This is a genomic window from Geobacillus sp. YF-1, assembly GCF_052692335.1.
On record NZ_CP199850.1, the window covers coordinates 626,234 to 682,652 of the forward strand.

The 56,419-nt window shown below is 54.3% G+C and carries 55 protein-coding genes and 1 pseudogene (1 of these 56 only partly in view); 41 read left to right on the plus strand and 15 right to left on the minus strand.

Annotated features, from left to right (window positions below):
• Positions 1–219 precede the first annotated feature (219 nt).
• Positions 220–462, plus strand: coding sequence for a hypothetical protein (locus ACTVIM_RS03160; RefSeq protein WP_033018655.1), 243 nt, complete (start codon positions 220–222; stop codon positions 460–462).
• 88 nt (positions 463–550) lie between these two features.
• Here the strand turns inward: ACTVIM_RS03160 and ACTVIM_RS03165 are convergent, their stop codons facing one another.
• The 3 genes from ACTVIM_RS03165 to ACTVIM_RS03175 all read right to left on the minus strand — a co-directional run bounded on the left by ACTVIM_RS03165 (position 551) and on the right by ACTVIM_RS03175 (position 2,939).
• Entirely contained in the window at positions 551–1,663 is a 1,113-nt protein-coding gene (locus tag ACTVIM_RS03165) for an ABC transporter ATP-binding protein (RefSeq protein WP_144972989.1), read from the minus strand.
• Between the two features lie 123 nt (positions 1,664–1,786).
• On the minus strand, positions 1,787–2,677 hold the full coding sequence (locus ACTVIM_RS03170) for a helix-turn-helix domain-containing protein (RefSeq protein WP_445613608.1): 891 nt from the start codon (positions 2,675–2,677) through the stop codon (positions 1,787–1,789).
• 73 nt (positions 2,678–2,750) lie between these two features.
• Positions 2,751–2,939 (minus strand): hypothetical protein, encoded by a 189-nt coding sequence (locus ACTVIM_RS03175; protein ID WP_033018653.1) that lies wholly within the window; start codon positions 2,937–2,939, stop codon positions 2,751–2,753.
• A gap of 106 nt (positions 2,940–3,045) precedes the next feature.
• Between ACTVIM_RS03175 and ACTVIM_RS03180 the strand changes: the two genes are divergently transcribed.
• Positions 3,046–3,447: a hypothetical protein gene (locus ACTVIM_RS03180; RefSeq protein WP_445613609.1), complete on the plus strand. Its 402-nt coding sequence runs from the start codon at positions 3,046–3,048 to the stop codon at positions 3,445–3,447.
• Here the strand turns inward: ACTVIM_RS03180 and ACTVIM_RS03185 are convergent.
• Genes ACTVIM_RS03185 through ACTVIM_RS03200 form a run of 4 tightly spaced genes read right to left on the minus strand, consistent with a single transcriptional unit; the run spans position 3,407 to position 8,069 of the window.
• Positions 3,407–4,573, minus strand: a complete 1,167-nt coding sequence (locus tag ACTVIM_RS03185; protein ID WP_445613610.1) for a YheC/YheD family endospore coat-associated protein — start codon at positions 4,571–4,573, stop codon at positions 3,407–3,409. The two genes, ACTVIM_RS03180 and ACTVIM_RS03185, sit on opposite strands and share 41 nt — an antisense overlap.
• Positions 4,570–5,919 carry a YheC/YheD family endospore coat-associated protein gene (locus ACTVIM_RS03190; protein ID WP_445613611.1) on the minus strand — a complete coding sequence of 450 codons (1,350 nt, stop codon included), beginning with the start codon at positions 5,917–5,919 and terminating at the stop codon, positions 4,570–4,572. Before ACTVIM_RS03190 ends, ACTVIM_RS03185 begins: the two co-directional genes overlap by 4 nt.
• Positions 5,916–6,983, minus strand: a complete 1,068-nt coding sequence (locus ACTVIM_RS03195) for a YheC/YheD family endospore coat-associated protein (protein WP_445613612.1) — start codon at positions 6,981–6,983, stop codon at positions 5,916–5,918. The genes ACTVIM_RS03190 and ACTVIM_RS03195 overlap by 4 nt, the downstream gene beginning before the upstream one ends.
• A gap of 6 nt (positions 6,984–6,989) precedes the next feature.
• Positions 6,990–8,069 carry a YheC/YheD family endospore coat-associated protein gene (locus tag ACTVIM_RS03200; protein ID WP_445613613.1) on the minus strand — a complete coding sequence of 360 codons (1,080 nt, stop codon included), beginning with the start codon at positions 8,067–8,069 and terminating at the stop codon, positions 6,990–6,992.
• Between the two features lie 126 nt (positions 8,070–8,195).
• On the opposite strand from ACTVIM_RS03200, the gene ACTVIM_RS03205 reads away from it, so the two are divergent.
• The 4 genes from ACTVIM_RS03205 to ACTVIM_RS03220 all read left to right on the plus strand — a co-directional run bounded on the left by ACTVIM_RS03205 (position 8,196) and on the right by ACTVIM_RS03220 (position 13,181).
• A complete protein-coding gene (locus ACTVIM_RS03205) occupies positions 8,196–9,329 on the plus strand; it encodes a DUF445 domain-containing protein (RefSeq protein WP_445613614.1) in 1,134 nt (377 codons plus the stop codon).
• A 141-nt stretch (positions 9,330–9,470) separates the two neighbouring features.
• Positions 9,471–9,830: a YlbF family regulator gene (locus tag ACTVIM_RS03210; RefSeq protein ID WP_445613615.1), complete on the plus strand. Its 360-nt coding sequence runs from the start codon at positions 9,471–9,473 to the stop codon at positions 9,828–9,830.
• A gap of 431 nt (positions 9,831–10,261) precedes the next feature.
• Positions 10,262–11,122 (plus strand): Cof-type HAD-IIB family hydrolase, encoded by an 861-nt coding sequence (locus ACTVIM_RS03215; RefSeq protein ID WP_144973007.1) that lies wholly within the window; start codon positions 10,262–10,264, stop codon positions 11,120–11,122.
• A gap of 553 nt (positions 11,123–11,675) precedes the next feature.
• Complete coding sequence (locus ACTVIM_RS03220; protein ID WP_445614293.1) at positions 11,676–13,181, plus strand: coproporphyrinogen III oxidase; 1,506 nt, start codon at positions 11,676–11,678, stop codon at positions 13,179–13,181.
• Between the two features lie 306 nt (positions 13,182–13,487).
• Here ACTVIM_RS03220 and ACTVIM_RS03225 read toward each other — a convergent pair whose 3' ends face one another.
• Positions 13,488–13,673 carry a YhzD family protein gene (locus ACTVIM_RS03225; RefSeq protein WP_033018764.1) on the minus strand — a complete coding sequence of 62 codons (186 nt, stop codon included), beginning with the start codon at positions 13,671–13,673 and terminating at the stop codon, positions 13,488–13,490.
• A gap of 144 nt (positions 13,674–13,817) precedes the next feature.
• On the opposite strand from ACTVIM_RS03225, the gene ACTVIM_RS03230 reads away from it, so the two are divergent.
• From ACTVIM_RS03230 to ACTVIM_RS03260, 7 genes are all read left to right on the plus strand, one after another.
• Positions 13,818–14,717 (plus strand): ABC transporter ATP-binding protein, encoded by a 900-nt coding sequence (locus tag ACTVIM_RS03230; protein WP_445613616.1) that lies wholly within the window; start codon positions 13,818–13,820, stop codon positions 14,715–14,717.
• Positions 14,710–15,939, plus strand: coding sequence for an ABC transporter permease (locus ACTVIM_RS03235; protein WP_445613617.1), 1,230 nt, complete (start codon positions 14,710–14,712; stop codon positions 15,937–15,939). Before ACTVIM_RS03230 ends, ACTVIM_RS03235 begins: the two co-directional genes overlap by 8 nt.
• Positions 15,940–16,062: 123 nt before the next feature.
• Positions 16,063–17,040: a 3'-5' exoribonuclease YhaM gene (yhaM, locus tag ACTVIM_RS03240; protein ID WP_033020176.1), complete on the plus strand. Its 978-nt coding sequence runs from the start codon at positions 16,063–16,065 to the stop codon at positions 17,038–17,040.
• Between the two features lie 17 nt (positions 17,041–17,057).
• Positions 17,058–17,189 carry a phosphohydrolase gene (locus ACTVIM_RS03245; protein WP_445613618.1) on the plus strand — a complete coding sequence of 44 codons (132 nt, stop codon included), beginning with the start codon at positions 17,058–17,060 and terminating at the stop codon, positions 17,187–17,189.
• A gap of 106 nt (positions 17,190–17,295) precedes the next feature.
• A complete protein-coding gene (locus ACTVIM_RS03250; RefSeq protein ID WP_144973019.1) occupies positions 17,296–17,481 on the plus strand; it encodes a sporulation YhaL family protein in 186 nt (61 codons plus the stop codon).
• Positions 17,482–17,608: 127 nt separating this feature from the next.
• On the plus strand, positions 17,609–18,691 hold the full coding sequence (serC, locus tag ACTVIM_RS03255; protein ID WP_445614294.1) for a 3-phosphoserine/phosphohydroxythreonine transaminase: 1,083 nt from the start codon (positions 17,609–17,611) through the stop codon (positions 18,689–18,691).
• Between the two features lie 94 nt (positions 18,692–18,785).
• Complete coding sequence (locus tag ACTVIM_RS03260) at positions 18,786–19,310, plus strand: tryptophan transporter (RefSeq protein ID WP_445613619.1); 525 nt, start codon at positions 18,786–18,788, stop codon at positions 19,308–19,310.
• A 399-nt stretch (positions 19,311–19,709) separates the two neighbouring features.
• Here the strand turns inward: ACTVIM_RS03260 and ACTVIM_RS03265 are convergent, their stop codons facing one another.
• The gene (locus ACTVIM_RS03265) at positions 19,710–19,898 is read right to left on the minus strand and encodes a hypothetical protein (protein ID WP_445613620.1); all 189 of its coding nucleotides are present in this window, start codon (positions 19,896–19,898) and stop codon (positions 19,710–19,712) included.
• Positions 19,899–20,053: 155 nt separating this feature from the next.
• On the opposite strand from ACTVIM_RS03265, the gene ACTVIM_RS03270 reads away from it, so the two are divergent.
• On the plus strand, positions 20,054–20,659 hold the full coding sequence (locus tag ACTVIM_RS03270) for an HTH-type transcriptional regulator Hpr (RefSeq protein ID WP_445613621.1): 606 nt from the start codon (positions 20,054–20,056) through the stop codon (positions 20,657–20,659).
• Here the strand turns inward: ACTVIM_RS03270 and ACTVIM_RS03275 are convergent.
• Complete coding sequence (locus tag ACTVIM_RS03275; protein WP_033019625.1) at positions 20,652–20,993, minus strand: YhaI family protein; 342 nt, start codon at positions 20,991–20,993, stop codon at positions 20,652–20,654. The two genes, ACTVIM_RS03270 and ACTVIM_RS03275, sit on opposite strands and share 8 nt — an antisense overlap.
• A 184-nt stretch (positions 20,994–21,177) precedes the next feature.
• On the opposite strand from ACTVIM_RS03275, the gene ACTVIM_RS03280 reads away from it, so the two are divergent.
• The gene (locus tag ACTVIM_RS03280; RefSeq protein ID WP_033019628.1) at positions 21,178–21,363 is read left to right on the plus strand and encodes a hypothetical protein; all 186 of its coding nucleotides are present in this window, start codon (positions 21,178–21,180) and stop codon (positions 21,361–21,363) included.
• An 80-nt stretch (positions 21,364–21,443) separates the two neighbouring features.
• On the opposite strand, the gene ACTVIM_RS03285 is transcribed toward ACTVIM_RS03280, so the two are convergent.
• Complete coding sequence (locus ACTVIM_RS03285; RefSeq protein ID WP_081897173.1) at positions 21,444–21,539, minus strand: YjcZ family sporulation protein; 96 nt, start codon at positions 21,537–21,539, stop codon at positions 21,444–21,446.
• A gap of 230 nt (positions 21,540–21,769) precedes the next feature.
• Between ACTVIM_RS03285 and ACTVIM_RS03290 the strand changes: the two genes are divergently transcribed.
• A complete protein-coding gene (locus tag ACTVIM_RS03290) occupies positions 21,770–22,612 on the plus strand; it encodes a peptidylprolyl isomerase (protein WP_445614295.1) in 843 nt (280 codons plus the stop codon).
• Between the two features lie 57 nt (positions 22,613–22,669).
• On the opposite strand, the gene ACTVIM_RS03295 is transcribed toward ACTVIM_RS03290, so the two are convergent.
• Entirely contained in the window at positions 22,670–23,092 is a 423-nt protein-coding gene (locus tag ACTVIM_RS03295) for an HIT family protein (RefSeq protein ID WP_033019631.1), read from the minus strand.
• A 459-nt stretch (positions 23,093–23,551) separates the two neighbouring features.
• Here ACTVIM_RS03295 and ACTVIM_RS03300 point away from each other — a divergent pair, with 459 nt between their 5' ends.
• The 9 genes and pseudogenes from ACTVIM_RS03300 (at position 23,552) to ACTVIM_RS03340 (ending at position 33,547) form a co-directional block, all read left to right on the plus strand.
• A complete protein-coding gene (locus ACTVIM_RS03300; protein WP_445613622.1) occupies positions 23,552–24,289 on the plus strand; it encodes an ABC transporter ATP-binding protein in 738 nt (245 codons plus the stop codon).
• Positions 24,286–25,485 (plus strand): ABC transporter permease, encoded by a 1,200-nt coding sequence (locus ACTVIM_RS03305; protein ID WP_445613623.1) that lies wholly within the window; start codon positions 24,286–24,288, stop codon positions 25,483–25,485. Before ACTVIM_RS03300 ends, ACTVIM_RS03305 begins: the two co-directional genes overlap by 4 nt.
• 313 nt (positions 25,486–25,798) lie before the next feature.
• Positions 25,799–26,336, plus strand: a pseudogene (locus ACTVIM_RS03310) (hypothetical protein).
• A gap of 204 nt (positions 26,337–26,540) precedes the next feature.
• Entirely contained in the window at positions 26,541–27,578 is a 1,038-nt protein-coding gene (gene hemE, locus ACTVIM_RS03315; protein ID WP_445613624.1) for a uroporphyrinogen decarboxylase, read from the plus strand.
• A 15-nt stretch (positions 27,579–27,593) separates the two neighbouring features.
• Positions 27,594–28,544, plus strand: a complete 951-nt coding sequence (gene hemH / locus ACTVIM_RS03320) for a ferrochelatase (protein WP_445613625.1) — start codon at positions 27,594–27,596, stop codon at positions 28,542–28,544.
• Positions 28,537–29,979, plus strand: coding sequence for a protoporphyrinogen oxidase (gene hemY, locus ACTVIM_RS03325; RefSeq protein WP_445613626.1), 1,443 nt, complete (start codon positions 28,537–28,539; stop codon positions 29,977–29,979). The genes hemH and hemY overlap by 8 nt, the downstream gene beginning before the upstream one ends.
• Before the next feature lie 128 nt (positions 29,980–30,107).
• A complete protein-coding gene (locus tag ACTVIM_RS03330) occupies positions 30,108–30,230 on the plus strand; it encodes a hypothetical protein (protein WP_445613627.1) in 123 nt (40 codons plus the stop codon).
• Between the two features lie 288 nt (positions 30,231–30,518).
• Positions 30,519–31,091 (plus strand): TetR/AcrR family transcriptional regulator, encoded by a 573-nt coding sequence (locus ACTVIM_RS03335; RefSeq protein ID WP_144973035.1) that lies wholly within the window; start codon positions 30,519–30,521, stop codon positions 31,089–31,091.
• Positions 31,092–31,165: 74 nt separating this feature from the next.
• Positions 31,166–33,547, plus strand: a complete 2,382-nt coding sequence (locus tag ACTVIM_RS03340; RefSeq protein WP_445613628.1) for a YhgE/Pip family protein — start codon at positions 31,166–31,168, stop codon at positions 33,545–33,547.
• 421 nt (positions 33,548–33,968) lie between these two features.
• Here the strand turns inward: ACTVIM_RS03340 and yhfH are convergent, their stop codons facing one another.
• Entirely contained in the window at positions 33,969–34,106 is a 138-nt protein-coding gene (gene yhfH / locus ACTVIM_RS03345; protein ID WP_082799297.1) for a protein YhfH, read from the minus strand.
• Between the two features lie 149 nt (positions 34,107–34,255).
• Between yhfH and ACTVIM_RS03350 the strand changes: the two genes are divergently transcribed.
• The 5 genes from ACTVIM_RS03350 to ACTVIM_RS03370 all read left to right on the plus strand — a co-directional run bounded on the left by ACTVIM_RS03350 (position 34,256) and on the right by ACTVIM_RS03370 (position 39,901).
• The gene (locus tag ACTVIM_RS03350) at positions 34,256–34,990 is read left to right on the plus strand and encodes an MBL fold metallo-hydrolase (protein WP_033019644.1); all 735 of its coding nucleotides are present in this window, start codon (positions 34,256–34,258) and stop codon (positions 34,988–34,990) included.
• Between the two features lie 358 nt (positions 34,991–35,348).
• The gene (locus ACTVIM_RS03355) at positions 35,349–36,893 is read left to right on the plus strand and encodes a fatty acid--CoA ligase family protein (protein WP_445613630.1); all 1,545 of its coding nucleotides are present in this window, start codon (positions 35,349–35,351) and stop codon (positions 36,891–36,893) included.
• A gap of 172 nt (positions 36,894–37,065) precedes the next feature.
• Complete coding sequence (locus tag ACTVIM_RS03360) at positions 37,066–38,076, plus strand: ABC transporter substrate-binding protein (protein WP_445613631.1); 1,011 nt, start codon at positions 37,066–37,068, stop codon at positions 38,074–38,076.
• Between the two features lie 69 nt (positions 38,077–38,145).
• A complete protein-coding gene (locus tag ACTVIM_RS03365) occupies positions 38,146–39,138 on the plus strand; it encodes an ABC transporter permease (RefSeq protein ID WP_445614296.1) in 993 nt (330 codons plus the stop codon).
• Complete coding sequence (locus ACTVIM_RS03370; protein ID WP_033019745.1) at positions 39,104–39,901, plus strand: ABC transporter ATP-binding protein; 798 nt, start codon at positions 39,104–39,106, stop codon at positions 39,899–39,901. Before ACTVIM_RS03365 ends, ACTVIM_RS03370 begins: the two co-directional genes overlap by 35 nt.
• 60 nt (positions 39,902–39,961) lie before the next feature.
• Here ACTVIM_RS03370 and dat read toward each other — a convergent pair whose 3' ends face one another.
• Positions 39,962–40,825: a D-amino-acid transaminase gene (gene dat, locus ACTVIM_RS03375; RefSeq protein ID WP_033019648.1), complete on the minus strand. Its 864-nt coding sequence runs from the start codon at positions 40,823–40,825 to the stop codon at positions 39,962–39,964.
• Between the two features lie 476 nt (positions 40,826–41,301).
• Here dat and ACTVIM_RS03380 point away from each other — a divergent pair, with 476 nt between their 5' ends.
• Both ACTVIM_RS03380 and ACTVIM_RS03385 read left to right on the plus strand, forming a co-directional pair.
• Positions 41,302–42,018, plus strand: a complete 717-nt coding sequence (locus ACTVIM_RS03380; protein ID WP_445613633.1) for an AzlC family ABC transporter permease — start codon at positions 41,302–41,304, stop codon at positions 42,016–42,018.
• Positions 42,011–42,316, plus strand: a complete 306-nt coding sequence (locus ACTVIM_RS03385) for an AzlD domain-containing protein (RefSeq protein ID WP_033019651.1) — start codon at positions 42,011–42,013, stop codon at positions 42,314–42,316. The genes ACTVIM_RS03380 and ACTVIM_RS03385 overlap by 8 nt, the downstream gene beginning before the upstream one ends.
• 65 nt (positions 42,317–42,381) lie before the next feature.
• On the opposite strand, the gene ACTVIM_RS03390 is transcribed toward ACTVIM_RS03385, so the two are convergent.
• A complete protein-coding gene (locus tag ACTVIM_RS03390) occupies positions 42,382–42,975 on the minus strand; it encodes an SCO family protein (RefSeq protein WP_445613634.1) in 594 nt (197 codons plus the stop codon).
• Between the two features lie 168 nt (positions 42,976–43,143).
• Here ACTVIM_RS03390 and ACTVIM_RS03395 point away from each other — a divergent pair, with 168 nt between their 5' ends.
• The 9 genes from ACTVIM_RS03395 to ACTVIM_RS03435 form a co-directional block, all read left to right on the plus strand.
• Positions 43,144–44,580, plus strand: coding sequence for a DDE-type integrase/transposase/recombinase (locus ACTVIM_RS03395; protein ID WP_445612449.1), 1,437 nt, complete (start codon positions 43,144–43,146; stop codon positions 44,578–44,580).
• A gap of 437 nt (positions 44,581–45,017) precedes the next feature.
• On the plus strand, positions 45,018–46,304 hold the full coding sequence (gene aceA / locus ACTVIM_RS03400) for an isocitrate lyase (protein WP_445613635.1): 1,287 nt from the start codon (positions 45,018–45,020) through the stop codon (positions 46,302–46,304).
• Positions 46,305–46,499: 195 nt separating this feature from the next.
• Positions 46,500–46,694: a hypothetical protein gene (locus tag ACTVIM_RS03405; RefSeq protein ID WP_445613636.1), complete on the plus strand. Its 195-nt coding sequence runs from the start codon at positions 46,500–46,502 to the stop codon at positions 46,692–46,694.
• A 116-nt stretch (positions 46,695–46,810) separates the two neighbouring features.
• Positions 46,811–47,344, plus strand: coding sequence for a competence protein ComK (locus ACTVIM_RS03410; protein WP_445613637.1), 534 nt, complete (start codon positions 46,811–46,813; stop codon positions 47,342–47,344).
• Positions 47,345–47,423: 79 nt separating this feature from the next.
• Positions 47,424–48,047: a TVP38/TMEM64 family protein gene (locus ACTVIM_RS03415; RefSeq protein WP_445613638.1), complete on the plus strand. Its 624-nt coding sequence runs from the start codon at positions 47,424–47,426 to the stop codon at positions 48,045–48,047.
• A complete protein-coding gene (lepB, locus tag ACTVIM_RS03420; RefSeq protein ID WP_445613639.1) occupies positions 48,044–48,592 on the plus strand; it encodes a signal peptidase I in 549 nt (182 codons plus the stop codon). The genes ACTVIM_RS03415 and lepB overlap by 4 nt, the downstream gene beginning before the upstream one ends.
• 208 nt (positions 48,593–48,800) lie before the next feature.
• A complete protein-coding gene (addB, locus tag ACTVIM_RS03425; RefSeq protein ID WP_445613640.1) occupies positions 48,801–52,307 on the plus strand; it encodes a helicase-exonuclease AddAB subunit AddB in 3,507 nt (1,168 codons plus the stop codon).
• A complete protein-coding gene (gene addA, locus ACTVIM_RS03430; protein ID WP_445613641.1) occupies positions 52,304–56,032 on the plus strand; it encodes a helicase-exonuclease AddAB subunit AddA in 3,729 nt (1,242 codons plus the stop codon). The genes addB and addA overlap by 4 nt, the downstream gene beginning before the upstream one ends.
• A 92-nt stretch (positions 56,033–56,124) precedes the next feature.
• Positions 56,125–56,419: the 5' portion of an exonuclease SbcCD subunit D gene (locus ACTVIM_RS03435; protein ID WP_144973060.1), read on the plus strand. The gene runs 890 nt beyond the window's last position; only the first 295 of its 1,185 coding nucleotides appear in the window; it begins with the start codon at positions 56,125–56,127; its stop codon lies beyond the right edge, outside the window.

The following is a 56,419-nucleotide window of genomic DNA, read 5'->3' on the forward strand; positions in this document are numbered from 1 at the left end:
ATCGAAATTCCGCACCGATCATCCCATTAGGCAGGGGGAAAGCGGGATGGCCCCTTGACCAAGAACAGCTTAGAAGGTCGGGAAAAAACGGCTGCCACGAGCCAATCAGCGGCATGTCACCAAAAAGAAGGCTGATTTCGCTAGGCTTCTTTCATCGAGAAACAAATGGAACAGCATTATTTCGCACGAAATCACCGCCCCTTTAGAGGAGGAAGCAGCATGAACGTTTGTCCGCTTTGCAATGGGCTGCGCCGAGTAACGGTGTATTGCAGCAGCTGCCGGCAGCCAATGGAGGATCAAGGAAAGGTGACCGATTATTTTGATGATTACAGCCCGTATATGGATGCGGATATGATGAAACAATTCGACGGTTATGCACGTACATACACGAATCATGAATGTGTCCATCTGTTTTATTGTCCGCGCTGCCAAGCGGAGGAAGTGCGATTTATTCAAGAATAAGCGGTCGAGTGATGTCATAGCGCCGACTGGCAAAAAAACGGCGTCCCAGCTGGAGGGACGCCCGAGTGTATAGTAAAACAAAGGGGGGCTACTTTTCGTTCGCCGCCCGGATGCGTCGCTCGGTTTCGACATCAAAGAAGTGCGCTTTGTTCATATCGAGCGCCAAGTCGATTCGGTGCCCCGGCTTAATTTCCGTGCGGGCGTCAATACGGGCGACCATTTCTTGGCCATCGATGCTGAAGTAAATCATCGACTCGGCTCCGAGCAGCTCGGCGACTTCCACGTGCGCCGTTACTTTCGACGCCGGTGAGGCTTCCAAGAAGAGCGGCTCATCGTGAATGTCTTCCGGACGGATCCCTAAAATGACTTCTTTGCCGACATATCCTTGTTCACGGAGCACTTTCATTTTCCCTTCCGGAATGCCGAACGAGGTTTGGCCGACGACAAACTTGCCGTCTTGCAGCGTTCCGCGCAGGAAGTTCATGGCTGGCGAACCGATAAAGCCGCCGACAAAAATGTTTTCCGGTTTCTCATATACTTCGCGCGGCGTTCCGACTTGCTGAATGACGCCGTCTTTCATGACGACAAGGCGAGTGGCCATCGTCATGGCTTCCGTTTGGTCGTGAGTGACGTAAATCGTCGTCGTTTCTAAACGTTGATGGAGCTTCGCGATTTCCGAGCGCATTTGCACACGCAGTTTGGCATCCAAGTTCGAGAGCGGCTCGTCCATTAAGAATACTTTGGCATCGCGGACGATGGCCCGCCCTAACGCAACGCGCTGCCGCTGCCCGCCGGAGAGCGCTTTTGGTTTGCGGTCCAAATATTGTTCAAGCCCCAGAATGCGGGCGGCTTCACGCACGCGTTTGTCAATTTCCGCCTTCGGGAATTTGCGCAATTTTAAGCCGAACGCCATATTGTCATAAACGCTCATATGCGGGTAAAGCGCGTAGTTTTGGAACACCATCGCGATATCGCGGTCTTTCGGCGGCACGTCGTTCATTCGTTTGCCATCGATGTAAAGATCGCCTTTGGAAATTTCCTCAAGGCCGGCGATCATCCGCAATGTCGTCGATTTGCCGCAGCCGGACGGGCCGACGAAGACGATAAACTCTTTGTCTTGGATATGCAAGTTAAAGTCTTTGACGGCTGTGACGTTGTTGTCGTAAATTTTGTAAATATGATCCAAAATGAGCTCTGCCATGGCCAATCCTCCCGCTTGTTGAAATCGTTTTCCTCTAGCTTTAGAGTATAGAAAAATAGAAACATTCGTAAATGGACAACATGCACAAAAAACGGCGGCCCATTTTCGGCAGCCTGCCCAACGTTACGGACGGCGGCGATGCAAAATAGCGAGATACATCGCCGCCGCCCCTTTAAATCGCTTGATATCGAGACCGGTCTGCTCGGTCCATTTCTCGATGCGATATTGCAAACTGTTGCGATGCATGTAAAGGGCTTTCGCCGCCATCGAGACGTTTAAGTTGCACTGGAAAAACGTCTCGATCGCTTGGAGGTCATCTTCCTCCAGCTCGTTGAGAAACGAAAAGAGGCGATCGACGTTTCCGCTGTCCGTTTCGCCTGCAACGAGCGGAAGCAAGATGACGTCTTCCCATTCGTACACCGTTTGTTTCGGCCAAAAGCGTCGAGCGGCGGCGAAACATTCTTTTTCAAGAAGGAACGATTCGCGCAGATGGCTATCGGCGGGGCGGATCGGGCCGATCAGCACGTGGATGGCGGCATAAAAATCGGCGGCGAGCGCTTCGGCCATATCGGCAAGCGGCGGACGCTCAGCGGTCCGTTTCGGCTTCGCCTCGACGATGACCCCGCGATGATCTTGCTCCCAGACGATCGTGATCGGCGAAGAAAACAAGCCGCGCAGGGCATCGGCAAAATCGTCTCTAGGGACGATCGGCCGGTTCGCGGTGAAATGAATAAACCGGCAGTACGGCGCGGTGAGTTGGGCGAGTGCCGCCGGGTCACCGCAGGCGATCCATCGCTTCCATGCCCGTTCCGCTTCTCCTTCCGGTGTGCGCCGCCCGCTAGCCGGTGTGAAAAAGAGCGACAGCAGCTGCCGCTCCCGGTCGGTCAACCGCTGTTTGGCAATGCCGATTTCATCTCCGTCTGCCGTATAAAACCAGTCATACGCTTCCGGCTGCTCCGTCTGGCCGTTGATGATGATATCCCCAGCATAAAGCGACTCGAGCTCTTTAAGCATCGCGCGCCATCCTTTCTGTCGTTTTGCATCCATTATAACAAAATCCGACTTCCCTTGGGGGAAGTCGGAGCGGTCAATCGCCGGCCTCGTGAGGCGGTTCCTCTTTGACGAGATCGCGCGCTTCTTCGATGTTGACTTGTTCACCGTGGCCGTAGACCATGCCGCCGGCCATTCCTTCATTGATCATGCGATCGATGTCCCACTCATACTCATCTCTTCCTTCATATAAGGCATCTTGGCGCCCCGTTTCTTTCCGTTCCATCGTTCTCTCCTTCCTTTTGGTTTTTTCTAGTTTGTCCGAAGTCGTCATCGTCTATCCGCTTCGTTCATATGGATAGTAGAGGACAAGCGGGAAGGAGTGATGGAAAATGACGATGATCATCCGACAATTGCTTCAAACGATCGCCGCGGCCGAAGAAACAGCCCAGCGGCTCGCTGAATTGGACAAGGAAGAAACAGAATGGGAAGCTTACGTGAAAGAGGCAAGGCGCCAGCGCCAATTTTGGGAATACATGTACCGGCTCATCGCCGGCCAAGAATGCGCCATGAAGAGCGCGGAAGGGGAGGCGGATCACAGCGGCCGCCTTGAGCTGCTGGAAGCCCTCGCCGCCGCGGAGTGGACAAAGGCGCAATTATGCCAGCGGGTTTGCGGCCGCCTGAGCGGCGCGGCCCGGCAGGCCTCCGATCGCCTGTTTCACCAAGCGCTCCAGCAAAGCGGCGCGTTGTTAGCTATGGTGCAAGCTGAGCGAATGAAGCAAACAGTTCATTAAGCCGTTCAAGCCGCCGTTTTTCAATGTCTGGTTCATCGAAGGACATCGGTTTGGCGTTCATTTCATACACGTAAAGTTCATAGTTCGGGCCGACGCCGATGTCGGCGGAAAATTCGCCGACAAATCCGAACCGTTCGCTCAATCGCTCGCCGCTTAGGGCGATCAGTTGGGCAAGCGCCGCCTCGTCAATCCGCTTTTCGACCTCGGCATAGGGAAGAATCGTCCCGCCGTGAAAAACATGGGTTGTTAGCGCCCGTCTCGTGGCTAGGCGGACGCCGACGCCGGTCATTGTATAGCGGCCGCGCCACCAATGAGCGAGCACGCGCAAGTCGTAGCGCTGGCCGTTCCACGTGTCCGTTCGGGCCGCCGCTTGGGCGATGTAGCCGCCCGATTCAAGCAACGGGGCGAGCGCTTCGAGGGAACGAAGCCGCTTTCGCCCACCGGGATGTTCGCATAAAACGGAACGGTCCGGCAAGACGGTGAGGCGAAATAGCCCGTTTCCTTTCGCGCCATCGTCTTTTTTGACGTAAACGCAGCTATAGCGGTTCAGCCATGCGCGAACGTCATCGGCTGTCCGGACCGGCGCGGTCGGCAGTAAATGCGGCCAAAGCCGGCCATCAGCGCGCAGGGCGTCATACACATCCGACTTGCGGAAAAACGACCGGTTGATCAAGGCAATTCCGCCCACATCGAACCGGGCAGCCGCCGTTTGGAACCGCTCGCCGCTTTCTTCCGCTCGGCTTTTTACCCGGTTGTAGACGACATCAGGAAGCGGGGTGGATGCTTTGATCCAGCGTCCTAACGCCGGCACGAGCACAAAGCCGGAAACGGTGTTTTCCTTCACGCCTGCGGCGGTCGTGACGATGGCAATGCCGCCGGCGTCATGAACAGAACGGACGACCGTTTCCAGCCATCTTTTTTTTCCGACAAGCAAAGCGGGAATCGACGATTCGCTCACCAAAACGCCAACAAGTGGTCCGACCCGCCCGGCCCGTTCGCGAACGGGAAAGGTGAGGTCGGGAAGGGAAGCGGCGGGAACAAGGCGGCCGCTGCCAAACCGATATGGCTCGCTCAGCCGTTCGCCGACCCATGCACCGGTATCGCTTTGATAGCCGATCGTTATCATGGCCAAAGCGCCTCTGGGGCGGTGATGGCGGTTTTGCTCAAGTGGATGGCGTAGGCAAGCGGCAGCCGCACCGTTTGTTCGTCCGCTTCTTTAAGCTTCGGATGGTGAAAAATCGAACGTCCCGGTTTTGAGTTGGCTTCAAACATCCACACGTTTCCGTCGCGGTCGATTCCAAAGTCAAAGCCGATTTCGCCGATGAAGGCATCCAGCGTTTCCTCAAGGCAACGGCTGAGCGTTAAGGCGGCGTCGCATAGACGGCTGATGAGCGCTTGCCGTTCGCCGGGGGCGGGGAAAATTTCCTCGAGCGTTTTCACAGTGCCGCCGCTGCGGATGTGGGTGGTCAAGCTTTCTTTTCCGGCGATTTTGGCGGCCATGGCGCTGACTTGCCATGCGTTTTGGCCGTCTTTATTTGTATGGACGCGGAAATCGACCGGTCGGCCGCGCACGGTCAGGAGCGGGATGGCCTGCTGAATGACGCAGCGATGAAGCGGAGCGGCGGCCAACAAATGATGCCATACCGCCATTGCGGTAGGAAAGGTCAACGTTTTGACGTCGCCGTGCTCTTCGCGGAAGCGGCACTCATACGCTCCGCTTTTTTTCGCCAGATGATAGATGCCGCGCCCTAAACTGCCGTCGGCCGGTTTGATATAAGCTTCGGCGTATCGGTGAAGGAACTGCTCGATCGTCTTGGCTGTGATATGGGCCGCCGTCGCCGGCAAATACGGCTTGGCTTGCGGATGAGCCGATAGCCGGCGGTAAATATCGGCTTTGTTGAAAAAATGGCCGTTAAACACAGGGATGCCATACCGTGTTTGCAGCGTTTCCGTGATCGTGTGGAACGGTTGGGCGTTTTCGATGCGCCGGTTCGGCAGCCGGTTGTAAACAGCGGTTGGCAGCGGCACGAGATGACGTTCCCAACCGCGCTCTGTGTAAAAGTAGCCGTTGACCATGCCGTTGTTCCAGTCGATATGAGGGGCGCCGAACAAAAACGCGAATCCCCCGACTTGTTTTTGTTGCGCCAGCAGTTTAGCGAAAAAGAGGCTGCGGGTTCCGACCGGGCGGTTGGGCGATGTGGTGAAGCCGGCTGTGAAAATGCCGACAAGCGGGCCGAAATGAACAGCCTCATCTGTCAAAAAGACATGGACCTCGGCGGCAAACGGGATCCGTAAGCGCTGCGCGACGTCATGGGCGATGACGGCTTCGTTCGTGAGCGAGGCCGAAGAGACGATTCGGCATGGCACGAACAGGCTGCCAAACGCCGCCATCGTTTGTTCTGCAAGCGGAAGCGAAGCGGGAAGCACGACGGTACCAGTTGTCTGTTCGTCAATAACCAAGGTGTACGTCACCGCTGGTTCACCTCGCGGGCCAAAAACAAACAGTAGCGAAGCGGGGCCTCATAAATACAGTCTTGTTGTTCCGGCGGAAGAACGCTGATGATTTTTCTTCCCGGCTTTGAGTTGACGTCCAAAATCCAAACCGCCCCTTTGTCATCGACGCCGAGATCCAAACCGATTTCAAACAGCGGGCCGAATCGCTCCTCCATATATGCCGGCAACGCCCGAATGATCGTTTCGATGCCATCCATCACGACGGCGCGCCTCGGAATCGTAAGCCGGTCAAGCCAATCGGAAAAGGGCCGGATGTCTGCTCCTGCGCGGACGTTGGCCACCCACGCCCCCGCCCGGCCGACTCGAACCGCCCGTGCCCGTTCCCTCCACTCTCCCGCTTCGTTTTTTTGCAAAAGAAAGCGAAGATCAAACGGTTCACCGGCCGGAGTGGACAGCCGAAGAAGCGGTTGCAGCACATAGCGGCCGCAGCGGTTCAGCGAGGAGACGAACCGTTCAAGCTCGTTTCGGCGGGTGATGATCGTTTGGTTTTGTCCCCAGCCGTCTTCGCTGGACAACGCGGCTCCTTGTTTTCGCATCACGAAAATGCCGCGCCCGCCGGAGCCATGCACCGGTTTGGCGATGATCGCCTGCTGGCGTCGAAGACAGTGCAGCACATCTTCGGCGCCTTCAAGGGGAGAGGTCGGCGGAACGTACGCCGAGAGAAGCGGGTGGGCGGCAAGCGCCTCATACACCTCTCCTTTTCCGGGAAGTCCGTAGCCCAAAAACGTAACATCCGGCCGCTGCTTCAGCCATTGCATGATGGGCTTTGCTTTTTTGGAGCGGTCGTCAGAGCCGTAAAAACAACGATCATAAAGAAACGGCGGAATGGCGAACATAGCGGGCGTCCATTCGTTCGTTTCGGGCTGAAAAACAAGGCCGTGCACTTGTTCCGTCTGCGGGTCGATATCAAGCGGAGAAAAACGGCAGACGGAGATGCCGAAGCGTCCGGCGCGCTTGGCCAGTTCTGTGCAGTAGGGACGGTCTTGCTGCTTGTCAAGGGCGACAAAGCCGAGGGAAAGCAAAGCGGCTCACTCCTTTTCTTCTATCAATGTCAAACTGTAGTTGACGATCGCCTTAGCTGATGGCCGGATCGTCTTCGCGGCGGGAACCATTTCCACGTGCTTGGACGGCTTGCTGTTCACTTCAATAATCCAAGGATGGTCGTGGATATCGACAGCAAGATCGATGCCCAACTCCCCGTACATCCCGTCGGCTTCTAGCGCCAGCGCTGCCGCCGCCTCAAGGGCGATTTCTTTGAGGAGCTGTTTTTGTTGAAAGGCTACAGATTTCGGATACCACTCCTGCAAGACCGCTTTGACGGACAGCAGTTCTCCGCCGCGGGCGAGGTTGGCGACGAACTGGTCGGGCGATGCCGCGCGGGCGACGGCGGAAGTGACGCGCCAAGCGTTATGGCGGGTTCGATGGCAAAGGAAGCGAAAATCGACCGGGCGGCTGTCCAGCGAGCGCAGCTCAAGCCCTTGCTGAATGATCATCGGCGCGGTTGTTTGTTGCCACAAGGCGGAAACGAAGACATCAATCGGCTGGTCAATCGTTGCCGAGGCCGCCGCCGTGGAACGGCGCAGGCCTATTCCCCCGTTTTGGCGTTCAAGGCGCAAAATCCCCCGTCCTTGGCTGCCGTGGATCGGTTTGAGAAAGACCGCTGGGAAGGCGGAAAGAAACGCTTCGAGTTCTCGCGGATCGTTCCATAGCGAGGTTTTGGGCAAGTACGGGCGCAAATGGCGGTGTCGTTCAATATAGCCATGCACTTCCCACTTATGCAGAAAGCGGCGGTTGAACATCACCCCGCCTTCTTCCGCAAGCCGGGTGAGCAGTTCGGCAAACGCCGGAGAATGCTCCGACGAGCGCGAGTGCAGGCGGTTGTAGATCACGTTGGCGGGAGGAACGTCTTGTTTGCTCCACGCGCCGTTGCTTCGCCGATAGCCGAGGCGCTGCAAATAAAGCGACGGCGAGGTGACGTAAACGAAGAGACCGCGTTCGCTTCCGTACTGTTCGAGCTCCTCGCAAAAACGATGAATGGAACCAAAGCGGGCTTGTTCATTTTTGTCTTTGATTTCCGTCAAGACAGCCATCGTCGGTTGTTTCTCCATCGCAGTCCCTCATTTGCGCATTCATCACGCAAGCTCTATAATGAACAAATAGGCAAACGTTTATATCGCTATCGTATGATGCCGGCCGCCGCTTGGTGACAACGGCGGAGAAGAAAGGGGAAGACGATGGGTTCGTTCGCGTACTGGGTGCTGATGATCGCCATCGGGGCGTTCATTGGCGGAATGACCAATTTTATCGCCATCGTGATGTTATTTCGCCCGTATGAACCGCTGTACGTCTTAGGAAGACGGCTGCCGTTCACCCCCGGATTAATTCCAAAGCGAAGACGCGAACTCGCCGAACAACTAGGGAAGACGGTCGCCGAGCATTTGGTGACGCCGGAAGGGCTGCGGCGCAAACTGACCGCTCCTGCTTTCGCGGTCGAGGTGGCGGAGCAGGGGCGGACATGGCTGAAACGATGGCTTTCACGCCAAGAAACGCCGCTTCAATGGCTTGAGCGCCTTGGCGTTCCTTCGCCTGCCGAGCGGCTCGGCGAGTGGGCTGCCGGGCAAGCGGACCGCGCGTATGAACGGTGGGCAGAAGCGCGGAGACGGCGGCCGATTCGCGATTGGCTGCCGCCGGAATGGAAGGAGACGATGGAAGCGCGCCTCGAGGGCCTCGCACACTATTTGGCCGACCGGGTGCTTGAGTACATGCAGAGCGAGGAAGGAAAGCAGCAGCTCGCCGGCATGATCCGCCGCTTTTTTCAGGAGCGCGGCATGATGGGAGGCGTGCTGCAAATGCTGCTTGGCAATGTTCAGCTCGTTGATAAAGCGCAGGTGGAGCTCGGCAAATTTTTGCGGCATGCCGGGACAAGAGAGGCGCTTGCCCGCCTTCTCTTTGCGGAATGGAACAAATGGATGGACACGCCGCTAGAGGCGGTGGAGGAAATGATCGGCCGCCAGCGCGTTCATGAGGCGGTGCAGACGGTTGCCCGCCGTTTCGTCTTGGAAAGCGGCTGGCTGCATCGTCCGATCGCTGAACTCATCGCCCCGTATGAGCAGCGGCTGTTCCAACAACTTGTTCCGCAAGCGACGGAAACAGCGCTTCGCCTGCTCAGCGGCCAAATCGAGGCAATGGTGGCGCGGCTCGGGCTTGAGGACATCGTGCGCGAGCAAGTGGAGTCCTTTTCGTTAAGAAGGCTTGAGGAAATCGTTTTATCGATTGCCCGCCGTGAGCTGAGCATGATCACCTATCTAGGCGCCTTGCTCGGCGGGCTGATCGGCGCGGTTCAAGGAGCCATCGGCTTATGGCTGTAACCGCTCAAGTCTATCGCCGCCCGTTGACAGCGACGATCAACGGCGTCAACGCGATCGAGGTCGGTAACCCTAGAATCATATGAACGCCGGTTCGTGCATACGCTAAAACGAAACCGATCTTCAAGTAGGAGGCGCTCGCTTATGTCACTATCTCTTCAGGCGCTCGCTCGACAGCTTGAGCAGGCGATCCGCGACAGTGAACCGTTTCGGGAGCTGAAACAGGCGTACGAAGACATCCGCCGTGATGAAGCCGCCTATCGGATGTTTGCCAATTTCCGCGACATTCAGCTTCGATTGCATGAAAAACAAATGCGCGGGGCCGCCATTTTGCCCGATGAAATCGAGCAGGCGCAAAAGGCGATGGCGCTCGTCCAACAAAACGCCAAGCTCGCCCGGCTGATGGCGCTCGAACAGCAAATGAGCATGGCGCTTGCCGAAGTTCAGCACATTGCGATGAAACCGCTCGAAGAATTGCACCGCTCGATGATGGAAGGCGATTGAGCGGACGGAACGGAAAAACGAATCGGGCCGCCTCGTTTTCGTTCCCGCGCTGCCTATGGAGAACGGTGAAAAACGGCTGCTTCCCTCACGCAAAGGGGAGAATGAGCGAAACGCAGGACCGATGCCACAACGTTTTTCGAATGGAGAAATGACAGTGTAAAGCCGTATCCACGATGGGATCACCAGCCTCCTATGACGGGAAAAGAAAAACGGCGGGGCGGTTGAAAAACCCTACAGGGCATTCAAGCGGAGACAGATATGGTCAAAGCGAAGAAAGATGGCGGTTGAAAAACACCCTACAGGGTGTTCTTTTTTTGTCCGGTTCATCATAGTCATGAAAATGATCAGAACGGCAAAGCCGCCGCAGCGGACAACGGGCGGCGCCGCTTTAGGCTGACTGAAAAGAGGGACGAACAAAGGGGGAGACAGCCGTGTATAAGCTGCTGGCGCTGAACATTGACGGAACGATTTTAAAAAATAACGGCCGCCTGTCGCGGGAAACGAAAGAGGCGGTCGACTACGTGCGAAAAAAAGGGGTTTACGTGACGCTGATGACGAGCCGAAATTTTCTTTCCGCTCGCAAAGTGGCGAAGGCGTTGCGGCTCGATGGAATGCTGATCACGTTTCAGGGAGCGCTGATCGGCAAATCGCTCGATCATCGACTGTTTGCCGCCGTCATCCCGGAAGAACGGACGTTTAATATCGTGCAGATTTTGGAAAACTTCCCTTGCAACATTCGCCTGATGCACGAACGGTATTCGCTTGGCAACCGGAAAAAAGTGAAGCGGAATCTCGTCGTGCAGACCGTTCTTTCCTCGAGCGATCCCTTTTTCTATCCGACCCAGTTTGTCGATTCGCTCGGTGATGTGTTGATCGATGAACCGATGGCCGTGCCCAAAATCGATGTTTACTTTGCCGACGATGCGGAGCGAGAGGAAGCAGCCCGCTTGCTTGCATCCGCCATTCCGTCCATTGATATGATTATGCAGCCTGAAGGCAAAATGGAAATTGTCCCGCAAGGCGTGTCAAAGCTGGCTGGACTGCGCCGGCTCACCCAACATCTCGGCATTTCGTTGAAAGAAACGGTGGTGATTGGCGACGGCCTCGATGATTTGCCGGCCATTGAAGCCGCAGGGCTTGGTGTGGCGATGGGCAATGCGCCGCTTGAAGTCAAGCGGGTGGCTGACTGGGTGACGCGCTCGAACGAACAGCTCGGCGTCGCTTACATGGTGAAAGAGCATTTCCGCAAACAGCAGCGGATCGAGTTTTTGCAAAAGCTAAAAGGCCGGTGAAAAACGGTTGTTTCTCTTGAACAATGGGGGAGCGTGTGAAAGGCGATCCTGATGTCACAGGGCTTTTCGATTTGAGAAACGAAGGCTGGTCAGCAGCCTATTTCCTTAAATCACCGTCCCTCTAAGAGGCCGGTGAAAAACGGCTGCCACGAGCAAATCAGCGGCATTTCGCTAAAAAAGAAGGTTGGTTTCGCTAGTCTTCTCTAACTGAGAAATAGAGCGAATCTAAGGATTTTATACGAAATCACCGCCCTTCTAAAAACAAAACAAGGAAGAAGCAAAGCAAGGCGCCCCGGTCGGTTCGGGGCGTGTTTTTTCTCTTTGCCGAAAGTTGTAGTTGCCGGTTTGAAAACCTACTATCCTTCGTAACGCAACGATGTTCATACATGGCGAAAGAAAGACGTCGACATGTGAACTTTTTTAGCTGGCCGCGTTTATTGGCGAGTTGCGCAGGCAGAAACGTTGGCAACAGCCGGGCGGGAAAGGAGCATTCTTCCGCTTGACGAACGAAACGGCGGTTCGCTACACTGAAAGAAGTTTGACAGAAAAGGTGATGAACGTGCGCATCAACATTCTAGGACTGCCGAACCCGGAACGGTTTCAGCGCCCGCTCGAAGTGATGACCGAGCTGTTTTTCGAAGCGCCCGCGCTTTCGTTTGCGCCGCTGCCGGAAGCGGATGTTGTCGTTTCGTTGACTGTGAACGAGAACGGCCGCCTCACCGTTTCTGGAACGCTGGCGGACAGGACGTCCGGGCGCGTCGAGGAGGCTAGGCATGAGCATGAGGCGCCGGTCGAAGCCGATGGAAAAGCGCGCGAAAAACAGGTGAAAAACGCGGTTTTCCATGTGTATATAACGCTTCTTGAACACTATACGGGCATCGTGCAGCCGTGGGGCATTTTAACCGGCGTCCGCCCGGTGAAGCTGCTTCATCAGCTGCTGCGTTCCGGGATGACGAAAGAAGAGGCGCATCGGAGACTAGCGGAAGACTATTTAGTAACAAAAGAAAAAATTGACCTCATGCAAGCGATCGTTGACCGCCAGCTCACGGTGGTGCCGGACTTGTACGAGTTGGCCGATGAAGTGAGCATTTACATCGGCATTCCGTTCTGCCCGACGAAATGTGCGTACTGCACGTTCCCGGCGTATGCGATCAACGGCCGTCAAGGATCGGTTGATGATTTTTTGGCCGGGCTTCATTACGAAATGGAAGCGGTCGGCCGCTTTTTGCGCGAACGCGGCATCCGGATTACGACGATTTATTACGGCGGCGGGACGCCAACAAGCATCACGGCTGAGGAAATGGACCGGCTGTACGCCCATATGTACAACGTATTTCCAGATGTCGATCGCGTCCGCGAAATCACGGTTGAAGCCGGGCGGCCGGACACGATTACGCCAGAAAAGCTGGACGTCTTGAAAAAATGGCGGATCGACCGTATCAGCATCAATCCGCAGTCGTATATCCAAGAGACGTTAAAAGCGATCGGCCGCCATCATACTGTTGAGGAAACGATCAACAAATTTCACTTGGCGCGGCAAATGGGGATGAACAACATCAATATGGATTTGATCATCGGCTTGCCGGGTGAAGGGCTGGCGGAGTTTACGCATACGCTCGCCGAGACGGAACGGCTCATGCCGGAGTCGCTCACCGTTCATACGCTGTCGTTTAAGCGCGCTTCGGAAATGACGAAAAACAAACAAAAGTACAAAGTCGCCGGTCGCGAAGAAATACAGGCGATGATGAAAGCGGCCGAAGAGTGGACGCGTCAGCACGGCTATGTGCCGTATTATTTGTACCGGCAAAAAAACATTCTCGGCAACCTCGAAAATGTCGGCTACGCGTTGCCGGGAAACGAGAGCATTTACAACATAATGATCATGGAAGAGCAGCAGTCGATCATCGGGCTCGGCTGCGGGGCGTCCAGCAAATTCGTCGATCCGAAAACGCGAAAAATCACCCGCCAAGCGAACCCGAAAGAGCCGAAAGTGTACAACGAACATGTTATGGAATATACAGAAGAAAAATTGACCATCATGGCCGCCTTGTTTGGCTGAGCGAAAGAGGGGCGGGCCTAAAGGGGGATCTCCTCCTCAAGAAAAATACAACCTATCGTCTGGCAGGAAGCGGCTGATGCTTCTATATGGCGATGAGAGAGGGGCTGGCCCAAAAGGCGATCTCCCCTCAGGAAAGACCATCATATAGTGTGGCGGGGCGGTTAGTGCCTATATACAGCGATGAAAGAGGGTGTCCCAAAAGGATCGGGACACCCTCTTTTATGGCTATCCCGTACGGACTGCTTCGATCGCACGATGGTTGTGCCGATCTTGCAAGCAGGCAACCGTTTGGCTCAGCCTCTTCATTTAGCGGTGAAACAAAATCAGTTTGCCGCTTGCGTTGACGCAGCGGTGGGTTTTCTCCCAACAGCCGCGTTCGCGCAGCTTCTGCTCGCCGATTTTTTTCGCCTCTTCATCATTGGCGGCCTCAAACGTCTCATCGAGCAGCTTCTCTCCATCGCGTTCAAAAGCGGTCAACGTATATGTCGGCATCCGTTCCTCCCCTTTCAATGAATGATGATTCACTTTTTTCATTAGCGCTTGGCTGTGAAAAATCCTGCTTGTTGCTGAAACTTTTTTCGGCAGCAAACGTCAAATATAACGGTGGAAAATTTGTTTTCATTTGGGGGAATGTGGATGAGTTTAGAAGTGACAGAAGTGACGAAACGCTTTGGGGAGACGACGGCGGTCGATCAGTTGACATTGGCGATTCCCGAGGGAAATATGTTCGGGTTGCTCGGGGCGAACGGGGCCGGAAAAACGACGACGTTCCGCATGATATTGGGCCTCCTTGCTCCGACAGAAGGCACGATCCGCTGGCAAGGGGAGCCGATCGATTACTCCAAAAGCCATTTGATCGGCTATCTGCCTGAAGAGCGTGGGCTTTATCCGAAATTGAAGGTGAAAGAACAGCTCGTTTACTTAGGGCAGCTGCGCGGGATGAAAAAGGCGGAGGCGCTTTCTGAAATCGATCGTTGGCTCGAGCGGTTCCATATTCGCGATTACGCTGATCGCCGGGTCGGGGAACTGTCGAAAGGCAACCAGCAAAAGCTCCAGTTTATTGCCGCGGTATTGCACCGGCCGAAGCTCATCATCTTAGACGAGCCGTTCAGTGGGCTCGATCCGGTGAACGTCGAGCTGTTGAAAGAAGCGGTGCTCGATTTGAAAACAAACGGTGCGACCATCGTGTTTTCCAGCCACCGAATGGAACACGTCGAAGAGCTGTGCGAACATGTTTGCATTTTGCACCGCGGACGGGCGGTGGTGGCCGGCCGGCTGCGCGAATTGAAACGTTCCTTTGGCAAGAAAAATCTTGTCATTCATGGGGAAGGGCCGTTGGAAGAGTTGGAACGGTTCCCGGGCGTGCTTCAGTGCAAGCGGACGGCCGAAGGAGTGCGGCTGCAAATCGCCAGCGAGGAGACAGCGCAAGCGATTTTTGCCCATGCAGCGGGGAAGGTGGCCGTGCGTTTGTTTGCGCTTGAGGAACCGTCGTTGAATGACATTTTTATCGAAAAGGTAGGTGCGGCGTATGAATAAATTTTGGCTCGTCATGGGGCATACATACGTAACGAAGCTGAAGGCAAAGGCGTTTCTAGTGACCACCGCTTTGACTTGCCTGTTGATCATCGGGTTGGCCAATGTGCAGACGATCAGCGAGGCGTTTACCGGCGATGAAACGGCCCATGTCGCCGTCATCGATCGTACACCATCGCTGTACAAAGCGCTTGAAAAGCAGGTGAATAACAAAGAAATCACGTTAACGAAAATTACCAATCTGGAAGATGAAGCGAAAAAGGCAGTGAAAGATGGAAAGTGGGACGGATTGCTCGTACTGTCCACGGATGAAAAAGGATTGCCGAAGGCTTTTTATTATGCCAATACGATCGCCGACAATCGAACGTCTGAAGAGCTGGAACGCGGGGTAAACGCGCTGAAAACGGCGCTTGCCGCCGCCAAAATCGGCCTGACAAAGGAACAATTGGCCGTTCTATATCAGCCCGTTCCGTTTCAAAAAGTGGCGCTGGAAAAAAACGCAAAAAGTGAAAAGGAGCTGAACGAGGCGCGTTCGCTCGTTTACGTTCTGCTGATCGCGATGTATATGTTTGTTCTCATGTACGGAGGCATGATCGCCACTGAGGTCGCAACGGAAAAATCGTCGCGTGTCATGGAAATTTTAGTGTCAAGCGTTCACCCGGTTCAGCAGCTGTTTGGCAAAATTATCGGCGTGGCGCTTGTTAGCTTGACGCAGTTTTTCGTGTTTTTCGCCGTTGGGTTCGCCGCTTTGAAAGCGAACGGCCAAGAAGTGTGGCGCTTTCTCGGGCTGGATCAGACGCCGCTGTCCATATGGGGATACGCACTCATCTTTTTCCTGTTGGGGTATCTTTTGTATGCGGTGCTGTTTGCCGTGCTCGGTTCGCTTGTCAGCCGCGTTGAAGATGTGCAGCCGGCGATTACCCCGGTCATGCTGATGGTTGTCGCCGCATTTATGATCGCCATGGTTGGGCTGAACATGCCGGAATCGCCGTTTGTTGTCGGCGCCTCGTTCATTCCTTTTTTCACGCCGATGCTCATGTTTTTACGCATCGGCCTCGTTTCAGTACCGGCGTGGGAGGTGGCGCTCAGCTTCGCCTTGTTGGTAGCGACGATGGTGCTGCTCATTTTGGTTGGCGCGAAAGTGTATCGCGGCGGCGTGCTCATGTATGGGCGAATGAACGTGTTCAAGGATATGAAACAGGCCATTCAGCTGACGAAAAAGTAAGCGATCGGAGAAGGCATAAAAACATCGAATCGTTCCTTGCCGGGCCGGCAAGGCTTTCTTTTTTGCCGTTTCTCCGTTATGGTATACTAAAGGATACGTAAAGAGAAACGGAGGAGAACGAACGTGGCGAAAGGGATTATTCACTATGAAGTCGGGGAACAAGTCGACTTGTTTTTGCTCATTAAATCAGCGACAAAAGGAATTGCCAGCAACGGCAAGCCGTTTTTGACGCTGATGTTGCAAGACAAAAGCGGCGACATTGAAGCGAAACTTTGGGACGTGTCTCCCGATGATGAGGAGCGGTACGCGCCGGAATGTATTGTCAAAGTGGTCGGCGACATTCATAATTACCGCGGCAAACTGCAGCTTCGCATCCGCTCGATCCGCCCGGCTCATCCCGGCGATGCGGTGCGTGTCGACGATTTTTTAGAGACCGCCCCGCTTGCCCGCGAGGAAATGAAAGCGAAAGTAATGGAATACATATTTGCGATGGAAAATCCAAACATTCAGCGCATTACGCGTTATTTGCTGAAGAAATACGAAAAGCCGTTTTTTGAGTATCCGGCGGCGACCAAAAATCATCACGAATTCATCTCCGGACTCGCGTATCACGTTGTGTCGATGCTCGAGCTTGCGGCGGCGCTCGTCCGTCTGTATCCATCGCTGAATAAAGATTTGCTGTATGCGGGGGTAATTTTGCACGACCTTGGCAAAGTGATCGAGCTGTCCGGCCCGGTCTCGGCGGCGTATACGCTTGAAGGCAACTTGCTCGGCCATATTTCGATCATGGTTAGCGAAATCAGCAAGGCGGCCGAGCAGCTCGGCATCCAAGGCGAGGAAGTCGTCATTTTGCAGCACCTTGTCTTGGCCCACCATGGCAAAGCGGAGTGGGGCAGCCCGAAGCCGCCGCTCGTCAAAGAAGCGGAAGTGCTTCATTATATTGACAATTTGGACGCGAAAATGATGATGATCGATCGGGCGCTGGAAAAAGTGAAACCGGGCGAATTTACCGAGCGCATTTTCGCTCTTGACAACCGTTCGTTTTACAAGCCGGCGTTTTTGGCTGTTTCAACATCGGAAAAAGCGGGTAAAGAGAAGTAGCGACACGCAAAGGAGGGATGAGTTTGATCGAACCGATCATCGAAATCGTCCCCGTCACCCAATACGAGCAAGCGAAAGAAGAGCTGAAAGAGCTGCGACGGCAATGGAGGAAAGCAAAGCAGAAAAAGAAAAAGCGAAACGAAGCATAAGCGTTGTCCCAACCAAAGAGGCGGCATGTCCGCCTCTTTTTATGCATATGACCGCTCCTTTGTGCGTATAGTTTAGTGAGACAAGCATACGAAAAGGGGGATGGAGATGCTTAGCCTGCCATGGTGGGTGTATATCGTGGTGGCCGGCATTCTGTTCAGCGGCTATATGACCGTCAAAACAGCGGCGCGCGAGCGGGAAATGGACGAAGCGTTCATTGAAAAAGAAGGGGAAGTTTATATGGAACGCATCCGCCAAGAGCGGGAGCGGCGGAAGCAGGCCAAGTCCTTGTGATCGGCAAGGGCTTTCTTTTTTTATGATGTTGAAAACGCTTTTTTCGAAAAATTCTCTTTCTTTTTTTTCGAATCGTGTTAGGATAATAATATCGATGGACTACCAGGAGGCAAAGTGGGGGATGACGATGAAACGCGCATACAATTTCAACGCCGGCCCGTCAGCGCTGCCGCTGCCGGTGCTTGAACGGGCTCAGCGAGAGCTGCTCAACTTCCAAGACACCGGCATGTCGGTGATGGAGTTAAGCCACCGAAGCAAGGAATATGAGGCGGTTCACCAAGCGGCAAGCGAACGGCTCAAGCGTCTTCTTGACGTTCCGGACGACTATGATGTGCTATTTTTGCAAGGCGGGGCGAGCCTACAATTTTCGATGGTGCCGATGAATTTCCTCGCCGAAGGGCAAATCGGCTGTTACGTGTTAACGGGCGCGTGGTCGGAAAAAGCACTGAAAGAGGCGCAAAAAATCGGGGCAACGACAGTCGTCGCCTCAAGCAAGGACGCCAACTATACGTACATTCCTTCATTGGATGAAGTCAAGTGGCCCAAACAGGCCGCCTATGTCCATATTACGTCCAACAACACGATTTTCGGCACGCAATGGCGGGAATTTCCTGAAGTGCCCGTTGATTTGATCGCCGATATGTCGAGCGACATTTTGAGCCGGCCGTTTGATGTCAGCAAATTTGCCTTGATTTACGCCGGGGCGCAAAAAAATCTCGGCCCTTCCGGCGTGACGGTCGTCATCCTTCGTCGCGATCTGCTCGATCGCATTCCCGACGGGCTGCCGACGATGCTCGATTACCGCACGCACCAGAAGAGCCGCTCCCTTTACAACACGCCGCCGACGTTTGCGATTTATATGTTGTCGCTCGTGCTCGAATGGGTCGAAGAACAAGGCGGCGTCCCAGCGATGGAAGCGCGCAGCCGGCAAAAAGCGGCCGTGCTGTATGACGCCATTGACGAAAGCGGCGGCTTTTATCAACCGCATGCAGAAAAAGGAAGCCGTTCGCTCATGAACGTCACGTTTACGCTTCCGAGCGAAGAGTTGACGAACACGTTTCTCGCCGAAGCGAAGGAGCGCGGGTTTATCGGCCTTGGCGGACATCGGTCGGTCGGCGGCTGTCGGGCGTCGATTTACAACGCGGTGCCGCTCGAGGCGTGCGAGGCGCTCGCCTCGTTTATGAACGACTTCCGCCGTCGTTTTGCCTGAAAATTTCTTCTTCACTTTTACACAGCAAAGTGATATAATGATAGAAACATTCTCAAGCAGGAGAATAGATGAGGAAAGATGAGGAGAGATGAGCATGAACGTAAGAACATTAGTATCGATGGCGCTGTTAGTCGGAATCGGGGCTGTCCTGCACGCGGTCATTCCCGGGCTGTTTGCCGGCATGAAGCCGGACATGATGCTGGCGATGATGTTTTTGGCGATTTTGTTGTTTCCAAACGCCAAAGCCGTCGGCCTTGTCGGCGTCGCCACCGGCTTCATTTCCGCCATGACAACGACGTTCCCGGGCGGACAGCTTCCGAATATCATCGATAAAATCATCACCGCCTTTGTCGTCTTCGCCTTGGTGGCGGTGCTTCGGAACTATCGTCAAACGGTGATCGGGGCCGTCGTGCTGGCGGCGGTCGGCACCGTCATCTCCGGGACCGTGTTTTTGACGGCGGCGCTGTTGCTTGTCGGGTTGCCGGGAGGCACGGCGTTCTCGGCGCTGTTTGTCGCCGTTGTGCTGCCGACCGCGGCGTTGAATGCGGCGGCGATGGCCATCGTCTATCCGATCGCCGCGGCCATCTTCCGGCGGATGAACGTGACAGCGCACGTGTGAGCGGCAAAAAACCCGATCATCGTTGGTCGGGTTTTTTGCTATATAAGTTGCGAGGTTGTTTTCCATGGCATTGTTCGCTCTTTTTGTCACCGCGCCAGCTTTAGAAGGCTGGTGAAAAACCGCTGTCACACACCAATCGGCAGCATTTTCATTCAGAAAAGATCCATGGGCAGCGCGATCTGTCCTCCACCCGGGGATGAAAATCCGCGCCAGCGCGGCGTTTTCATTTAGAAAAGAAAGCTGATTCTGCGAGGTTTCTCTCATTGAGAAATGGGCGGAACTCGAGCGGTATTTTGCACGAAATCACCGGCCTTCTAGGTGATCAAGACGCGACATGGAGATCGCAAATTCTTGATAACCTGCTGAACAAACGGCGATGGAAGACGGTGAGAACGAAGCTCAAACATAGCGAAGCAGCCAAGCCATGAGCAGACAAGCGCACGCTATTCCAATATAGCGCATCGCCTGCTCTTTCAACAGCGCTTTTGGCGGGTACGCCCGCGCTTTCCATAGCGAGACAAACGTGTTTATAAAGAGACAGAAAAATAAGAACCCCGTTGCGAAAAGTAGCCATTGTATATACGCCATTGCTTTCTCCTCCTGTGTGCGGCCAATGCCTCAAGCTTTACTACTATGAATATGCAAAAAAAGTCATAAAAATAAATATTTTTGTCTTTATTCCTTTTTGTTTTATTGATATAATAGGTAATAAAAAATATGGTGAGGGAAGAGTGGGTGGAACGATGAAAGGGACAGAACAGCATTATTCCGTCAAAGAGGCGATGCTATTCAGCCAACGGATCGCCCAGCTGAGCAAAGCGCTGTGGAAGTCGATTGAGAAAGACTGGCAACAGTGGATTAAGCCGTTTGATTTGAACATCAACGAGCATCACATTTTGTGGATCGCTTATCACTTTAAGGGCGCTTCGATTTCCGAAATCGCCAAGTTTGGCGTGATGCACGTATCGACCGCGTTTAATTTTTCTAAAAAACTGGAAGAGAAGGGGCTGCTTTCGTTCTCGAAAAAACAGGATGACAAGCGCAACACCTACGTTGAGCTGACGGAAAAGGGTGAAGAAGTGCTGATGAGATTGATGGAAACGTATGATCCGAGCAAAAATGCCGTCTTTAACGGAGCGCTGCCGCTGCGAGAATTGTACGGGAAGTTTCCAGAAATTTTAGAAATAATGTGCATCGTCCGCCACATTTACGGCGACGACTTTATGGAAATTTTTGAGCGGACGTTCGAAAACATTAAAGAAGATTTTGAGGAGCAGGACGGCAGGCTCGTCAAACGTAAGGCAAAGGCGGAAGAGCGCGAGAAGGAGCTGGCCGGCCAAGCTAACTGACGGCGCGAATGAGCGCTTTCAGCTCCGTCATCAGCGGCACAAACAGTTGCTGGGTGAGCAGAGCGTCAACCGTTTGTTCGAGCGGGAGGTTGGGAGGCAGCATCCCGGCGAACTGGACGAGCAAGGGAGTGAAGATCGTTAATCCTTCCGCTTTCTGCTGTTCGTATTGGTCGGCGAGCTCTTGGCAAAAGGCCAAGAACGCGTCGACCTCTTCTTTCGTTAAGTCGGCGCGGATGACCAAGGCGTAAAACGGTTTTTTCGCTTCGTCGACCATTTCCATCAACAGTGACTGGTGAAACTCCAGCTTGGCCACTCGCTTTTCCAACGATTCCATACATCGCGCTCCTTTGACAGACATCAACGTACGCTTGTTTATCTTTATTTTACCGGATTTGCGCGCACGGACCAACCAAAAAATCCGTCTGCCCGCGAAGCAGAAAACGATTGATTTCGGGCGGCGAACGATGTAAAGTTAAAGCCATGGGCGGCGTTTGGCGAAAAAGAAAGGGGGACTCGCTTTGACGCTTGATTATTATTTTCTCCCTCTTGCAGTTATCGTTTTGTTTTTCGTGAACCGGTTCACCTATTTGCTGTGTGCGCAGCGCGACATTCCCGAGGAGCAGCAGCCGGCCGTGTTTCGGACGATCAATGTGCTGACCACCATGTTACTGATTTCCTCATATTTGGAAGTGTTGTTTACATAACCAAACGGCTGCTTCTGCGACTGACAGGGGGGGAACGTGCCAAAAGAGGGTGCCCGAGCGGGGGAGCACCCTCTTTTTGCTTAGTAGATGACGCAGGCGCAGCCGACGATAATGAGCAAAATAAACAGCACAACAATTAACGCAAAGCCTCCAGCGTAAGGTGCAGGTGCGCTCATCGTAACACCTCCTTTCGGCAGGGGGAGCCCGCCGCGGCGCTTCACCCTCATCATATGTATGGCAAACGGGCATGTTATGGGCGGATGACGGAGCCGGAAAGAGGTTTTTTTTTCTTTGGAAATATGGTATAGTAATTGTCGTGGCTAAAGCGAACAAGCTGTTTCGCCTGCTGCGTGGCTCGAACAGCAAAGGCGAAAGGCGGAAAAATGAAATGGGAGTTGTGAAGCGGATGAAAAAGTGGATGATGGCGGCCGCCGTCGTTTCGGTCATGGCTTTATCGGCCTGCAATAACGGCGGTTCTGAGGCGGTCGTGGAGACGAAAAACGGCAATATTACGAAAGACGAATTTTACAATGAAATGAAAGAACGCGTTGGGAAATCCGTCCTCCGCGATTTAATCGACGAAAAAGTGTTGAGCAAAAAATACAAAGTAACCGATGAGGAAATTGATCGGGAAATCGAGCGGATTAAAGACGCTTATGGCACACAGTACGATCTAGCCGTGCAGCAAAACGGCGAAAAAGTGATCCGTGAGATGGTCAAACTTGACTTGCTGCGGGCCAAAGCGGCTGTGGCAGATGTGAAAGTGACGGAGAAAGAGTTGAAGGACTATTACAACAACTATAAGCCGAAAATCCGCGCCAGCCATATTTTAGTGAAAGATGAAAAAACGGCGAAAGAAGTGAAAGCCAAACTAGACAAAGGCGAAGATTTTGCCAAACTGGCGAAAGAATACTCACAAGACCCGGGATCAGCGTCGAACGGCGGCGATTTAGGCTGGTTTGGCCCGGGGAAAATGGTGAAGGAATTCGAGGAAGCGGCCTACAAGCTTGATGTCGGCGAAGTGAGCGACCCCATCAAAACGGATTACGGCTATCACATCATTAAAGTGACGGATAAAGAGAAGAAAAAATCATTTGCCGAGATGAAAGACGAAATCGCCTTTGAAGTGAAGCGAAGCAAGCTCGATCCGTCGACGATGCAGTCGAAAGTCGATGAGTTGGTAAAAGAGGCTGATGTCGAGATTAAAGATAAAGACTTGCAAGACGTGATCGAACAAGGGAAGAAATAAAAAACGGAAGCCGCGTGTTGCTTCCGTTTTTTTTGTGCGCCACAGCCGGCAGAAAAATCAGCCGAGCTGTTCACGAATGGCGGCGGCGATCGTCTGCAAATCGGCAGGGGTGTAATCGCTCGCGTGCGATTTCCAAACCGCCCCAAATCCGTCGCCTTTGCCGTAGCGCGGAATGAGATGGAGATGGTAATGAAACACCGTCTGGCCCGCTTGCTCGCCGTTATTGTTCAACACGTTGAGCCCAACGGGGGAAAATGCGTGCTTGAGCGCGTTGGCGATCGCCGGCACGACGCTGAACAAACGGCCAGCGACGTCCGAAGTGAGCGTAAATACGTTTTCCGTATGTACTTTCGGAATGACTAGCGTATGCCCTTTCGTCACTTGGCTGATGTCCAAAAAGGCGAGCACGTGTTCATCTTCATACACTTTCGCCGCCGGCAGCTCGCCGTTCACAATGCGGCAAAAAATGCAATTGTCCACTGGAATGGCCCCCTTTCCTTTTCCCTCATTGTACCATAAAAAAAACCGGGATGTAATCCCGTGAAAACGGCTACATCCCGGCGGTGAAAAGGGGAGAGGGAAATCGGTCCGATGTGCGTTTGATGAACACCCCATTTGCGGCGAAAGTCGTGTCAGCGTGAGCGTTTTCCTTTGTTCAACGTGACCATCCCCTTTGAGAGGGTCGCTGCCATTTGCATTTGGCAACAGGCAGTCATGGCTGCAAAACGGTCACCATCGTTTTCGGCTCACTGCGGTGTCTTTGACGAACACCCCATTTCTTATGGATCGGTTCATCTGCGTTTGGCTTCGCCTCATCCCCTCTTCGTTTTTTATCATGTCCGAAAGCTGGGGATGTATGCGGGGGTTTTTTTGGTAAACAAGGCGGTTGTTTGGTACAATGGGGACAAAAGCCATGATCACAGCAGAAAGGGAGAGACGATGGCGCTTTTGCAAGTGGAGCATTTATACGGAGGCTATACAGCGCAAAACGTATTGGAAGACGTGACGTTTGCCGTCAAGCCCGGCGAAATGGTGGCCTTAATCGGGCTGAATGGGGCCGGCAAAAGCACGACGATCAAACATGTGATCGGTTTGCTCGATCCGCGCCGCGGCGCTATTTCCATCAACGGTTATACGCTCGAAACCGAACCGGAAGCGTATCGAAAACAGTTTGCGTTTATTCCGGAAACCCCGGTGCTGTATGAAGAGTTGACGCTTGAAGAGCATTTGCGTCTCGCGGCGATGGCGTACGGGCTGAACGAGGATGAGTATGAGCGCCGCCTTCCGCCCTTGCTTCGCGAGTTCCGGCTCGAGCGCCGGCTTTCCTCGTTCCCGGCGCACTTTTCCAAAGGAATGAAGCAAAAAGTGATGATCGTTTGCGCGTTTTTGCTTGAGCCGCCGCTGTACATTATCGACGAGCCGTTTCTCGGCCTCGACCCGCTTGCCATTCACGCGCTGCTTGAACGGATGAAGCGGGAAAAGGCGAAGGGAGCGGGCATTTTGTTGTCGACACACATTTTGGCGACCGCCGAGCGATATTGTGATTCGTTTGTGATTTTGCATCAAGGCCGCGTGCGGGCGAAAGGGACGCTTGACGACATCCGCCGCCAATGCGGACGGAACGAGGCGACGCTCGATGAACTGTATCTCGAATTGACAAAGGATGATGAACCATGATGGATGCCGGCCGGCTTTGGCGGCAGCGGTTGTGGGCCGATTGGCAAAAAAAGGGCCGCTATTGGCGGTACATGTTGAACAGCCATTTGCTCGTTGGCTTGCTGATCGTTTTGGCGGGCTTGGCCGTGGGGTATGAGCGTTGGGCGGCGGGACTTCCGCGCTCGTTTCCGTATCCGCTCATCGCCGCCGTGGTGTTTGGATGGGCGGCTTCGTCCGGAACGGTGCGCACGCTGTTTTGCGAGGCCGATCTTGTGTTTTTGCTTCCGGCGGAACGGCAGCTGCGCCCGTATATTCAACGGGCGTTTTGGTTTTCTTTAGTCTGGCACGTTTACGGCCTCTGTCTGCTGTTGTTGCTGGCTGGACCTCTTCATGCCCGTTTTTCGCCGCTGCCTTGGCCGATGTTTTTGCTCATCCTCACGGGGCTGAAACTATGGAATTTGTGGGCTGCCTGGAGAGGAAGTCGAATCGCTGATCCGTCTTTTGGGCGCTGGAGTGCGTTTGTCCGCTTCAGTTTGGCGGCGGCCGCGATCGGTCTTGTGCTGGCGTCAGCGCCGTGGCCGTTTTTGGCGGCGGTCGCTTTGTGTATCGCCGGCGTTTCTGTCTACGTCTGGCGGCTGACGAAGGGAAAAGGGTGGAAGTGGGAGCGGCTCATTCGTGATGAACAGCGGGTGAAAAACAAATTTTACCGTTTGGCCAGTATGTTTGTCGATGTTCCCGGATGGCAGGAGGAAGCGAAGCGGCGGCGCTGGCTTGATCCGGCGCTTCGCCTCATTCCGTACGGGAGGGCGCACGTCTTTTTTCACTTATACGTGCGCACGTTCTTCCGCGCTGGTGGATATGCCGGTTTGTATATCCGTCTAACCGTGATCGGTGGCGTCCTTCTTGCGTTCATCGGAAACGAATACGCCCAAGCGGCCATCGTGTATTTGTTTCTTTATGCGACCGCGCTGCAATTGGCGGCGCTGTTTTATCGTCATCGCCATTCGCTATGGCCGCGGCTTTACCCCGTCCCATCGACCCAGCCGGCCGCGGCGGCGGTTCGGTTGTTGTTCGTTTTGCTGTTGGGACAAAACATCGTGTTTCACCTTGTGCTCACCGCCGTTTCGCCGCGCAGGCTTTGGGTGGCGACTTGGTTTGTGGGAACCATCATCGCGTTGTGGGCGGCGAGGCGGCACGCGGCTCCTAAGCGGGCTTGACGCCATCCGCTGGCGTTTTTGGCGCTGGCGTCGGCTTGGCTGTTTGGTTCATCACTAGTACTTGACAGCCGGTACACTTCCCTCAACAAGTGTAGGCAAAACATGATTCGTTTTCTGTCTTTTCTCGGCTGCATGAGTAAGCGATGTGGCGAAAAATGAAGGACAACTTTTGCTGAACAGCTGTCTGTTTTTCCATCCGTCCTTTTGGTCCCTTTTCACACCTTGATTCCCGCTTCATATGCTGTAGTACACCAGCCCGGATGGGGAATGAGCCCATTAGGCTGGAAGCAAGGAGGAAAGGGGATCAAGGTTGATGGGGACGGAGCTTGTTGCGCTGCACTGGATTTACTTGCTGTTTATTTTGCTCATTATTGGGTTCATGGTCGCCCGCAAAGATACGACGCTCGTTTGCATCGCTGGCATTTTTCTGTTGGCGGCGGTCGCCACCCATTCACTGAGCGCGGCAGTCAGCGGGGTGTTTAACAGTTTTATTTACGCGATTACGGAATTGCTGCCGACGATTTTGGTCATTTCCGTTATTGTGGCGATGAGTAAAGTGCTGGCCGTGACCGGCATCAACGATGTAATGGTGTCTCCGTTTGTCCGGCATCTCGCTCGCCGGCTCGATCGCGCACTTGTTTTCGGTGGCGATTGGCGGCGGAGCGGCGACATTAACCGCGCTCGGCCAAGTCGCGGCCATTTGGGTTGGCGGTGGTACGCTCGTTCCGTGGGCGCTCATTCCGGCCGCCGCGATTTGCGGCGTCGATCCGTTTGAGCTGGCGCGCCGCAACTTGCTGCCGGTTGCTATCGGTTTGGCGATCACGACCGTTGTCGCCATGGTTCTCATCTAATGAAAAACGCTGTCCCGTGCTGTCGGGACAGCTTTTTGTTATAATAGGCACAGGTTGAAAAATCGGTCGATTTTTTGACAGTTCGTTTCCTTCTCTATACATTGGACATCGAAAGCGGTATAGTGAAAAAGAGATACGCAATGCGAATGAGCAAAAACGATAAGGAACGGCTGATTGGACTGGGGGAAAGAAAGGCGGATGAAGATGACGAGACGAATGAACGATACATTTTTGCGCGCCTGCCGCGGCGAAAAAACGGCCTATGTGCCGGTTTGGTATATGCGGCAAGCTGGACGATCGCAACCGGAATACCGGGCGCTGAAAGAAAAGTACTCCTTGTTTGAGATTACGCACCAGCCGGAGCTTTGTGCTTATGTCACTAGGCTGCCGGTCGAGCAATACGGCGTCGATGCCGCTATTTTGTATAAAGATATTATGACACCGCTGCCGGCCATCGGTGTGGACGTGGAAATTCGCGGCGGCGTTGGTCCCGTCATTTCCAACCCGATCCGCTCGCTTCATGATGTGGAGCGGCTTGGAGAGATCGACCCGGAGCGCGATGTGCCATACGTCTTGGAAACGATTCGGCTGCTTGTCAACGAACAGCTCGATGTGCCGCTGATCGGCTTTGCCGGCGCGCCGTTTACGCTCGCCAGCTACATGATTGAAGGCGGCCCGTCGAAAAACTACCATAAAACGAAGGCGTTTATGTACGCGGAACCAAACGCGTGGTTTGCCTTGATGGACAAGCTCGCGGCGATGACGATCCGCTATGTGAAAGCGCAAATTCGAGCCGGGGCGAGCGCCGTGCAAATTTTCGACTCTTGGGTCGGGGCGGTCAATGCGGATGACTACCGCACGTTCATCAAACCGGCGATGGCGCGCATTTTTGCCGCTTTGCGCGAAGAAGGGGTGCCGCTCATCATGTTTGGCGTCGGCGCCAGCCATTTGGTGCGCGAGTGGAATGATTTGCCATTGGATGTCATCGGTCTTGACTGGCGGCTGTCGATTCGCGACGCGCGTCGTCAAGGGGTGACGAAAGCGATTCAAGGCAATTTGGATCCGGCCGTGCTGCTCGCGCCGTGGGATGTGATTGAAGAGCGGGTGAAGCGCATTTTGGACGAAGGAATGGAGCGGCCAGGCTATGTCTTCAACTTAGGACACGGCATTTTTCCAGATGTTGAGCCGGCGACATTGAAGCGGCTGACCGCTTTTATCCATGACTATACTTCACGGAACTAAAAGAGGTGCAATACGATGGCAAACAAAACGGTTGGACTGTTGGTGATGGCGTACGGCACGCCGTATCAAGAAAGCGATATCGAACGGTATTATACGCACATTCGCCATGGGCGCAAGCCGCCTCAGGAACAGATCGATGATTTAAAAGCGCGCTATCGGGCGATCGGCGGGCTGTCGCCGCTCGCCGCCATTACAGAGGCGCAAGCGAAACGGCTGGAAGAGCGGCTGAACGAGGTGCAGGATGATGTCGAGTTTCGCGTGTATTTGGGTCTCAAACATATTGAACCGTTCATCGAGGATGCCGTCAGGCGCATGCATGAGGACGGCATCAGCGAAGCGGTCGGCATCGTCTTAGCCCCCCATTATTCAACCTTTAGCGTTCGCTCGTACAACGAGCGGGCGAAACAAACAGCCGAGCAGCTGGGCGGGCCGACGATTTATACGATTGATCAATGGTATGACGAACCGAAGTTTTTGCAATATTGGGCCGAGCAAGTGAAGGCGATTTTTGCGGCCATGCCGGAGCATGAGCGCGAGCGGGCTGTACTGATCGTATCCGCCCATAGCTTGCCGGAAAAAATCATTCAAGCCGGCGATCCGTATCCTGCGCAGCTTGAAGACACGGCCAAACGCATCGCCGAGCAAGCCGGAGTCGCCCATTACGCCGTCGGCTGGCAAAGCGCCGGACAAACGCCGGAACCTTGGCTCGGTCCGGATGTGCAGGATTTGACGCGCGAGCTTCATCAAACTTACGGTTATACTTCATTCGTCTATGCACCGGTCGGCTTTGTTTCCGACCACTTGGAAGTATTGTACGATAATGACATTGAATGCAAACAGGTGACCGAGGAAATCGGGGCCCGCTATTATCGTCCGAAAATGCCGAATACCGATCCGCTATTTATCGACGCGTTGGCGACGGTCGTGCTCAATCGGCTGGCCAAAGAAGGCGATCGCGATGAGTGATGGGCAACGGACGGTGGTCATTGTCGGCGGCGGCATTACCGGCCTGGCCGCGGCCTACTACTTGCAAAAAGCGATCAAAAACCAACGTCTCCCGTTGACGTGCAAGCTCGTCGAAGCGACGCACCGGCTCGGCGGAAAAGTGCAGACGGTCATTCGCGATGGCTTTGTCATCGAGCGCGGGCCGGATTCGTTTTTGGCGCGGAAAACAAGCGCGTTCCGCTTAGTGCAAGAGGTCGGGCTTGAGCGCGAGATCGTTCATAATGCGACGGGAACGTCGTATATTTTGGTCAATGACAAACTGTATCCGATCCCAGGTGGGGCGGTGATGGGCATTCCGACGCGCCTCGCCCCGTTTTTGACGACCGGCTTGTTTTCTCCGTTCGGCAAGCTGCGAGCGGCACTTGATTTCGTGCTGCCGCCGGTGAAAACCGAGGGCGATATGCCGCTCGGCCGCTTTTTCCGCCGCCGTTTAGGCGACGAAGTGGTCGACCATTTGATCGAGCCGCTGTTATCGGGGATTTATGCCGGCGACATCGACAACATGAGCTTAATGGCGACATTCCCGCAATTTTTCCAACTTGAACAAAAATACGGGAGCCTCGTTCGCGGAGCGAGACGGACGACGCCGAAGGAGCAGAGAGAGCGAAAAGGGGCGTTTCAGACGTTAAAAACGGGCTTGCAATCGCTCGTTGAAGAAGTGGAAAAACGGCTCGAGCCGGGCAGTGTCATCAAAGGGGTGCGCGTTGAGCGGATCACCCGCCTCGGCTCGATGTACCGGCTGCGGTTGAGCACGGGCGAAACGTGGGAGGCGGGCAGCGTCATCATCACTACCCCGCATCACACCGTGCCGGATCTGTTCGCCGACTACCCGTTTTTTGCCCCGTTCCGGTCAGTGCCGCTCACATCGGTGGCAACGGTCGCGCTCGCCTTTCCGGAAAAAGCGATTCGTCGGGACATTGACGGCACCGGGTTTGTCGTTTCGCGCCGCAGCGATTACACGCTGACCGCATGCACGTGGACGCATAAAAAATGGCCGCATACCGCGCCCCCCGGCCAGGCGCTTTTGCGCGGCTATGTCGGACGGCCGGGCGACGAAGAGATCGTCGATCAGCCCGATGATGAAATCGTTCGCGTTGTGCTCGATGATTTAAACAAAGTGATGAACATCGACGGCCCGCCGCAGTTTGCCGTCATTTCGCGGTGGAAGCGGGCGATGCCGCAGTATACGGTCGGCCATCGCGAGCGGTTGGCGGACATTAAAGCGCAGATGGCCGCCGCGTTGCCGGGGGTGTTTTTAGCAGGCAGTTCCTATGAGGGGCTCGGGCTGCCCGATTGCATTGACCAAGCGGAGAAGGCCGTCCGCGATGTGCTTGAGTATTGGGAAAAACAGCGGTCCGTTCAAATGATGGAAGCGGGGAGCAAATGCGCTGAGTAATCGAGGGCCGGGGCCGAACGGTTTAGGGAGGGGCGCTGTTTTCTCACTTTGAACCGAGAAGCCTTCGCCCTCTGGACCCCGGAGAGAAGGAGCGTTCAGCGGTGTGCAGGCGAGAGGGGACGATCTTCTTGTCAGCCGATGAAGCCGCGCCGTTCGGCGGCTTCTTCGCAGCGGGAACGGGGCTGATCGAAAAGGCGCTCTTGAAGATCGACTCGCATGACGGAAAAAATTCGTCACATTTGGAAGGATGAAAATCCCTCGGTCCATTTTCCAATTTAGGTATTTTCACGATCGTCATACAGTGTGGCTGAGAAGCGCTTGGTGCTTATATAGCGATGAGAGGGGCTGACCCAAAAGGCTGTCTGATCGTGCGGCAGAAGCGTCAGCACGTATGTAGAACAACGAAAGAGGGTGTCTCGATCCTTTTGGGACACCCTCGTTGTCTCTCCGTTCCCCCTTTACAGGAAACGCTAGCTATGATAACATAAGGATACGGATTGACCGAATTGTTCATTTAGTCATATTGAAGGATGAGGCTCATGGCAAGCGACCGGAGACGACAAATCATTTCTGCAGCGGCCCAATCATTTTCCGCTTTTGGCTATAAAGCGACGACGATGGAACAAATCGCTAGGCTCGCCAACGTCGGCAAAGGAACGATTTATACGTTTTTTAAAAGCAAAGAGGAGCTTCTTGATGAAATTATTTCTTCCTTAATCGCTCAAATTAAAACCGAAGCCGAGCAGGCGATGGATCCGTCGTTGCCGTTTTCCGAAAATGTTCCCCGCGCTTTGTATCGCATTTTGGAATTTCGCCAACGCCATCAGCTGACCGCCAAGCTGCTTCAAGAAGTGCGCAGCATCGGCACGGCGGCGGTGCAGGAAGTATTGGCGAAGTTTGATCGCGAGATGGTCCGATTCATTCGATGTAAAATCGAGGCGGCGGTGGAAAAAGGCGAAATCCGCCCTTGTGATTCGGAAATTACGGCGTTTGTGATGCTGAAAACTTACATCGCCTTGATCGTCGATTGGGAAAAGGAGCATGAGCCGCTGAGCAAAGAACAAATCGCCGAATTGTTCACACTGTATTTTTTGCAAGGATTATCAAAATAGATGATCCATTCTTTTTTTCTTGTGTTTGACTAAATGGACAAATTGGTCATTTGTACAAAGGAGGGATTTTTCCTATGTTCGCCAACGAATGGCGGGCGATTTTGTTTCGTCCTAAAGTGCTGATTCCCATTGCTGCTGTTTTATTTATCCCCCTTCTTTACAGCGGGTCGTTTTTATGGGCGTTTTGGGACCCGTATGGTCATTTGGACCGCTTGCCCGTGGCGGTCGTCAATGAAGATCGGGGAGCGAACCTCGAGGGCCATTCTCTTCATCTCGGTGACGATGTGGTGAAGCGGTTGAAAAAAACCGATTCATTTTCTTGGCATTTTGTCAATCGCGACAGAGCATTAAACGGTTTGCAAAACGGCGACTATTATATGGCGATCGTCATTCCATCGGATTTTTCCGAGCGTGCCACAACGGTGCAAGACGCGGCACCTGAACCGCTTCGCCTCAACTATATCGTCAATGAAGGGGCGAACTATCTCGTCGGAAAAATCGGCGATTCTGCCGTTTCAGCTATCAAAGAGGAGATCGGCAAAAATGTCACTAAAGCGTATGCCGAAGCCATGTTGACGAAAATGAAAGAAGCGGGAAAAGGTTTGAAAGAAGCGGCGGATGGCGCTGAGCGGCTGCATGAAGGTTTGCAATCAGCAGAACAAGGGAGTCGGCAGCTGGCAAAAGGGATGGGAGCCGCTGAGCAGGGGAGCGGCCAGTTAGCGGCTGGCGCGCAAAAGCTGACAGAAGGAGCCGGAAAAATATCCGGCCATTTAACCGAGTTGGCTCAAAAATCGATCATGTTTGACCAAGGGCTTCAGTCGGCTAGTGCCGGTGCTTCGCAAGTGAAGGACGGAGCGTCCGCTCTCAAATCCGGCCTTGGGCAATTGGCGGCCGGAGCTGACCGCCTAACCGATGGGGAGCGGCAAGCGCAAGCGGGTGCCGCACGTTTAGCCGGCGGGTTGAATGAATCATTAAGCGGGCTGCAAACATTGCAATCTCGTTTGCCGGCGCTCACGGACGGGGCCGTGCGCGTTCGCGACGGCGCCGAACAGCTGTCGCAAGGGATGACGCAGTGGAAACAGAAAGCGGGAGAAGCGGCCGCCGGCGCCGGTCAGGTCAGCGAAGGGCTGCGGCAATACGCGGCGGCGCTGCAGGCGCTGTCCGAACAAGCGAGCGATCCGAGCCAAAAAGCGATGTTGCAAACGCTAGTTCAACAGTTGCAGCCGCTTGTTGAGGGAAGTAAAGCGGTGGCGGCAGGCGTCGGAAAACTGGCGGAAACGGCCGGGCCGCTGCAAAATGGTGCCGCTCGTCTTGCCGATGGGGCGGATTCACTTGCCGATGGGCAACAAACCGTGCAAGAAGCGGTGAAGAAGGTGACAGACGGTCAGCGGCAGCTGGCGGTTGGCGCGGCCGAATTATCCGATGCCCATCAGCGGCTGGCGGCAGGGGCGGCGAAGCTGGCGCAGCAGCTTCACCGCGCTGAACGCGGCGCCGAGGCACTAGCTTCCGGCAGCGGCCGATTGGCGCAAGGAGTCGAGACGCTGGCTTCCGGAGCTGATCGATTGGTGTCCGGCACACATCAATTGGCATCCGGCGCCGAACAGCTGACCGCTGGCGCAAAGGGGCTGGCTCAAGGGGTAGGCTCGCTTCAGCACGGAATGGAGCAGCTTTCCGACGGCAGCCGGTCGCTATCGACGGGATTGGCTTCACTGACCAAAGGCGCGGCAGAAATGGAGGATCGACTGAAAGACGGGGCGAAACAAGCTGCCCACGTTCAAGCGAACGACCGCGTGTATGATATGATCGCCGATCCTGTGCAAAAGAAAAAGCAGCCGCTCCATCATGTTCCTAATTACGGAACGGGATTTGCGCCCTACTTCTTGTCATTAGGGCTGTTTGTCGGCGCGTTGCTGCTGACGATTGTCTTTCCGCTGCGTGAGCCGGTGGATCGCCCAACGTCCGGGGCGGCGTGGTTTTTCGGCAAATGGGGGATATTGGCGGTGGCGACGGCCGTGCAAACGCTTTTGGCCGACGCATGGCTGCTGTATGGACTCGATTTGCACGTGCAAAGCGTTGGGCGCTTTTTGTTGTTTACGTGGATCATCAGCCTGACGTTTATGATGATTATTCAATTTCTTGTGACCTTGTTTGATAATCCCGGCCGTTTTCTCGCTATTTTGCTGCTGATCGCCCAGCTGATCGGAAGCGCTGGAACGTATCCGATTGAGCTTGTTCCGGATCAGCTGCAGGCCCTTCACCCGTGGTTGCCGATGACTCATGCGATTCGCGGGCTAAGAGCGGTCATTTCAAGTGGCGATTTTGCGGTGATGTGGGAAGAAGCGACGAAGTTAGGAATGGTGGCGGTGATTTTTGCGGCTGGAACGTTGCTTTATTTTCACTTTTTGTACCGGCGTCGTTATCGAACGGCTGCAGAGGAGCCTGCCATGCAAGGCTGAGTGTGATCTTTGCTTTGATTCGCTCCAGCAGGATGAGGAAAGTTCGTTTTTCTCATTTGTTTTTAAATGCTGTCCTTTTTCCCTATTGAACTGACCGTATTCATTGTTCGGTCACGAGCGAAATTTGCTAAGTGAAGAAGGGGGATCCCACAAGGATCAGGATCCCCTCTTTCGTTGCGTGTTGACGGCTTCTACGACACGATCGGTTGTGCCGATCTTGAAGGCAAACCACCTTTTGGAGCAACCCCTTCTTTATCGGATGCAGGAGATTTTTATGCTCATCATGTCGGGGGATATCATGCAAAAAAAAAAGACGCCTCTATGATGGAGGCGTGTGCAAAAGACAGGCTGTATCGGGGAACAGCCGTTTGCCGGCGGGGCAGCCGGCACAATGTGTGACGCAAGGGATGCGTCCGCTCACCTATTGGCGGTAAGCGGCACCAAGGCAGTCCGAGCACGTGTTGCCGTAGCATTCATGTTGCTCATCCATCTCTTTTCCGCAGTGCAGACATTTTTTCGGCGGTAAGTTTCTGAAAAATTCCAACACTTTAGCCAACATTTCCGATCCCCTCCGTTGTCTTGTTGGTTTTATTGTATTATAACACAATCCAAAATGTCAATAGGTGTTTTAAAACAAAATGTGAAAGATGAAAAAATAGGCTTCGTTGTGTATGATGGAAATAAAACGAAAGAAAGGAGAGAACGGCGATGAAAGTGACGGTCATCGGTTATTGGGGAGGATTTCCCGCTGCCAATGAAGCGACATCAGCGTATTTATTCGAACATGATGGGTTTCACCTTCTTGTTGACTGCGGAAGCGGAGCGCTTGCCAAACTGCAAAACGAGGTCGATGTCCGGCAGTTGGACGCGGTTGTCCTTTCCCATTATCATTATGATCATGTGGCCGATATTGGACCGCTTCAATACGCGCGCCTCATCCATCGAAATTTGGGCGCCGATTTGCCCGTGTTGCCGATCTATGGCCATGCGGAAGACGAGGAGGCGTTTGCCCGCTTGACCCACAGCGGCATCACCGAAGGCGTGGCGTATGATCCGCAAGAAACGGTAACGGTGGGGCCGTTTGCGCTGTCGTTTCTCAAAACCGCCCATCCGGTGCCGTGCTACGCGATGCGGATTAGCGCCGGCGGCAAGGACGTTGTGTATACCGCCGATTCCAGCTATTTGCCGGAGTTTGTGCCGTTTGCGCAAGGCGCCGATTTACTGATCAGCGAATGCAACTTTTACGCTGGGCAACATGCGGCGGCGGCCGGGCACATGACGAGCGAGGAGGCGGCGGCTATCGCCAAAGGGGCAGAAGTCGGCGAATTGTGGCTGACGCATTTGCCGCACGTTGGCCGTCATGAGCAGCTTGTCGAGGAAGCTGCCCGCTTATTTGGTGGCGTCATTCGCCTAGCTCGCACCGGGCTCGTATGGGCGCCGTAGCCGAGCCGGTTTTAGGAGGATGTAATGAATTTTGTCGAAAAATATTTTTTTGACACCCCTGAGAGGCCGCAAAGCCTTGATACATCAATATTTATAGAGGGAGACTGGTGAAAACGGTTGGTTCTCTTGAGCCATGGGGGAACGTTTGCAAGGCGCTCCTGATGCGACAAGGTTTATCTATTTGAGAAACAGGTTTGATAAGCGGCTTGCTCCCTTCAATCACCGGCCTTTTAGAGAAGCAGCAAAGGAAACGCTTTCTCTTGTCCTTTGCTGCTCTTTTTTTTATAATAGGTATAGTTCGAATTTTTTTACTTATAAAATGAATGGTCATTCATTCATTTTGGGGGAGGAGCTTCGCATGAACTTACCTGCACGATTGGCGCAAATCGCAAAGCAATTGCCGGACAAAGAAGCGTATGTGTTTTTAGGGGAGCGCTGTACCTATCGACAGCTTAACGCCGCTGTTTCACAATTCGCCGATGGGTTGGCACAGCTTGGCATCCGCCGCGGCGATCACATTGCCCTGCTGCTTGGCAACTCGCCGCAGTTTGTCATCGGCTTGTACGGGGCGCTGCGACTCGGCGCGACCGTCATCCCGATTAACCCAATTTACACGCCGGAGGAAATCGGCTATATTTTGCAAAACGGCGATGTAAAAGCCGTCATCGGTCTTGATTTGCTCGCGCCGCTGTTCGCCGAGGCAAAGCGGCGGCTGCCGCTGCTTTCCCATGCGATCGTTTGTGAAACGCCGCAAGGAAAGGAAAAAGCAGTCCCGTTGACCGAAGAGATGAAAACGTTTGCTGCCGTATTGGCTGCCGGCAGCCCGGAATTCACCGGCCCTGAGCTTGCCGATGACGAAGTAGCCGTCATTTTGTATACGTCGGGAACGACAGGAAAACCGAAAGGGGCGATGCTCACCCATAAAAACTTATACAGCAACGCCCAAGATATAGCCGATTATTTAGGCATCAATGAGCACGATCGCGTCATTGCCGCTTTGCCGATGTTCCATGTGTTTTGTCTGACCGTCGCTCTCAATGCTCCGCTGATGAACGGGGGAACGGTGCTCATCATGCCGAAGTTCAGCCCGGCGCAATTGTTTGCGCTTGCTCGCGAAGAGCGGGCGACGATTTTCGCCGGCGTGCCGACGATGTATAACTTCCTTTACCAGTATGAGGAGGGGAGTGCCGACGATCTGCGGACGCTTCGTCTTTGCATTTCAGGAGGCGCTTCCATGCCGGTTGCGTTGCTGAAAAACTTCGAAGAAAAATTCAATGTGATCATTTCCGAAGGGTATGGGCTGTCCGAAGCGTCGCCGGTCACTTGCTTTAACCCGCTCGACCGGCCGCGCAAACCGGGGTCGATCGGAACGAACATTAAGAACGTGATCAACAAAGTGGTGAACGAATACGGTGAGGAAGTGCCGGTCGGCGAAGTGGGCGAACTTGTCGTCCGCGGACCGAACGTCATGAAGGGGTATTATAAAATGCCGGAGGAAACGGCCATCGCCTTGCGCGACGGTTGGTTGCACACCGGTGATTTGGCGCGCATGGACGAGGATGGCTACTTTTACATCGTAGACCGGAAAAAAGAGATGATCATTGTCGGCGGCTATAACGTGTACCCGCGTGAGGTCGAGGAAGTGCTGTACAGCCATCCGGATGTGGTCGAAGCGGCGGTGATCGGCGTTCCCGACCCGGATTACGGCGAGGCGGTAAGGGCGTTTGTAGTGACGAAAAATCCGGAGTTGACCGCCGAGCGATTGATCGCCTATTGTCGCGAACGGCTGGCGAAATATAAGGTGCCGACCGCCATTGAGTTTTTGGATGAACTGCCGAAAAACACAACCGGAAAAATTTTGCGCAGGGTATTGAAAGAGCAATTCGTCGCTTCTCGCGCTTGACGGCTGGCACGAAAAGCGCCGGGAGGTCCGTGGCGCGGCAAAGAAGGGGCTCGCGCGTCTGGGCCTCTCTTTTTTCTTTTCTGACAATAGTATATTGAAAATAATTTTATTATTTTTTATAATTTTAAACATAAGATAGTTTCGAATTATTTTACATAGGGGGATAGATCATATGGGCAAGCGTATTCGGCGGTTCGCCATCGTCTGTGCGGCCGGCTTGTTCCTGCTCGGCGGCTGCGGCAGAGCAAAGGAAACAGGGAGCGGCCAAGGAAACGGGGGAGGCGAAGGACAGAAGGAAAAAACGTACAAAATCGGCGTGACGCAAATCGTGGAGCATCCGTCGCTCGATGCGGCGCGCAAAGGATTCCAGCAAGCGTTAAAAGACAAAGGGCTGTCCGTTGAGTATGACGTGCAAATCGCCCAAGGCGATCAAAGCACCAACCAAACGATCGCCAACAATTTTGTCTCCGATGGCGTGGACTTGATCTTTGCCAACTCAACCCCAAGCGCGCAGGCTGCGCTCAATGCGACGAAAGACATTCCCATCGTCTTTACATCGGTCACCGATCCGGTTGGCGCCCAGCTCGTGCAATCGATGGAACAGCCGGGCGGTAATGTCACAGGAACGACGGATACCCACCCTGACGCGATTCCGAAAACGGTGCAGTTTATTGACAAGTATGTGCAAGGCCATCGCGTCGGCATGGTGTACAACGCCGGCGAACAAAATTCGGTCGCCCAAGTCGAGCAAGTTAAAAAAGCGATGGAAGGGACGGATTTGCAGATCGTGCCCGCATCGGTATCCACGTCCGCGGAAGTGAAGCAGGCGGCTGAATCGCTGGTCGGCAAGGTCGACTGTTTTTACATCATTACGGATAACACGGTTGTGTCGGCGCTCGAATCGGTCATTCAAGTCGCTAATGAACACGACATCCCGCTGTTCGTCGGCGAGCTTGATTCTGTCAAACGCGGTGGGTTTGCCGCCTATGGCTTTGACTATTACGACATCGGATATGAAGCCGGGGAAATGGCGGCGCAAATTTTGCAAGACGGCAAAAAGCCGTCCGAGCTTCCAGTGCAGTATCCGAAAAAGCTGAAGCTAGTCATCAACAAAAAAGCGGCCCAAGAAATGGGGATTAAACTCAATCCGGAATGGGATTCGATCGCGGAATACATTGAATAAACGAGCGGCTTCCCCCTTCGACGAAGGGGGATTGCCGTCAAAAGGCGGGTGAATGGTGTGTGGACGGCCATGTTCAGTTCGGTGGAGGCCGGCTTGATTTACGCTGTGATGGCGCTTGGCGTCTATTTGTCGTTTCGCGTGTTGGACTTTCCCGATTTGACGGTTGACGGCAGCTTTGTCACCGGCGCATCGGTCGCCGCCGTGATGATCGTCAACGGAGCGAATCCGTTTGCCGCTTCGGCCGCGGCGCTATTGGCCGGATTTGCCGCCGGAGTCGTGACAGGACTTTTGCATACAAAAGGGAAGATCAATCCGCTCTTGTCAGGTATTTTAATGATGATCGCGTTGTATTCGATCAATTTGCGCATCATGGGAAAATCAAATATTCCGCTCCTTCAAGAGGAGACGGTCATCAAGCAAATTACAGCCGCTTGGCAGCAGGCCGGATGGGATGATGTGCTCAACCGAGCCGTTTCCTTCACAGGATTCGCGCCGCGAACGTGGGCGGTGCTCGTGGCGATGGCGGCGGTGGCGGTCGTGGTAAAAGGAATGGTGGACTGGCTGTTGAAAACGGAGTTGGGCATTGCCATGCGGGCCACGGGGGACAATCAGCCGATGGTGGCGAGCTTTTCCGCCAATACGGACGGCCTCATCATCTTCGGGCTTGGGCTGTCGAATGCGCTTGTCGCTTTTTCCGGGGCGCTCGTCGCCCAGTACGGAGGATTTAGCGACATCGGCATGGGAATTGGCATGATTGTCATCGGGTTAGCTTCCGTCATTATCGGCGAGGCGCTGTTTGGCGCTCACTCCGTTGTTCGGGCGACGTGGGCAGTGATCGGCGGGGCCATCGTCTATCGCCTGATTTTGGCGCTCGCTTTGCGGGTCGAGTTTTTGGAGACGAGCGATGTGAAGCTGATTACCGCTCTCATTGTCATGGCGGCCCTCATCGTGCCCAACCTCTGGGCGGCCCAAAAAGAAAAGCGGAGAAAAAGACGAAAAGCCGAGCAGCTGGAGAGGGGGGAGGCTGTTGCTGGAGCTGAAACGAATTACAAAAGTGTTTAACGAAGGAACGGCCGATGAAAAAATCGCTTTAGGCGGCATCGACTTGACGCTTTCCCCCGGCGATTTCGTCACGGTCATCGGCAGCAACGGCGCCGGGAAATCGACGCTGATGAACATCATTTCCGGACGGCTGTCTCCCGACACGGGGGAAGTGTGGATCAACGGCCGCAATGTGACATCGCTTAAGGAACATGCGCGCGCCCGTTATATCGGCCGCGTTTTCCAAGACCCGATGGCCGGCACCGCCCCGCATATGACGATTGAGGAAAATCTTGCCCTCGCTTACAACCGGACGAAGCGGCGCACGCTCCGGTTCGGGGTGACGAAGCAAAAACGCGAGTGGTTTCGCGAGACGTTGCGAACGCTTCATTTAGGGCTAGAGGACCGGCTGACAGCGAAAGTAGGACTGCTTTCCGGCGGCGAGCGGCAGGCGCTCTCGTTATTGATGGCGACGTTTACCAAGCCCGATGTGCTTCTTCTTGATGAACATACGGCTGCCCTCGACCCGGCGCGCGCTGAGCTCGTCACTGAATTGACGAAGGAAATCGTTGCCAAACACCGTTTGACGACGCTGATGGTGACGCATAACATGGAGCAGGCGATTCGCCTTGGCAACCGACTCATTATGATGGACGGCGGACAAATCATCTTTGCCGCCGAAGGAAAGGAAAAGGAGGAGCTGACCGTCGAACGGCTGCTTGCTGAATTTCAACGCATTCGCGGCAGTCAATTTGCGAGCGATCGCGCGGTCCTCAGCCAATAGACGAGGCGAGGTGCCCCGAACGAGAGGAGCGGGACACCTCGCTTTTCATTGGTGGGCCCATCAGGCGTTGCGCGCGGCCGGCTGCGTTGCCGTTTGGTAGGCGGCTTGCAACGATTGGGTGACGGCTCCCGGCTGGCCGCTGCCGATCGTGGTGTCGTCCACTTGGATAATCGGAATAATGGATGAGGTGGTGCTCGTTAAAAACAGCTCATCGGCTTGGGCGAGGTCGTGGACCGAAAACGCTTCTTCCATGAACGGGATGCCAAGCTCTCCGCAAAACTGCTTCACTTTCGTGCGGACGATGCCGTTTAAAATCCGCTCGGTGGCAGGATGGGTATATACCGTCCCAGCTTTGACGAGAAAAATGTTCGACGAACTTCCTTCCGTGACGATGCCATCGCGGTGGAGAATCGCTTCGAATGCCCCGCGCTCGACCGCTTCTTGCTTGGCCAGCACGTTTGGCAACAAGTTCAAGCTTTTAATATAGCAATACTCCCAGCGGACATCCTTGGTCACAATGACGCGCACGCCACGCGTCATTTCGTTTCTTTTCCGCGCCATCGGCTCGATGTAGGCATACAAGTTCGGACGGTTTTCCGCCGGAAAAGCATGGGCGCGGGGAAAGCTTCCGCGCGTCACTTGCAAATATAAAATGGCATCTTCGTGCACATCGTTCAAGCGGCGGAGCTCCTCGAGCCGCGCGGCCAGCTCTTCGGGAGCGAACGGGACGGACAGGCGAATAGCGGCCGCCGAACGATACAGACGATCGAGATGTTCTTCTAACCAGATGTACGTTCCATTGTATAGGCGCACGACTTCGTAGACGCCGTCGCCGAACTGCAAGCCGCGCTCTTCCATCGGATACGTCACCTGCTCATAGCGGAGAACGCCGCGTTCGGTCAATACGTACGGTTTTACTGACACAATAGCCCACTCCTTTTCAATTGCGCACATAATGAACCAATTCGATTATATCATAGATGGATTTTCTCCCCTACTCCCGCTTTGTGCCAAAGCGGGAGTTTCCTAGGAGGCTGGTGATTTAGTGCAAAAACGACTGATTCCACTCATTTCTCAATTAGAAAAACATTGCAGAACCAGCTTTTTCTTCTGAATGAAAATGCCATCGATTGGTGTGCGACAGCGGCTTTCACCGGCTTTCTAGGAGGCTGGTGATTTAGTGTAAAATGTTACGGATCCCATCAATTTCTCAATTAGAGAAACTTGATAGAATCCGCTTTCTTTTTTGAATGAAAATGCCGCCGATCGGGGTGTGACAGCGGCTTTTCACCGGCTTTCTAGTTAAGAGGATAAAAGAATTGACCTATGTTCGGGTTGCGAAATGACAGCGATTTTTAGACAATAAACATATGAAACTAGCGAAACGGGGGAATGGATGGATGGAAACGACATGGACGGCTGGGAAAATGGCGCCGTTTCGCCAAGGGGTGCAGGCGGGGGTGGCGATCGCCATCGGCTATATGCCGATCGCGCTGACATTTGGCCTGCTCGCTAAGACGACCGGGCTGACGCTCGCAGAAACGGTGCTGATGAGCGTCGTCGTTTTTGCCGGCGCCTCGCAATATATTGCCCTCAGCTTGCTTTCCGTCGGTACCGGCATATTTGAAATCATTTTAACGACATTTGTTTTAAACATTCGCCATTTTTTAATGTCCGCTTCGCTCAACGAAAAAGCGGAAGCGGATGCGCTTTGGAAAAAGGCGCTGTATGCGTTTGGCATCACCGATGAAACGTTTTCCGTTGCGGCCATGAAAGAGGGGACGGTCAGCGCTTCGTATATGTTTGGGTTGATCATGATGGCGTACGGCAGCTGGGTCGTCAACTCCGGCATCGGTTATGCTGTCGGGGCGAGTTTGCCGGAAAGCTTACAAGAGAGCATGTCGGTCGCTTTGTACGCCATGTTTATCGGCTTGCTCGTCCCAGCGCTGAAAAAGGAGCGGAAAACGGTATGGCTGGCAGGGTTAGCGGCCGTGTTCAACTCGCTCGGCACGCTTGTCTTTCACCTGTCTAAAGGCTGGTCGATCGTGCTGGCGACGCTTCTTTCCGCAGTCGTCGTCGAGTGGCTGGCGAAGAAGGGGGAGAATGAGGATGAATAACGCGATCGTTTGGATGATTCTCGGCATGGGGATCGTCACGTATTTGCCGCGCATGTTGCCGTTCGTGCTGTTTGGGCGCGTCGAGCTGCCACCGTTTTGGCAAGGGGTGCTGAAAAATGTGCCGTATGCTGCACTTGGCGCGCTGATTATCCCTGATATTTTTTTCATTCAAGACGACGTTCTTTTTGGGGTGATCGGTTTTGCGGCGGCGGTGACGGCCGCTTGGCTCGGTGCGAATGTTATTGTTGTCGTGCTTGCGGCGGTTGTCGTGCTTAGTTGCTATTCGATGTTGATGTGAAAGGTTCGGCGTTCAATGAAAAAAGGGCAGACAATGCCCTCTTTTTTTATACCTGTACAAAATCGTTATGACAATTCATCCATAATCGTTTCGTACACATCATCAACACGAAATCGTGACGCTCCCCCCATGTCGATCTGTTCGATGACCCGTCCGTCGCGATTGAGCAAGTAAGCGAGCGACGTATGCACCATCATGCCGTTTCCCGGGTCACGGTATTGGAAGTGGAAAGCGTCCGCCGTCGCTTTTGTCGCCGCTTCGCTGCCGCGCAAAAACACCCATCCTTGCCCATCGCCAGTTACGCCAAATGCATTTGCATATGCTTGCAGTTTTTCTTTCGTGTCGCGCGCCGGGTCGATAGTGATCGTGACGAATTCCACATCGCGCCCGAACACTCCGGCTTTTTGCAGCCGGTCGCGCAGTTTGGCCATTTGCATCGTCGTATTCGGGCAAATATCCGGGCAGTTCGTATAGATGAATTCGATGAGTCGAACTTTGGGCGGCAAGTCGTCAAAGGAATAAGGGGCTCCCCACGCCGTTTCCATCGTCACGTTCTTCGGCAGGCGTATGGAAGCAGGTTGGTAGACAGTGAAATAGATAATGCCAACACCGATGCCAATAAGCAAGAGGCTGGCGGCAATGATATATAGTTTTTTCATGACGATCCTCCCTTCATGATCGATGGTATTGTCAAAAGTTTATCCTCCACACTCACGGTTTTCCCTTGAGTTTCAACGGTTGAACGAAAAAAAGCTTGCCACCCCCATTGTTTTCGGCCATCATTGAGGTAACGACACCCAACAGCCAAAACAAAGGAGTGACAAGCTTTGTTACCTCAATTATTAGCCTATTTGCTCGAAATTATCAAGACCCAATATCAAATCATTGTGTATTTAATGGGTGTGATATTGGGGAAATCCTTGCATCTCGAGGACTGGGACGAACCCATCCAAAAGCCGTACCGGAAACTTCAGGTCGATGACCTTCCGATCATCGATGTGCCGGAAACCCTTGATTACCGGAAGCTGTTGGCAGACTATGAAGCCCAGCACAGACGTCCTTTACGGCCCATCCAGCGCCGCGCGAATGCGAAACACCGTGTGCCGGATTCGTTGACCTGCCCTCGCTGCCAGGCTCCCTCTTCTTACCTGTACGCCAATAACGGCGGAAAAGGGCAATACCAATGCAAAGTGTGCCAATGCCGGTTCAACCACCGAAATCGGTTCACCAAGCAAGCGGTCTTTCGTTGTCCGCACTGCAAAAAGACGTTGGAAAAAATCAAGGAGCGCAAGGAATACAACATCTATAAGTGCAAGAACAACGATTGCCCGTTTTACCAGGCCAACCTTCGCCGGATGACGAAGAAAGAGCGCCAACAGTTTCAACAGAATCCTCAAGCCTTCAAGGTGCGGTATTTGTTTCGGGAGTTCTTGTTTGACTTTCTCCCGTTGGCTTCCTCGTCGCTCATCAAGCCGAAGGTCGATTTGTCCCGGCTGGCTGCGTCGCCGCACGTGTTGGGGCTCGTGTTGACGTACTACGTCAACTTTGGGATGTCCTCGAGGGAAACCGCCGCCGCCCTGAAGGACATCCATGGCGTCTCGATCTCTCATCAGACGGTGCTCAACTACGCCAACAGCGTCGCGCTTTGGATCAAGCCCTTTGTCGACCGATTTCCGTATGAGCTGTCCGGTTCGTTCTGTGGGGACGAGACATATATTCGTGTGAAGGGCCGTTGGCATTACCTATTCTTTATGTTCGACGCGGTGAAAAAGATCGTGCTGTCCTATCGCGTCTCGCCCAACCGGGACACGCTCTCGGCCATCAAGGCGATCAATGATGTCCTCAGGAAGCTGCCGTCCCTTCCAGACGACTTGTCGTTCGTCGTGGATGGCAACCCGATTTACCTGTTGGCGCAACACTTCTTTGCCCAGCACGGGATTTCGTTTGACGTCCGCCAGGTAATCGGCCTGACCAACGAAGATCCGGTCTCGGAAGAATTTCGCCCTCTCAAGCAGATCATCGAGCGATTCAACCGGACCTTTAAAGGCAACTACCGCCCGACCCATGGGTTTGGCGCCGAGGAAGGCTCGGTGTCCTTTGTGACGCTGTTTGTGGCGTATTTTAACTTTCTGCGCCCGCATAGCGCGCTCGAAGGCCGGGTGCCGGTCGTCATCCCGGAGCTCGCCGAGCTGCCGCATATGCCGGCCCGGTGGACGAAGCTGATCGCCATGGCTCAGGACTTCCTTCAAAACGAGGCAGCCTAACTTTTTTGTCCTCCAGAGCCCGTTGAACAGAACTCCTGCCGGATTCGGCGAAGCGAACCCTTGACCAACCGAACACCGCCAAAGGTAAAATTCGGTAAAGGCAAGGGCGGCTTTCCTATTGCCTTCTTTTTTGTCCCCGTCGCCCTTGACGACTCTTCCGCACCTTTGGCGGGTGTTGGTCAAGGGCGAATCCGGCTCTCTGCATGCCCCACGATGCTCAATGGGATGGTCTGTGTGGAGTTTTCATAGAACTTTTGACGCTACCTGATCGATCATACCAAAACGAGGAGCGACAAAAACACCATGTTTATGAACATTGTTCGGCTATTTTCCTAATGAAAAAAATTTTGCAAAAAGGATTGCATTTTTCTAGCTCTGTTATATAATAATGTTGTAAATAAATATATGTATTATAACAAAGAATGGGGGAAAGGAAAATGGCGTCATTTGCTGAACGTGTTCGTCAATTGGAGGAAAGCTGGAAAAACGAGGAGCGCTGGAAAGGAATTGTCCGTCCGTACAGCGCGGAAGATGTCATTAAGTTGCGCGGCTCGCTTGATATTGAGCATACGCTCGCTCGGCGCGGAGCTGAGAAGTTATGGCAGCTGTTAAATACGGAAGATTACGTTCATGCGCTCGGCGCACTGACCGGCAATCAAGCGGTGCAACAGGTGAAAGCGGGGCTGAAAGCCATTTACTTAAGCGGCTGGCAGGTGGCGGCCGATGCCAACCTCGCCGGGCATATGTATCCGGACCAAAGCTTGTATCCGTCCAACAGCGTTCCGCACGTTGTGAAACGCATTAACCAAGCATTGCAGCGCGCAGATCAAATTCAATATTTGGAAGGCAGCGGCGATATCGATTATTTCGTGCCGATCGTTGCCGATGCCGAGGCTGGGTTCGGCGGCCAGCTGAACGTGTTTGAGCTCATGAAAGCGATGATTGAGGCGGGAGCGGCTGGCGTCCACTTTGAGGATCAGTTGTCATCGGAGAAAAAATGCGGCCATTTAGGGGGCAAAGTGCTGTTGCCGACGCAAACGGCGGTGCGCAACTTGATTGCGGCGCGGCTTGCCGCTGACGTCATGGGTGTCCCGACGGTGCTGATCGCCCGCACCGATGCCAATGCCGCCGATTTGATCACAAGCGACATCGACCCGCGCGATCAAGAATTTATTACCGGCGAGCGGACACCGGAAGGGTTTTACCGCACGAGAGCTGGTCTCGATCAGGCCATCGCCCGCGGTTTGGCCTATGCGCCGTATGCGGATCTCATTTGGTGCGAAACGAGCGAACCGAACTTGGAGGAAGCACGGCAGTTTGCCGAAGCCATTCACGAGAAGTTCCCGGGCAAGCTGTTGGCGTACAACTGCTCGCCATCATTCAACTGGAAGAAAAAGCTGGATGATGAAACGATTGCGAAGTTCCAGCAAGAGCTTGGGAAAATGGGATACAAATTCCAGTTCGTCACTTTGGCCGGGTTCCATGCCCTCAACTATAGCATGTTCGAACTGGCGCGCGGTTACAAGGAGCGCGGCATGGCGGCGTACGCTGAGCTGCAGCAAGCCGAGTTTGCCGCTGAGAAGTACGGGTATACGGCTACGCGCCACCAACGCGAAGTCGGCACCGGCTATTTCGATGAAGTCGCCCAAGTCATCTCCGGCGGCCAGTCGTCGACCGTCGCGTTGAAAGGATCGACCGAGGAAGAACAGTTTACAAAGGCTTGAACGAAACTGACCGAAACGGTTGTCTGCCTTCAAGATAGCATCGCATATCGCATAAAACACAAAGCCGATGCGCCGATCACTGCGAAAGAGGTTGTCCTGATCCTTCGGGACAACCTCATTTTTTTGGGTTTGGCTGCAAGTGTAGCGCATAAAAGGAAAAAGACGGCGCATGCTATATAGGCAGGAGGCGATGCGATGAAAAAGGACAAAAGCGAGCTGCCGGAGGTAATGCCGGCGGAATTCCGCGTCAGCACCGATCTCCATTTTGAACAATGGGGAATGAATGAGGAAATGTACGCGGGCGACTCTGTCGGCGAACATACGGCGCTGGAACAAGCGAATGAATATTTGGCGATGAAAGAAATCGGTCAAACGTTTGAGAACGCCTAAACCGACCCATGACCAGCGTCATGGGTTTTTTTCATTAACTTTTTCAAAATATAGAAAAATATAACTACTTGTGTTATGATAGAAAATAGCGAGCGAATAGGAAAGGAGATGGATCGATGAAGATTAACGAGTTCATTGTCCTTGAACAGTTCATCGTCAGTCGATATACGATGGCGATTCTCCCCTACTTTTTGAACAGCGACGTGTATGCGAAAGTCATCGAGGAAGATGGCGAGTACATTGTGAAAAAAACGCCGACCGATATCGTCAAACAGAGTTGTGATTATTATGGGAGTAGCTACCGGGGGAGGAAAGAGGGAACTAAGGCCATTATCGGCATCACCCATAAGGCGCCGATCGCCATCGAACCGTCCAATGAAATTTACGTATTTCCAACCGCTTCTCCACGAGATTTCCGCTGCGTTTGGCTTTCGCACATGCACGTTTATCGATACGAGCCTGCCAAATATGAACAGACCATCGTGTATTTCCGCAACGGAAAAAGTGTCTCCCTCGATGTTTCCTGCAAGTCGTTTATCAATCAATTGTACCGGACCGCCCAACTGCGGACGAAGTTATCCGAACGGATGGAAGCGCGAGAACGCAAGCTCCAGTACATATTCCGCATGCAGCAGGAAAAACAGACGTAATTTTGCAAAGGTGAGTTCCAATTGGGCGCCTAGGGGTGTAAAATAGACATATAAACAGCATGTGAATGGGGAAAGATACATGGACATGGAAACCGTCAAACAATGGTTCACACTCGATCACATTCTTGCTTTGCTTGAACAGTATCGCTCCTTCGGCGTGCTTCCCGGCATCGCGGTGACGCTTTTGGAATCATTTTTTCCGATTTTGCCGATGGTTGTTTTTGTCATGGCCAATGCAGCGGCGTTTGGGTTGTGGAAAGGATTTTTCATTTCTTGGTTCGGCGCCTCGCTTGGGTCGCTCCTCGTTTTTTGGCTGACGCGGAAAGTGGGGCAGAAGCGCTTTTTTCATTTCGTCCGCCGTCATCCGAAGGTGCGCCAATTTATGCATTGGATTGAACGGCACGGATTCGGGCCGCTGTTTTTGCTGTATTGTTTTCCGTTCACTCCGTCGGCGCTTGTCAACATTGTCGCCGGGCTGTCGCGCATCAGTCGGCAGCAGTTTATACTGGCTGTGCTCCTCGGAAAGATGATCATGGTGTTTACGATCAGTTTCATCGGCTACGACTTGGTGGCGCTCGTCCACCAGCCGCTGCGGACGGCGATGATCACCGCAGCCGTTTTCCTTCTTTGGTATGCCGGAAAGCGGGTCGAAGCGAGGTTTTCACTGACGGAAAAACGCGAAAGCGAGGGGGACGGAGAGTGACAGAACGGAAAGAGAAACAAGGGCACCGGTGGCTGTGGATGACAGCCGTCTGCCTTGCGGTTGCGCTCCGTTTGTTTGTGTTCAGTCCTTATATCGTTGAAGGAAAATCGATGATGCCAACGTTAGAAAACGGCAATTGGCTCGTTGTCAACAAGCTGTCTTATGACATCGGTCCGATTCATCGGTTTGATGTAATCGTCTTTCACGCCACGAGAAACGAAGACTATGTCAAGCGCGTCATTGGCTTGCCGGGCGACCGGATTGAGTATAAAAACGATGTGTTGTATGTCAATGGGAAACGGATGGATGAGCCGTATTTGCGCCCGTATAAGCAAAGATTAGCTGGGGGCAAGCTGACCGGTGATTTTACACTTGAGGAAGTGACAGGAAAAACGAGGGTGCCGCCTGGCTGTGTGTTTGTCCTTGGTGATAATCGTTTGGGCAGTTGGGACAGTCGGCATTTCGGCTTCGTGAAAATCAGCCGAATCGTCGGCAAAGTCGATCTTCGCTATTGGCCGCTGCACGAGTTCGCGTTCCAGTTTTAACGAACCACCGGAAGACGTCTCCCACTTCGAAACAGTAATGAAAGGGAGATGAATTTCGGTTCCATCTTAAAAAGAAAGGCCCCAAAAAAGTGTCAGCGTAGCTGGCGGGAGTATGTCACGCTGGACGAGGCTGCGCTTTTTTTCTTTCCAAAAGCGAACGTATGTGCTAAAATAAAGAAAATAAAGGAAACGGATGGTGGTAAGAGCCATGTCGCTTCGGTTTTTGCTCGGGCGGTCGGGGAGCGGGAAAACGGCCGCCTGTCTGGGCGAAATACAAACCATGCTGAAAGAAAGCCCGCAAGGACGAACGATCGTTTACCTCGTTCCGGAACAAATGACGTTTCAATGCGAATACGCTCTAATACATACAGAAGGGACGGACGGGATGATCCGTGCCCAAGTGTTCAGTTTCACGCGCCTCGCTTGGCGCGTGCTGCAAGAAACCGGCGGCATGAACCGCTATCACGTGCATGATGTTGGCGTGCAAATGATGATCCGCAACATTATTGAACAGCGCCGGCAGGAGCTTAGACTGTTCGGACGCGCGGCGGACAAACAAGGGTTTATTGAGCAGCTGCACGACATGATCGCCGAATGCAAACGATATTGCCTGACGCCGGGGGAGCTCCGCCGCCACGCCGAGGCGCTTACGGCCGAGTCGAATCAACCGGGACGGCGGCTGCTCGCCGACAAACTAAGCGATGTCGCGCTCGTCTATGGCGAGCTCGAACGAAGCCTGAGCGGCCATTATCTCGATTCCGAAGATTATTTGCGCTTGCTCGCTGAACAAATTCCGCACTCCGTTTATTTGCGTGACGCTGAGATTTATATCGACGGATTCCATCATTTTGCGCCGCAGGAATACGCGGTCATCGAACAGCTTCTCCGCCATTGCCGACGCGTCACCGTTTCTTTGACCATTGACCGGCCATATGACGATGGCGTGCCGGATGCGCTCGATCTGTTTTATTTGCCGGCGCAAACGTATCAACAGCTGCGCGCACTCGCGCTCAGCAGCGGCGTATTGATCGAAGAGCCGGTCGTGCTTACGGAAAACCGCCGGCATGAAAGCAGCGCGCTTGCCCATTTGGAAAGGCAATTTCACCATCGTCCGTTGATTCCGTATGAGGAAAAGACCGATGCGGTTTGCATTTACGAAGCAGCCAACCGGCGGGCGGAAGTGGAGGCGGTTGCCCGCGAAATCATTCGCCTCGTCCGCGATGAGGGAGCGCGCTATCGCGACATTGCCTTGATCATTCGCGATCTTGAATCATATCGCGATGTGGTCAAAACGGTATTTTTTGACTTTGGCATCCCGTCCTTCATGGACGAGAAAGAGCCGATGCACTACCATCCGCTCATTGAGCTCGTACGCGCCGCTCTCGAAACCGTCGTGACGCGCTGGCGCTACGAGGCGGTGTTTCGGGCGGTGAAAACCGATTTGCTTTTTCCGGCTGACGAAGATGCGGCCTTGTGGCGCGAGGCGGCGGACAAGCTGGAAAATTACGTGCTTGCCCATGGAGTGAAAGGGGATCAGTGGACGAGCGGCGAACGTTGGACGTACCGCCGCTATCAAGCGCTTGACGGGTTGAATGTGCCGCAGACTGACGAAGAGCGGCAGTTTGAAGATGAGTTGAACCGGTGGCGCGAGGTGTTGACCGCCCCGCTTCGCCGGCTTGACCGCCGCTTGCGCCGGGCTGCGGATGGACGCGGGCTTTGCACGGCGTTATATCTCTTTCTCGAAGAATTGCAGATTCCAAAAAAACTCGAGAAAATGAGCGCCGAAGCCGAAGCGACCGGGCGCTTAATCGAGGCGCGTCAGCACGAACAAGCGTGGAACGCGGTCGTTGACTTGCTCGATCAATATGTGGAAATGCTTGGAACCGAGTCTCTTCCGCTCGCCGAGTTTGCCAAAATCATTGAAGCCGGGCTCGATCGCCTCGAATTCTCGCTCGTTCCGCCGGCGCTCGATCAAGTGATTATCGCCCAACTGGATCGTTCGCGGCTGTTTGACATCAAGTACGCGTTTGTCATTGGCGTCAACGAGGGCGTCATTCCGGCCAAAGTGAAGGAAGAAGGGCTGATGGCCGAGATCGAGCGCGAACAATTGCGCGCGCTCGGCGTGTCGCTAGCCCCCGGAAGTCGGGAGCAGCTGTTTTATGATCCGTTTTTCGTCTACTTGGCGCTCGTGGCTCCGCGCCGCCGTCTGTACGTCGCCTATCCGCTCGCTGACGGCGAAGGAAAGGCGCTGATGCCGTCCCCGCTCATTCAACAATTGAAGAATTTGTTCCCGCTGGCGCCGGTGAAGTTATGCAGCAACGACCCGTTCGATGTTCCCAAGGAGGCGGCGGAAGCCTTCGTCACCGTCCGGAGGGCGACGCAAACGTATTTGGTCAGCCAACTGCGGGTGTGGAAGCGGAATTATCGCATCGATCCGTTGTGGTGGGGAGTGTATAACGCGCTCGTCCGCCATCCGGAGTGGCGCAAAGACGTGCAGCATGCCGTTTCCGCTCTCTTTTATACGAACAAAGCGGCGCCGCTGAAAAAACGGTGGAGCGAGCGGCTGTACGGAACAAAGATTCAAGCGAGCGTCTCGCGCATGGAACAGTTTCAAAAATGCCCGTACGCTCACTTTGCCTCGCACGGGCTGCGTTTGAAAGAGCGCCATGTTTTTCGGCTTGAGGCTCCCGATGTCGGGCAGTTGTTTCACGCTGCCATCAAGCAAATCGCCGACCAGCTCCGTGAACGGCATGTCGAATGGAGCAAACTATCAAAGCTGGAATGCGAGCGGCTGTCGGCCGAGGCTGTTGAGCGGATTGCCCCGCTCATTCAGCGGCAAGTGCTAGCAAGCTCATCTCGCTATCAATATATGAAACGGAAACTGCAAAACGTGGTCGCCCGCACGGCGTACGTGCTAAGCGAGCACGCGCGGGCGAGCGGCTTCGTTCCGGTTGGGATGGAGCTGTCGTTTGGACCGGGCGGCGACTTGCCACCGCTTCGCTTTCGGCTCCGCGACGGAACGACGATGGAGCTCGTCGGGCGGATCGACCGCATTGACAAAGCGGAAAGCGGCCAAGGGGTGCTGCTTCGCATCATCGATTACAAATCGAGTGCCAAAGCGCTTGATATAGCGGAAGTATACTATGGGCTGGCGCTGCAAATGTTCACGTATTTGGACATTGTATTGACGTATGCCGAACAATTGGTCGGAAAGCCGGCGCTTCCGGCGGGAGTGCTTTATTTCCATATTCACAATCCGATCGTTCAAGCGAAACAGTGGGTCGATGACGAAGTGAAGCTGGCGCAAAAGTTGCTTGAACCGTTTCGGATGCGTGGGCTGCTGCTCGCGGACGTGGAAGCGATCCGGCTGATGGACAGCAAGCTTGAAGACGGGCAATGGTCGCTGATCGTACCCGCACAAATCACCAAAAGCGGATCGATCCATTCGCGCTCATCGGTGGCGAGTGAATCCGATTTTACGGCGCTTCGTCGCCATATCCGCCGCTTGTTTGTCGAGATCGGCGGGCAAATCGCCGATGGCGTTGTATCGATTGCTCCATATAAGCTGAAAGAGAAAACGGCGTGCGAGTTTTGCCCGTTCAAGCCGGTGTGCCAGTTTGACGAGGCGCTTCCGGGCAATGAATATCGAAAACTCGTTCCGCAGACGAAAGAAGCGGTCTTGGAAAAAGTAGCGGAAGGAGAGGACGAGCGATGAACATGGCGATTCGCCCGAAGCCGGCCGGAAGCCGATGGACGGAAGAACAATGGAAGGCGATCACCGCCGGCGGCCGCGATCTTCTCGTTGCCGCGGCGGCCGGTTCTGGCAAAACGGCGGTTCTTGTCGAACGGATCATTCAAAAAGTGACGGCGGAAGAAGGAGCGGTGGATATCGACCGCCTGCTTGTCGTCACGTTTACCAATGCCGCTGCGGCTGAGATGAAGGCAAGGATCGGCGAAGCGCTCGAACGGGAGCTGGCGAAACGCCCGCATTCTCTCCACTTGCGGCGCCAGCTCAGCCTGCTTCCCCGCGCTTCGATTTCGACGCTTCATTCATTTTGTTTGGATGTCATTCGCAAATATTACTATTTGCTTGATTTAGACCCGTCGTTTCGCATCGCCGATGAAACGGAGATCGAGCTGCTCAAGGAAGATGTCCTTGAAGACCTGCTTGAAGAAGAATATGGAAAGGCGGACAATGATCGCTTTTTGACGGTCGTCGATGCGTATACGGGCGATCGGAGCGATGCAGAGCTACAGGAAATGATTTTCTCGCTTTATGAGTTTTCTCGCTCTCATCCTGAGCCGGACGAATGGCTTGCCGGCTTGGCGTCGATGTATGATGTCGATGCCGAAGCGGACGTGAGAACGTTGGCGCCGGCACGCTATCTCGCTCAGCATGCAGAAATGGAGCTGACGGCGGCTTTGCGGTTGATCCGAAAGGCGCTGGAGCTGGCGGAAGCACCGGGCGGTCCCGAGCCGTACGCGGCACGGTTGCGCGAAGACGCCGCGCTCGTTTCCGGGCTGCAAATGAGGGTCGCCGGACCGTGGGACAAGCTGCACGAGGCGTTGCAATCCTTGTCGTTCGGACGCTTGCCGTCGTGCAGCAGCAAACGATACGAAGCGCACCTGATCGATGAAGTGAAGGCGTTGCGCGAGCAGGCGAAAAAGAAAATCGAAGCGCTGCGCGACCATGTATTTTCGCTTCCTCCGTCCGCTTGGCTCCGCCACATGCAGGAAATGAAACCGATCGTGGAAACGATCGCCGCGCTCGTTCGCCGTTTTGCCGCTAGGTTTCAGGAAGCCAAACGGGAAAAAGGGGTCGTAGATTTCTCCGATTTGGAGCATTATTGCTTGCGCGTTCTGCGGCACCGCCATCCAGAGACGGGCGAATGGCAGCCCACCGCCGCCGCCCTCGAGTACCAAGCTCAGTTTGATGAGGTGCTTGTCGACGAATATCAAGATACGAACCTTGTCCAAGAAGCTATTTTGCAATTGGTCAAGAAAGGAAGCGAGCGGACGGGCAACTTGTTTATGGTCGGCGATGTCAAACAGTCGATCTATCGATTTCGGCTGGCCGAACCGCTGCTGTTTTTGGATAAATATAAACGGTTTACGGCGGACGGAGAAGGTGGGGGCATGAAAATCGATCTAGCGAGCAACTTCCGCAGCCGCCGGGAAGTATTGGACGGAACGAATTTTCTTTTTTCACAAATCATGGGCGAAGCCGTTGGGGAACTCGTTTATGATGAAGCCGCGCGCCTGAAATACGGCGCCGATTACCCCGACGGGAGCGATGCCGTCCCGGAAGTCGTGATCATCAATCGGCAGCGGACCGAGGAAGAGGAAGAAGAGGAAGCGGCTGAATTGGCGGCCGCCGAGCTGGAAGCGCGCTGGATCGCCAAAAAGGTGAAAGAGCTCATTGCCCGGCCGTTTTGGGTGTACGACCGTTCTACCGGTGCACCGCGGCGCGTGATGTACCGCGATATCGTCATTCTTGTCCGCTCGATGACCAATGCGTCGCCGATGATCGAGCAGTTGCAGGCGCAAGGCATTCCCGCGGCGGCTGACCTGTCTGCCGGCTATTTTCAGGCGACGGAAGTATCCACCATGCTGTCGCTGTTACGGGTCATCGATAATCCGGATCAAGATATTCCGCTGGCGGCTGTGCTCCGTTCACCGCTGTTTCGTTTTGACGAAAACGAGCTGGCGATGATCCGCTTGGCCGCTCCGAAAGGCACGTTTTATGAAGCGCTGCAGTCTTTCCAAAACAAGCCGGCCGAGACGGATGAGGAGGAACAAGCGAAGCGGAAGGCGGCGGTTTTTCTCGAGCGGCTGGCAAGCTGGCGCACGATGGCGCGCCGCCGTTCATTGGCCGACCTCATTTGGCAGCTGTACCGCGATACGCAGTATTACGATTTTGTCGGCGCGCTGCCGGGTGGAAAACAGCGCCAAGCCAACTTGCGCGCCTTGTATGATCGCGCTCGCCAGTATGAATCGGCGTCGTTTCGCGGGCTGTTTCGCTTTCTTCGCTTCATCGAACGGCTGCAAGAGCGCGGTGACGATCTCGGCTCCGCCCGGCCGCTCGGCGAGCAGGAAGATGTTGTGCGGATCATGACGATCCACAGCAGCAAAGGGCTCGAGTTTCCGGTTGTCTTTTTGGCCGGGCTCGCGCGGCCGTTTTATACGCGCGATTTGCATCATCCGTATTTGCTCGACAAAGAGCTTGGTTTTGCCGCCCGCTATGTCCATCCGCGGCTGCGCATCAGCTACCCGACGTTGCCGTTTATGGCCATTCAGCAAAAAAAGCGGCTCGAGCTGCTGGCGGAGGAGATGCGCATTTTATACGTCGCGCTGACGCGGGCGAAAGAAAAGCTGTATTTCATCGCTTCCGTTCCTGACGCGGACAAGGAGCTGAAAAAGTGGAGAGGGGCGATGGCGGAAGACGGCTGGCTTCTTCCTGACGACATGCGGGCATCGGCTCGCTCGTATTTGGACTGGATCGGGCGCGCCCTCATCCGCCACCGTGCCGGCTGCGAGCTTGTGGGAGAACCGGCGCCTGCGGAGATCGCTTCCCACCCGTCTGTCTGGCGCATCGTGATCGTGCCGGCCGCCGAGCTTCACGGCAGCGAAGCGACAGCGGATGAGACAGAGCTTCACCTATTGACGGCTCTAAAGGAAGGACTTCCCGTTCCAGCCGGCGAGGAGTGGGAGGGAGAGGCGAAGCGGCGCTTCATGTGGACGTATCCTTATGAAAAAGAAACAGCGGTGCGCGCCAAACAATCCGTATCTGAGCTCAAAGAACAGCGCGCGCTGTTTGGCGAGCAGGCGGACGAATGGCGGCCGCGCCAAGGGACGGCGCCGGTGTTTTCCCGTCCGCGCTTCATGCAGGCCAAAACATTAACGCCCGCTGAAAAAGGGACGGCGCTTCATGTCGTGATGCGACATCTCGATTGGCGCGCTCCGCTTGATGAGCGAGCGATCCGCAGCCAGATTGCCCGCCTCGTGGAAAACGAGCTGCTGGCCGCCGAACAAGCGGAAGCGGTGGACAGCGAAGCGATCTTGTCCTTTTTCGCCACCGATATCGGCCGACGCCTTCGTGAAGCGCGCGAAGTGCACCGCGAAGTGCCGTTCAGTTTGGGAATTCCGGCGGCTGAGCTTTATGGGGACCTAGGGATGGAGGGCGACCGCCGTGTGCTTGTGCAAGGGGTGATCGACTGCGTGTTTGCGGATGAACGCGGTTATGTGATGCTCGATTATAAGACCGACGAAGTGGTGGACCGCTTTGGCGGACAACTGGAAGAAGCGGCTCGATTTCTGCTCGGGCGTTACGGGGAGCAGATGCGCTTGTATCGTCGGGCCATTGAGCAAATCTGGCGGGTGCCGGTTTCGGAATGCTATTTGTATTCATTTTCCGGTGGGTGTGCGATTGCTGTTGACTAACGGCGGAAACGACCCGGGAAAAGAGCGCGGCGATAGAAAGAAAATGTGGCGCCGATCGGGCCAAAAGCCATAGCCAAGGGGGAGAGAGAAAGATGCGCATTTTGCATACGGCGGATTGGCATTTCGGGCGAACGCTTGAAGGGCGGAGTCGGCTCGCCGAACAAGAAGCGTTCGTTGATGAGCTTGTGGAACTCGTTTCAGCCGAACGAATTGATGTGGTGTTGATGGCGGGGGACGTGTTTGACTCCGTCAACCCGCCGGCAGCCGCCGAGCAGCTGTTTTATGAAAGCTTGGCCCGGCTGTCGGATAAAGGCCGCCGGCCGATCGCGGTCATCAGCGGCAATCACGATCACCCGGAGCGCATTAGCGCCGCTTGTTCGCTTCTTT

What these genes read in the sequence shown, in the direction of transcription:
- ACTVIM_RS03250 (WP_144973019.1), top strand. Translation starts at nt 17,296, where the DNA reads ATGCTTAGCCTGCCATGGTGGGTGTATATCGTGGTGGCCGGCATTCTG.
- ACTVIM_RS03210 (WP_445613615.1), top strand. Translation starts at nt 9,471, where the DNA reads ATGTCACTATCTCTTCAGGCGCTCGCTCGACAGCTTGAGCAGGCGATC.
- ACTVIM_RS03265 (WP_445613620.1), bottom strand. Translation starts at nt 19,898, where the DNA reads ATGGCGTATATACAATGGCTACTTTTCGCAACGGGGTTCTTATTTTTC.
- ACTVIM_RS03285 (WP_081897173.1), bottom strand. Translation starts at nt 21,539, where the DNA reads ATGAGCGCACCTGCACCTTACGCTGGAGGCTTTGCGTTAATTGTTGTG.
- ACTVIM_RS03335 (WP_144973035.1), top strand. Translation starts at nt 30,519, where the DNA reads ATGGCAAGCGACCGGAGACGACAAATCATTTCTGCAGCGGCCCAATCA.
- ACTVIM_RS03405 (WP_445613636.1), top strand. Translation starts at nt 46,500, where the DNA reads ATGAAAAAGGACAAAAGCGAGCTGCCGGAGGTAATGCCGGCGGAATTC.
- ACTVIM_RS03385 (WP_033019651.1), top strand. Translation starts at nt 42,011, where the DNA reads ATGAATAACGCGATCGTTTGGATGATTCTCGGCATGGGGATCGTCACG.
- ACTVIM_RS03360 (WP_445613631.1), top strand. Translation starts at nt 37,066, where the DNA reads ATGGGCAAGCGTATTCGGCGGTTCGCCATCGTCTGTGCGGCCGGCTTG.
- hemY (WP_445613626.1), top strand. Translation starts at nt 28,537, where the DNA reads ATGAGTGATGGGCAACGGACGGTGGTCATTGTCGGCGGCGGCATTACC.
- ACTVIM_RS03180 (WP_445613609.1), top strand. Translation starts at nt 3,046, where the DNA reads ATGACGATGATCATCCGACAATTGCTTCAAACGATCGCCGCGGCCGAA.
- ACTVIM_RS03160 (WP_033018655.1), top strand. Translation starts at nt 220, where the DNA reads ATGAACGTTTGTCCGCTTTGCAATGGGCTGCGCCGAGTAACGGTGTAT.
- ACTVIM_RS03410 (WP_445613637.1), top strand. Translation starts at nt 46,811, where the DNA reads ATGAAGATTAACGAGTTCATTGTCCTTGAACAGTTCATCGTCAGTCGA.
- ACTVIM_RS03390 (WP_445613634.1), bottom strand. Translation starts at nt 42,975, where the DNA reads ATGAAAAAACTATATATCATTGCCGCCAGCCTCTTGCTTATTGGCATC.
- ACTVIM_RS03300 (WP_445613622.1), top strand. Translation starts at nt 23,552, where the DNA reads ATGGCGCTTTTGCAAGTGGAGCATTTATACGGAGGCTATACAGCGCAA.
- ACTVIM_RS03350 (WP_033019644.1), top strand. Translation starts at nt 34,256, where the DNA reads ATGAAAGTGACGGTCATCGGTTATTGGGGAGGATTTCCCGCTGCCAAT.
- addA (WP_445613641.1), top strand. Translation starts at nt 52,304, where the DNA reads ATGAACATGGCGATTCGCCCGAAGCCGGCCGGAAGCCGATGGACGGAA.
- ACTVIM_RS03165 (WP_144972989.1), bottom strand. Translation starts at nt 1,663, where the DNA reads ATGGCAGAGCTCATTTTGGATCATATTTACAAAATTTACGACAACAAC.
- ACTVIM_RS03270 (WP_445613621.1), top strand. Translation starts at nt 20,054, where the DNA reads ATGAAAGGGACAGAACAGCATTATTCCGTCAAAGAGGCGATGCTATTC.
- ACTVIM_RS03260 (WP_445613619.1), top strand. Translation starts at nt 18,786, where the DNA reads ATGAACGTAAGAACATTAGTATCGATGGCGCTGTTAGTCGGAATCGGG.
- serC (WP_445614294.1), top strand. Translation starts at nt 17,609, where the DNA reads ATGAAACGCGCATACAATTTCAACGCCGGCCCGTCAGCGCTGCCGCTG.
- hemE (WP_445613624.1), top strand. Translation starts at nt 26,541, where the DNA reads ATGACGAGACGAATGAACGATACATTTTTGCGCGCCTGCCGCGGCGAA.
- ACTVIM_RS03170 (WP_445613608.1), bottom strand. Translation starts at nt 2,677, where the DNA reads ATGCTTAAAGAGCTCGAGTCGCTTTATGCTGGGGATATCATCATCAAC.
- ACTVIM_RS03305 (WP_445613623.1), top strand. Translation starts at nt 24,286, where the DNA reads ATGATGGATGCCGGCCGGCTTTGGCGGCAGCGGTTGTGGGCCGATTGG.
- ACTVIM_RS03340 (WP_445613628.1), top strand. Translation starts at nt 31,166, where the DNA reads ATGTTCGCCAACGAATGGCGGGCGATTTTGTTTCGTCCTAAAGTGCTG.
- hemH (WP_445613625.1), top strand. Translation starts at nt 27,594, where the DNA reads ATGGCAAACAAAACGGTTGGACTGTTGGTGATGGCGTACGGCACGCCG.
- ACTVIM_RS03415 (WP_445613638.1), top strand. Translation starts at nt 47,424, where the DNA reads ATGGACATGGAAACCGTCAAACAATGGTTCACACTCGATCACATTCTT.
- ACTVIM_RS03380 (WP_445613633.1), top strand. Translation starts at nt 41,302, where the DNA reads ATGGAAACGACATGGACGGCTGGGAAAATGGCGCCGTTTCGCCAAGGG.
- ACTVIM_RS03235 (WP_445613617.1), top strand. Translation starts at nt 14,710, where the DNA reads ATGAATAAATTTTGGCTCGTCATGGGGCATACATACGTAACGAAGCTG.
- ACTVIM_RS03230 (WP_445613616.1), top strand. Translation starts at nt 13,818, where the DNA reads ATGAGTTTAGAAGTGACAGAAGTGACGAAACGCTTTGGGGAGACGACG.
- ACTVIM_RS03355 (WP_445613630.1), top strand. Translation starts at nt 35,349, where the DNA reads ATGAACTTACCTGCACGATTGGCGCAAATCGCAAAGCAATTGCCGGAC.
- ACTVIM_RS03225 (WP_033018764.1), bottom strand. Translation starts at nt 13,673, where the DNA reads ATGCCGACATATACGTTGACCGCTTTTGAACGCGATGGAGAGAAGCTG.
- aceA (WP_445613635.1), top strand. Translation starts at nt 45,018, where the DNA reads ATGGCGTCATTTGCTGAACGTGTTCGTCAATTGGAGGAAAGCTGGAAA.
- ACTVIM_RS03175 (WP_033018653.1), bottom strand. Translation starts at nt 2,939, where the DNA reads ATGGAACGGAAAGAAACGGGGCGCCAAGATGCCTTATATGAAGGAAGA.
- ACTVIM_RS03290 (WP_445614295.1), top strand. Translation starts at nt 21,770, where the DNA reads ATGAAAAAGTGGATGATGGCGGCCGCCGTCGTTTCGGTCATGGCTTTA.
- ACTVIM_RS03245 (WP_445613618.1), top strand. Translation starts at nt 17,058, where the DNA reads ATGAGTTTGATCGAACCGATCATCGAAATCGTCCCCGTCACCCAATAC.
- ACTVIM_RS03185 (WP_445613610.1), bottom strand. Translation starts at nt 4,573, where the DNA reads ATGATAACGATCGGCTATCAAAGCGATACCGGTGCATGGGTCGGCGAA.
- ACTVIM_RS03200 (WP_445613613.1), bottom strand. Translation starts at nt 8,069, where the DNA reads ATGGAGAAACAACCGACGATGGCTGTCTTGACGGAAATCAAAGACAAA.
- ACTVIM_RS03275 (WP_033019625.1), bottom strand. Translation starts at nt 20,993, where the DNA reads ATGGAATCGTTGGAAAAGCGAGTGGCCAAGCTGGAGTTTCACCAGTCA.
- ACTVIM_RS03220 (WP_445614293.1), top strand. Translation starts at nt 11,676, where the DNA reads ATGAACGTGCGCATCAACATTCTAGGACTGCCGAACCCGGAACGGTTT.
- addB (WP_445613640.1), top strand. Translation starts at nt 48,801, where the DNA reads ATGTCGCTTCGGTTTTTGCTCGGGCGGTCGGGGAGCGGGAAAACGGCC.
- ACTVIM_RS03205 (WP_445613614.1), top strand. Translation starts at nt 8,196, where the DNA reads ATGGGTTCGTTCGCGTACTGGGTGCTGATGATCGCCATCGGGGCGTTC.
- ACTVIM_RS03365 (WP_445614296.1), top strand. Translation starts at nt 38,146, where the DNA reads ATGTTCAGTTCGGTGGAGGCCGGCTTGATTTACGCTGTGATGGCGCTT.
- yhfH (WP_082799297.1), bottom strand. Translation starts at nt 34,106, where the DNA reads ATGTTGGCTAAAGTGTTGGAATTTTTCAGAAACTTACCGCCGAAAAAA.